The sequence below is a fragment of the Erythrobacter crassostreae genome, from assembly GCF_019204045.1.
Lineage (GTDB): Bacteria > Pseudomonadota > Alphaproteobacteria > Sphingomonadales > Sphingomonadaceae > Erythrobacter > Erythrobacter crassostreae.
Map to the genome: position 1 here is coordinate 57672 of NZ_JAGSPC010000003.1, position 56834 is coordinate 114505.

The 56834-nt window shown below is 54.7% G+C and carries 54 protein-coding genes and 1 tRNA gene (2 of these 55 cut by a window edge); 25 read left to right on the forward strand and 30 right to left on the reverse strand.

Features of this window, described 5'->3' with window-relative positions; all coding sequences use genetic code 11:
- On the forward strand, positions 1-996 hold the 3' portion of the coding sequence (locus KCG46_RS11660) for a ribonuclease J (RefSeq protein ID WP_218405608.1). Its footprint begins 672 nt before the window's first position; only the last 996 of its 1668 coding nucleotides appear in the window; the start codon falls outside the window, past its left edge; the stop codon is at positions 994-996.
- Positions 996-1286 carry a DUF1467 family protein gene (locus KCG46_RS11665; RefSeq protein WP_218405609.1) on the forward strand — a complete coding sequence of 97 codons (291 nt, stop codon included), beginning with the start codon at positions 996-998 and terminating at the stop codon, positions 1284-1286. The genes KCG46_RS11660 and KCG46_RS11665 overlap by 1 nt, the downstream gene beginning before the upstream one ends.
- Here the strand turns inward: KCG46_RS11665 and KCG46_RS11670 are convergent.
- Complete coding sequence (locus tag KCG46_RS11670) at positions 1283-3841, reverse strand: coiled-coil domain-containing protein (protein ID WP_255551984.1); 2559 nt, start codon at positions 3839-3841, stop codon at positions 1283-1285. The two genes, KCG46_RS11665 and KCG46_RS11670, sit on opposite strands and share 4 nt — an antisense overlap.
- Before the next feature lie 69 nt (positions 3842-3910).
- Between KCG46_RS11670 and KCG46_RS11675 the strand changes: the two genes are divergently transcribed.
- The 4 genes from KCG46_RS11675 to KCG46_RS11690 all read left to right on the forward strand — a co-directional run bounded on the left by KCG46_RS11675 (position 3911) and on the right by KCG46_RS11690 (position 7952).
- Entirely contained in the window at positions 3911-4204 is a 294-nt protein-coding gene (locus KCG46_RS11675) for an Hpt domain-containing protein (protein WP_218405610.1), read from the forward strand.
- 129 nt (positions 4205-4333) lie between these two features.
- Positions 4334-5542, forward strand: coding sequence for a hypothetical protein (locus tag KCG46_RS11680; protein WP_218405611.1), 1209 nt, complete (start codon positions 4334-4336; stop codon positions 5540-5542).
- A gap of 31 nt (positions 5543-5573) precedes the next feature.
- Complete coding sequence (locus KCG46_RS11685) at positions 5574-6542, forward strand: hypothetical protein (RefSeq protein WP_218405612.1); 969 nt, start codon at positions 5574-5576, stop codon at positions 6540-6542.
- Between the two features lie 9 nt (positions 6543-6551).
- Entirely contained in the window at positions 6552-7952 is a 1401-nt protein-coding gene (locus KCG46_RS11690; RefSeq protein WP_218405613.1) for a sensor histidine kinase, read from the forward strand.
- A 112-nt stretch (positions 7953-8064) separates the two neighbouring features.
- Here KCG46_RS11690 and KCG46_RS11695 read toward each other — a convergent pair whose 3' ends face one another.
- Both KCG46_RS11695 and gltX read right to left on the reverse strand, forming a co-directional pair.
- Positions 8065-9351 (reverse strand): citrate synthase, encoded by a 1287-nt coding sequence (locus tag KCG46_RS11695; protein WP_218405614.1) that lies wholly within the window; start codon positions 9349-9351, stop codon positions 8065-8067.
- Between the two features lie 41 nt (positions 9352-9392).
- Complete coding sequence (gltX, locus tag KCG46_RS11700; RefSeq protein ID WP_218405615.1) at positions 9393-10817, reverse strand: glutamate--tRNA ligase; 1425 nt, start codon at positions 10815-10817, stop codon at positions 9393-9395.
- Positions 10818-10964: 147 nt separating this feature from the next.
- Here gltX and KCG46_RS11705 point away from each other — a divergent pair, with 147 nt between their 5' ends.
- Positions 10965-13094 carry a ComEC/Rec2 family competence protein gene (locus KCG46_RS11705; protein WP_255551985.1) on the forward strand — a complete coding sequence of 710 codons (2130 nt, stop codon included), beginning with the start codon at positions 10965-10967 and terminating at the stop codon, positions 13092-13094.
- Between the two features lie 22 nt (positions 13095-13116).
- Here the strand turns inward: KCG46_RS11705 and lexA are convergent, their stop codons facing one another.
- The 10 genes from lexA to KCG46_RS11755 form a co-directional block, all read right to left on the reverse strand.
- Positions 13117-13806 carry a transcriptional repressor LexA gene (lexA, locus tag KCG46_RS11710; protein ID WP_218405617.1) on the reverse strand — a complete coding sequence of 230 codons (690 nt, stop codon included), beginning with the start codon at positions 13804-13806 and terminating at the stop codon, positions 13117-13119.
- A gap of 164 nt (positions 13807-13970) precedes the next feature.
- Positions 13971-15194 (reverse strand): molybdopterin molybdotransferase MoeA, encoded by a 1224-nt coding sequence (locus tag KCG46_RS11715; protein WP_218405618.1) that lies wholly within the window; start codon positions 15192-15194, stop codon positions 13971-13973.
- Positions 15195-15202: 8 nt separating this feature from the next.
- A complete protein-coding gene (moaC, locus tag KCG46_RS11720; RefSeq protein ID WP_218405619.1) occupies positions 15203-15676 on the reverse strand; it encodes a cyclic pyranopterin monophosphate synthase MoaC in 474 nt (157 codons plus the stop codon).
- Between the two features lie 54 nt (positions 15677-15730).
- The gene (gene trpC, locus KCG46_RS11725) at positions 15731-16519 is read right to left on the reverse strand and encodes an indole-3-glycerol phosphate synthase TrpC (protein WP_218405620.1); all 789 of its coding nucleotides are present in this window, start codon (positions 16517-16519) and stop codon (positions 15731-15733) included.
- Between the two features lies 1 nt (position 16520).
- Positions 16521-17513: an anthranilate phosphoribosyltransferase gene (gene trpD / locus KCG46_RS11730; RefSeq protein ID WP_218405621.1), complete on the reverse strand. Its 993-nt coding sequence runs from the start codon at positions 17511-17513 to the stop codon at positions 16521-16523.
- Complete coding sequence (locus KCG46_RS11735) at positions 17510-18121, reverse strand: anthranilate synthase component II (protein WP_218405622.1); 612 nt, start codon at positions 18119-18121, stop codon at positions 17510-17512. The genes trpD and KCG46_RS11735 overlap by 4 nt, the downstream gene beginning before the upstream one ends.
- Positions 18118-19095 carry a prolyl aminopeptidase gene (pip, locus tag KCG46_RS11740; protein WP_218405623.1) on the reverse strand — a complete coding sequence of 326 codons (978 nt, stop codon included), beginning with the start codon at positions 19093-19095 and terminating at the stop codon, positions 18118-18120. Before pip ends, KCG46_RS11735 begins: the two co-directional genes overlap by 4 nt.
- Positions 19095-19922, reverse strand: coding sequence for a phosphodiester glycosidase family protein (locus KCG46_RS11745; protein WP_218405624.1), 828 nt, complete (start codon positions 19920-19922; stop codon positions 19095-19097). The genes pip and KCG46_RS11745 overlap by 1 nt, the downstream gene beginning before the upstream one ends.
- Positions 19919-21448: an anthranilate synthase component I gene (trpE, locus tag KCG46_RS11750; RefSeq protein ID WP_218405625.1), complete on the reverse strand. Its 1530-nt coding sequence runs from the start codon at positions 21446-21448 to the stop codon at positions 19919-19921. Before trpE ends, KCG46_RS11745 begins: the two co-directional genes overlap by 4 nt.
- Positions 21449-21469: 21 nt before the next feature.
- Positions 21470-23404, reverse strand: coding sequence for a SurA N-terminal domain-containing protein (locus tag KCG46_RS11755; RefSeq protein WP_218405626.1), 1935 nt, complete (start codon positions 23402-23404; stop codon positions 21470-21472).
- 234 nt (positions 23405-23638) lie between these two features.
- On the opposite strand from KCG46_RS11755, the gene tpiA reads away from it, so the two are divergent.
- The 3 genes from tpiA (at position 23639) to pyrG (ending at position 26637) form a co-directional block, all read left to right on the forward strand.
- Entirely contained in the window at positions 23639-24412 is a 774-nt protein-coding gene (tpiA, locus tag KCG46_RS11760; protein ID WP_218405627.1) for a triose-phosphate isomerase, read from the forward strand.
- 77 nt (positions 24413-24489) lie between these two features.
- Complete coding sequence (secG, locus tag KCG46_RS11765; protein ID WP_218405628.1) at positions 24490-24861, forward strand: preprotein translocase subunit SecG; 372 nt, start codon at positions 24490-24492, stop codon at positions 24859-24861.
- 138 nt (positions 24862-24999) lie between these two features.
- A complete protein-coding gene (gene pyrG / locus KCG46_RS11770; RefSeq protein WP_218405629.1) occupies positions 25000-26637 on the forward strand; it encodes a CTP synthase in 1638 nt (545 codons plus the stop codon).
- A 425-nt stretch (positions 26638-27062) separates the two neighbouring features.
- On the opposite strand, the gene KCG46_RS11775 is transcribed toward pyrG, so the two are convergent.
- Positions 27063-27542: an Hsp20 family protein gene (locus tag KCG46_RS11775; protein WP_218405630.1), complete on the reverse strand. Its 480-nt coding sequence runs from the start codon at positions 27540-27542 to the stop codon at positions 27063-27065.
- 163 nt (positions 27543-27705) lie between these two features.
- On the opposite strand from KCG46_RS11775, the gene grxC reads away from it, so the two are divergent.
- From grxC to KCG46_RS11795, 4 genes are all read left to right on the forward strand, one after another.
- On the forward strand, positions 27706-27969 hold the full coding sequence (gene grxC / locus KCG46_RS11780) for a glutaredoxin 3 (RefSeq protein WP_218405631.1): 264 nt from the start codon (positions 27706-27708) through the stop codon (positions 27967-27969).
- A gap of 24 nt (positions 27970-27993) precedes the next feature.
- Positions 27994-28827 (forward strand): carbon-nitrogen hydrolase family protein, encoded by an 834-nt coding sequence (locus KCG46_RS11785; protein ID WP_439648838.1) that lies wholly within the window; start codon positions 27994-27996, stop codon positions 28825-28827.
- On the forward strand, positions 28824-29300 hold the full coding sequence (locus tag KCG46_RS11790) for a DUF1178 family protein (RefSeq protein ID WP_218405633.1): 477 nt from the start codon (positions 28824-28826) through the stop codon (positions 29298-29300). Before KCG46_RS11785 ends, KCG46_RS11790 begins: the two co-directional genes overlap by 4 nt.
- A gap of 32 nt (positions 29301-29332) precedes the next feature.
- Positions 29333-29409 (forward strand) — tRNA-Arg (locus KCG46_RS11795).
- 7 nt (positions 29410-29416) lie between these two features.
- Here KCG46_RS11795 and KCG46_RS11800 read toward each other — a convergent pair.
- From KCG46_RS11800 to KCG46_RS11810, 3 genes are read right to left on the reverse strand one after another with little or no spacing between them, the layout of a single operon-like run.
- Complete coding sequence (locus tag KCG46_RS11800; protein ID WP_255551986.1) at positions 29417-30643, reverse strand: MFS transporter; 1227 nt, start codon at positions 30641-30643, stop codon at positions 29417-29419.
- The gene (locus tag KCG46_RS11805) at positions 30640-31554 is read right to left on the reverse strand and encodes a haloalkane dehalogenase (protein ID WP_218405634.1); all 915 of its coding nucleotides are present in this window, start codon (positions 31552-31554) and stop codon (positions 30640-30642) included. The genes KCG46_RS11800 and KCG46_RS11805 overlap by 4 nt, the downstream gene beginning before the upstream one ends.
- A gap of 58 nt (positions 31555-31612) precedes the next feature.
- Entirely contained in the window at positions 31613-32476 is an 864-nt protein-coding gene (locus KCG46_RS11810; RefSeq protein WP_255551987.1) for a mechanosensitive ion channel family protein, read from the reverse strand.
- Between the two features lie 153 nt (positions 32477-32629).
- On the opposite strand from KCG46_RS11810, the gene KCG46_RS11815 reads away from it, so the two are divergent.
- From KCG46_RS11815 to KCG46_RS11830, 4 genes are all read left to right on the forward strand, one after another.
- Positions 32630-33790 carry an acyl-CoA dehydrogenase family protein gene (locus KCG46_RS11815; protein WP_255551988.1) on the forward strand — a complete coding sequence of 387 codons (1161 nt, stop codon included), beginning with the start codon at positions 32630-32632 and terminating at the stop codon, positions 33788-33790.
- Between the two features lie 115 nt (positions 33791-33905).
- Positions 33906-34205 (forward strand): FtsB family cell division protein, encoded by a 300-nt coding sequence (locus KCG46_RS11820; protein ID WP_218405635.1) that lies wholly within the window; start codon positions 33906-33908, stop codon positions 34203-34205.
- 178 nt (positions 34206-34383) lie between these two features.
- On the forward strand, positions 34384-35478 hold the full coding sequence (gene pdhA / locus KCG46_RS11825) for a pyruvate dehydrogenase (acetyl-transferring) E1 component subunit alpha (protein ID WP_218405636.1): 1095 nt from the start codon (positions 34384-34386) through the stop codon (positions 35476-35478).
- A gap of 3 nt (positions 35479-35481) precedes the next feature.
- Complete coding sequence (locus tag KCG46_RS11830) at positions 35482-36843, forward strand: pyruvate dehydrogenase complex E1 component subunit beta (RefSeq protein ID WP_218405637.1); 1362 nt, start codon at positions 35482-35484, stop codon at positions 36841-36843.
- Between the two features lie 78 nt (positions 36844-36921).
- Here KCG46_RS11830 and KCG46_RS11835 read toward each other — a convergent pair whose 3' ends face one another.
- Genes KCG46_RS11835 through KCG46_RS11845 form a run of 3 tightly spaced genes read right to left on the reverse strand, consistent with a single transcriptional unit; the run spans position 36922 to position 40204 of the window.
- Positions 36922-37584: a TadE/TadG family type IV pilus assembly protein gene (locus tag KCG46_RS11835; RefSeq protein ID WP_218405638.1), complete on the reverse strand. Its 663-nt coding sequence runs from the start codon at positions 37582-37584 to the stop codon at positions 36922-36924.
- A 41-nt stretch (positions 37585-37625) separates the two neighbouring features.
- A complete protein-coding gene (locus tag KCG46_RS11840; protein ID WP_218405639.1) occupies positions 37626-38225 on the reverse strand; it encodes a TadE/TadG family type IV pilus assembly protein in 600 nt (199 codons plus the stop codon).
- The gene (locus KCG46_RS11845) at positions 38222-40204 is read right to left on the reverse strand and encodes a Tad domain-containing protein (RefSeq protein ID WP_218405640.1); all 1983 of its coding nucleotides are present in this window, start codon (positions 40202-40204) and stop codon (positions 38222-38224) included. The genes KCG46_RS11840 and KCG46_RS11845 overlap by 4 nt, the downstream gene beginning before the upstream one ends.
- 181 nt (positions 40205-40385) lie before the next feature.
- On the opposite strand from KCG46_RS11845, the gene KCG46_RS11850 reads away from it, so the two are divergent.
- Positions 40386-41057 carry a hypothetical protein gene (locus tag KCG46_RS11850; protein WP_218405641.1) on the forward strand — a complete coding sequence of 224 codons (672 nt, stop codon included), beginning with the start codon at positions 40386-40388 and terminating at the stop codon, positions 41055-41057.
- A 40-nt stretch (positions 41058-41097) separates the two neighbouring features.
- A complete protein-coding gene (locus KCG46_RS11855; protein ID WP_218405642.1) occupies positions 41098-41562 on the forward strand; it encodes an EF-hand domain-containing protein in 465 nt (154 codons plus the stop codon).
- Here the strand turns inward: KCG46_RS11855 and trmFO are convergent, their stop codons facing one another.
- Entirely contained in the window at positions 41563-42933 is a 1371-nt protein-coding gene (gene trmFO, locus KCG46_RS11860) for a methylenetetrahydrofolate--tRNA-(uracil(54)-C(5))-methyltransferase (FADH(2)-oxidizing) TrmFO (protein WP_218405643.1), read from the reverse strand.
- Between the two features lie 43 nt (positions 42934-42976).
- The gene (locus KCG46_RS11865; protein ID WP_369410217.1) at positions 42977-43807 is read right to left on the reverse strand and encodes a fatty acid desaturase family protein; all 831 of its coding nucleotides are present in this window, start codon (positions 43805-43807) and stop codon (positions 42977-42979) included.
- Positions 43808-43923: 116 nt separating this feature from the next.
- Between KCG46_RS11865 and KCG46_RS11870 the strand changes: the two genes are divergently transcribed.
- Complete coding sequence (locus KCG46_RS11870) at positions 43924-44574, forward strand: lysoplasmalogenase family protein (protein ID WP_218405645.1); 651 nt, start codon at positions 43924-43926, stop codon at positions 44572-44574.
- Here the strand turns inward: KCG46_RS11870 and KCG46_RS11875 are convergent.
- Positions 44571-45416, reverse strand: coding sequence for a TauD/TfdA dioxygenase family protein (locus KCG46_RS11875; protein ID WP_255551996.1), 846 nt, complete (start codon positions 45414-45416; stop codon positions 44571-44573). The two genes, KCG46_RS11870 and KCG46_RS11875, sit on opposite strands and share 4 nt — an antisense overlap.
- Positions 45416-48259 carry a DNA gyrase subunit A gene (gene gyrA / locus KCG46_RS11880; protein ID WP_218405647.1) on the reverse strand — a complete coding sequence of 948 codons (2844 nt, stop codon included), beginning with the start codon at positions 48257-48259 and terminating at the stop codon, positions 45416-45418. Before gyrA ends, KCG46_RS11875 begins: the two co-directional genes overlap by 1 nt.
- 325 nt (positions 48260-48584) lie before the next feature.
- Between gyrA and KCG46_RS11885 the strand changes: the two genes are divergently transcribed.
- Complete coding sequence (locus KCG46_RS11885; RefSeq protein WP_218405648.1) at positions 48585-49940, forward strand: tol-pal system YbgF family protein; 1356 nt, start codon at positions 48585-48587, stop codon at positions 49938-49940.
- An 82-nt stretch (positions 49941-50022) separates the two neighbouring features.
- On the opposite strand, the gene KCG46_RS11890 is transcribed toward KCG46_RS11885, so the two are convergent.
- The 4 genes from KCG46_RS11890 to KCG46_RS11905 are packed head-to-tail and all read right to left on the reverse strand — an operon-like array spanning position 50023 to position 52751.
- Positions 50023-50742, reverse strand: coding sequence for an NYN domain-containing protein (locus tag KCG46_RS11890; RefSeq protein WP_218405649.1), 720 nt, complete (start codon positions 50740-50742; stop codon positions 50023-50025).
- A 39-nt stretch (positions 50743-50781) separates the two neighbouring features.
- A complete protein-coding gene (locus KCG46_RS11895; protein ID WP_218405650.1) occupies positions 50782-51423 on the reverse strand; it encodes a carbonic anhydrase in 642 nt (213 codons plus the stop codon).
- Between the two features lie 33 nt (positions 51424-51456).
- On the reverse strand, positions 51457-51765 hold the full coding sequence (locus KCG46_RS11900; protein WP_218405651.1) for a P-II family nitrogen regulator: 309 nt from the start codon (positions 51763-51765) through the stop codon (positions 51457-51459).
- Entirely contained in the window at positions 51762-52751 is a 990-nt protein-coding gene (locus tag KCG46_RS11905; RefSeq protein ID WP_218405652.1) for a sodium-dependent bicarbonate transport family permease, read from the reverse strand. Before KCG46_RS11905 ends, KCG46_RS11900 begins: the two co-directional genes overlap by 4 nt.
- 129 nt (positions 52752-52880) lie before the next feature.
- Between KCG46_RS11905 and lipA the strand changes: the two genes are divergently transcribed.
- Together lipA and KCG46_RS11915 are read left to right on the forward strand one after the other, a co-directional pair.
- A complete protein-coding gene (gene lipA / locus KCG46_RS11910; protein WP_218405653.1) occupies positions 52881-53849 on the forward strand; it encodes a lipoyl synthase in 969 nt (322 codons plus the stop codon).
- Entirely contained in the window at positions 53849-54310 is a 462-nt protein-coding gene (locus KCG46_RS11915) for a type II toxin-antitoxin system RatA family toxin (RefSeq protein ID WP_218405654.1), read from the forward strand. The genes lipA and KCG46_RS11915 overlap by 1 nt, the downstream gene beginning before the upstream one ends.
- Here KCG46_RS11915 and KCG46_RS11920 read toward each other — a convergent pair.
- The gene (locus KCG46_RS11920) at positions 54271-54783 is read right to left on the reverse strand and encodes a CinA family protein (RefSeq protein WP_218405655.1); all 513 of its coding nucleotides are present in this window, start codon (positions 54781-54783) and stop codon (positions 54271-54273) included. The two genes, KCG46_RS11915 and KCG46_RS11920, sit on opposite strands and share 40 nt — an antisense overlap.
- Positions 54784-54793: 10 nt before the next feature.
- Positions 54794-55957: a bifunctional 2-C-methyl-D-erythritol 4-phosphate cytidylyltransferase/2-C-methyl-D-erythritol 2,4-cyclodiphosphate synthase gene (locus tag KCG46_RS11925; protein ID WP_218405656.1), complete on the reverse strand. Its 1164-nt coding sequence runs from the start codon at positions 55955-55957 to the stop codon at positions 54794-54796.
- A 77-nt stretch (positions 55958-56034) separates the two neighbouring features.
- Here KCG46_RS11925 and dusB point away from each other — a divergent pair, with 77 nt between their 5' ends.
- Positions 56035-56834 carry the 5' portion of a tRNA dihydrouridine synthase DusB gene (gene dusB, locus KCG46_RS11930; RefSeq protein WP_218405657.1) on the forward strand. Its footprint extends 217 nt past the window's final position, so 800 of the gene's 1017 nt are visible here — the first part of the coding sequence; it begins with the start codon at positions 56035-56037; its stop codon lies off the right edge, out of view.

Below are 56834 nucleotides of genomic sequence, written 5' to 3' on the forward strand. Positions count from 1 at the left end.
AAACACGCGGGTAAGCGCGTGCTTGTGACAACCTTTGCGAGCAACGTTGCGCGTCTCCAGACCCTTGGCGAAGTTGCCCGCGAGAACGGGCGCCAGCTTTGCGTTGCAGGGCGATCACTCGACCGGATTATCGAGGTTGCTCAAGACAACGGCTACCTAGAGAATTTCCCGCAAACGGTGGACTTCAATACCGCGATGAACTTGCCGCGCGGTGAGGTGATGATCCTCGCTACTGGCGGGCAGGGAGAGCCCCGCGCGGCTCTTTCAAGGATCGCTGATGATAATCACCGCTTGTCGCTTAGTAGTGGCGACGTGGTGCTGTTTTCGTCGCGCCAGATCCCCGGTAACGAGATTTCGATTGGCAAGATCCAGAACATGCTTGCGGCAAAAGGTGTGACGATGGTCACTGACCGGCAGAGCATGATTCATGTTTCTGGCCATCCCGGTCGCCCTGAGCTTGAGGCTCTCTATGAGTGGCTGCGACCAGAGGTTCTGGTGCCGGTACATGGTGAAATCCGTCACATGCGTGAGCAAGCCAAGGTCGGTAAAGAGGCTGGTATCCCGCACAATGTCGTACAATCAAACGGTGACATCGTCCGGTTGGCTCCTGGTGACCCCGGACGTCTGGCTCAAGTCCGCAATGGCCGCCTAGTCCTTGATGGAGACATCATTGCTCCGGCAGATGGGGAGGCCATCACAATGCGGCGTCGGATTTCGGGCGAGGGCGTTATGGTCGTTGTCCTGCTAAGGGGAGAGAAGCCGGCAATTGAGGCGGTGGGTCTACCTTTAGACGAAGACCTTCCAGAGTTTATCGAAGAAACTCAGGAAGACATTCTGAAAGCCATCGGTAAGCTTAAGGGCAGGGATGCGCAGGACCCGGCTGCGGTGCACGAAGCAGCGCGTCTAGCAGCGCGCCGCGCCGCGCGGCGGTGGGCTGGTAAGAGCCCGCAAGTGCGGGTTATAATGCCGGGCTTGGTTCGTGAAGGATCGCGGTGATGGAGTGGACGTCGATCCTAGCGATCTATTTTCTGATCTGGGTGATGACAGCTTTCATCATGCTGCCGTTTGGTGTTCGTACAGCTGAAGAGGTTGGCGAGGCGGTCATTCCGGGTCAGGCAGAGAGCGCGCCAGTTAACTTCCGACCACGCAAACTGCTTATCCGCGCGACGATAATCGCCATCATTTTGACGACGTTGTTTGTGCTCAATTTCGAATATGGTTGGATCGGTGTCGAAGTGCTCGACATCTTTCCGAAGCCACCAAGTGCAACTGGCGAAGCGGCCTAATTCCGGAAACGCTCAATCGATTGCGCCAGCACAACGTAAAGCTTGCCCATATCGGATCCCAAGACTGTGACGCCTAGGGCATTGCCATCGCGTGTGGAAAGCATCGAACGCAGCATCTTTTCAAAGTCATGGATAAAGCGGCTGACATTCCCTTTAAACGCGTCATCACGTTGGTAGAGATCCGCAATTTCGCGTGCCTCATTGCTATCAATTAGTCGAACTGCCCGCCGTGTGAAGATGCCACGATCGCCCTTTAAATAGGCATCCCAAGCGGTGTCTGAAACTTCTTCAGACAGAGCAGAAGCGATATCTATCGCGTTCGAATTGAGGCTGTCCGTGATAAGCGACATCCTGCGCGCAAAATCGTTGTTGATTTGCTCCTCGGCCTGCTCGCGAGCATCGGCAATTCTCTGTTCAAGGTTACCGGTGAGTTCGTTCACTTTAACCAGTTGATCGCGCAATTGAACGGTCGCTTCCCTACCGACACCGGAAGCATGTGCCGCCGCTTGTTCAAGCTTCCCGATTGTCTCGGCGCTTGATGTGCGCAGCGATCTCTCTAGGGCTTCGACCGCATCTTTTCCGATGCCATCAGCCAGCGCAATCACCTTGCTACGAGCGCCTTCGTCCAAGGCAGCGAATGCGGCATTCGTTGCCGTTTCGAGTTTCTCCAATGCTTCTCGCAGTGCATCCTGTGTCTCGCCAGCCATCGATTGGCTCTCATCTGAGAGCAATGCAAAGCCTGACCTCAACCCCTGTAGCTTAGCCAGTGTTTCCTCGGCCTGCTCACCCAACTTGGTCTGTAGCGTTTCAATTGAACTCTCGGTTTCGCTGACAGTTTCGCGTGTCGTCACAAGGTATTCGCTTAGCTCACTGCCGTGCTGGCTCGCCTGAAGCATGAGACCGCTTAACTCGGTTGCGCGGGCTTCTACGGCACCCAGTTCATCAGACGCGCCCTTAATCGCTGCTGGAAGGTCTTCGCGGCTGTGTTTCGCGCCTGATTGAATGATCTCCAGCAAGCGAATTCCTGATTCCGTTAGCCCGTCAAGCTGTGCTTCGGTCTCCGCCAAAGCAGCCCGCTTGGCTTCAATCTGCGCGTCCAGATCTTCGAGACCAGAAGTGAGATTTGTACGGGTCGATTCGCCGTGCTCAGATACTTTTCCGATCAACTCGCCGAGTTGATCCAACTGCTGGGTCATCTCTACCGTGTGCGCGACCAGCTTTTCAGTCTCCGCCGTTTGGACTTCACGTCGTTCGGCAATGGCTTCATCCAGATCAGAAAGTCGCTGTGCAAGCACTTCTGTCGCCTGAGCTTCGCGGGTATCAAACCCGGCCTGCTTGCGCTCCATTTCTTCTACGAAGCGCGCATCGCGTTTTGTCAGTGCTTCTTCAAAACGGTCGGCATCCGCTTGCATCTCGGAAAGGCGTTGCTGAGCAGCAGCAATTGCTTTTTGATCCAAACGGTCGAGTGAATCGACCATCGTCGTGACTTCGTCGCCAATCCGCGACTTTGCAGCTCTCAGTTGTTCTAGCGCCCCAACTTCGGCTTGCCGCAAGGTGGCAGAAACGGCTTTCGCCTCGCTTTGCAGTACGATAATTCGTTTGTTCATCGCAGAAAGGGCATGTTCTTCGGCTTCGCCAATTTCGTCTCGATAGGCGCCTGCCTCGGTCTGCAACGCAGCAAAACGATTGGAAACCAGGCTGTCAATCTGAGCTAGCTGCCCTTCAAAACCGCTCAGCGTCTGACCGACTTTCTCGCCTAACGCTGTTACCTGATTTTCGCTAGCGCTGCCGAATTGGTTCAAGCGTTCGAACCCCGTCACCAACTTTTCCAGCTGCTCTTGGGCGGTTCGCCCCGCATTGCCGACTTGGTTTGAGACATCGCGAGCAGAGTTCGCGACAACAGGCAAATCATCACGCAGCTTTGTCATATTGTCCAAGGCGGTCTCGCTGGCGCTGCCAATCCGGTCCACCTGTTTACCGTTGTTTTTGATCAAATCTTGGAGCTCGGACGCATGCGTAGTAAGCTTCTCGCTCGCAATGCGGCCTAAAGATTCCAGTTCGCGTGATTGTGCGCCAAGAAATTCGCGAGCTAGACTCAATTCGCGATTCACGACATTGAGACGGCCTTCGAGACGTGTACTTTCCTCACTGAGAGCAGAAGCCGTGTTCGCAAACCGTTTGGCTTCGGCGCGCGAATTTCGCATCGCGATGAGCCATGTCACCGCAACCAGCAAAACAGGAACAGACCAGTCAATGATCCAGCGCGTCCATTGCGCCGGGGCCGCACTCGCCGCAGCCGCAAGTTCCGCGCGCATTGCCCAACCGTAAAGGGCTGTCCAACCGGCCACTACAAGAATGGCAAATGCAGGCGCTACCCAGGTAAGTCTACCGGATCCATTCTCAAAATCGTCCTCGTACAGATCGTATTCTTCAACGTCGTCCGATGCCGCCTCAAATTCGTTCGAGATAGCTTCGTCGCCTCTCGCCACGCCTTCGGCAGCTGTGTCTTCGGAATTCAAGCCAATGGCCCGGACGATCTGGTTCTTCTTGGTCATGCACCCCAGATACCACAGAAGGGCTGTGGATAAACCCCGCTTTAACTATCTAGGGTCTATGAGTGCGAAATGGCTTATGAAAGCGGAGCACTTGATGCCACTTTGGCGGCGGCGGCGGGCAATGACCCGGCGTTGATGCGCGAGCTTCGCGCTGCTTTTATCGAAAGTGCACAAAAGCAGCTGGATTTGCTGAAAAGATCGCGGTGCGACGGCAACTGGAATGTCGCAGCGATGCGGCTAAAGGGCCTTGCCGCGAGTTTTCACAGCGAGGAACTTCTCGATGCAGCTGAGAAAGCTCTTATTTCTGCGCCCGGTGAACCGGCAGCCATACGCGACATCGAAACAGTTCTGGATCGCTTTTAGGCACTGTTTCGGCGCGAATTGCGCGCTGCTTCCCTCAAATTTTACCGGTATCCACAAGACGTCGCTTGAAGCGGACGCTCTAACACGCCTAGCACTGCGGGGCGCCTTGTTGTGGCGCTTTGTTGAGAGATGGCTTCTTTGAACACCGCATTACTGTCGGCGCGAAAACGTACTGCAACTGGTGATCTGCGAGCGTTGATACCGCTTGTTGGTGAGCCAGTGATTGCGTGGCAAATTTCTCTTGCGATGCAGCTGGGATGCACTCGAATTGTCGTTCTTTGTGACGCACCATCGCCAGAAATTCTGGAATTGCAGCATACAGTCGAAGACAAAGGAGGCGAATTCCATGCCATCCGTACATCATTGCAGCTGCTTACACTGCTGAAGCCCGATGAGGTTTTGCTGATGCTACTCGACGGATTGGTGGTGGATCCGCAGTTGGCTGAAATCGCTGTGAAAGATGGCGAAACGCTTCGCAGTTCGGTTTTTACTCTGGAAGCAGGATCGGCGCTGACCGAGCGATACCCGGCAGAATTTGAACGGATTGATGCGACGCGCTGTTGGGCAGGGCTTACAACAATGCGAGCGTCCCACGCTCAGAAGCTGGCAGACCTGCCTCCTGATGGGGACACCATATCATTGCTTTTGCGGATTGCGCTGCAGTCTCGCACAGAAACCAACCCGATCCTGTTGGACGAACACGAGCCAATCCAATGGCTTCTCGCGGCAGATACAGAGGCAGTTGTAGAGCGCCAAGAAACTATCCTAGACTTAGCTGTGCCAAAGTCCGAGTGGAGCGGTCCAACCCTCGCGATTGCGTCAAAACTTGTCAGGCTAAGCGCGGGAACAGGCATTGCTAATGGTCCCGCCATTTGCGTTATCACAGCGGTGATTTTGGCTATCTTGTCGGTCGGTTTGGTTTCCTATGGCAATGCATCGATCGGGCTTGGTGTTGCCGCTCTTGGGGCGGCAGTCGGCTCATTTGGTGAGATTTCTCGGGACACGAAAGTCACGCTCTTTGGTGCCGCCGATCACCTCAATATATTTGGGTATTTCAATGCTGTGCGAGACGTTTTTGCTATCGCATCACTCGCTTTTGCGCTCACTGTACAGCCGGTGGTGCTGGCGGCACTTCCGATATTTGTAGTCGGCTTACTGTGGTTGGCAGCGGGCAATTCTACGCTTCGTGTCGCCCCATTTTGGAACGACCGCGCGTTGCACCTTGCGGCGCTTGCAATTTGTACCGTCTATGATGTGCTCAGCGAAGGTCTGGTCTTGCTGGGCTTGTTGGCGCTTGCCCAGTCTACTTGGCGACATTTCTTCGCTATCGATGAGTGAGCAATTTTGAGCCTTTGAATGGCGATTAAAGATGGGCGTAACGGTGAAAAAAGGCGTAGAGCCCCGATCCGAAAACCCCGAAAGGGAAACCGGTGTCGAGTTGATCCTGACGGATGAACTTGCCCGTGCAGATCGCGCCCTCAGTTCGGTTCCGCCGGTACTGACGCACATGCTAGCAAGTTCAGGCCAAACTCTGGTGAGCGATGCGATAGTTGCTAGACTCCGCGGTATGCTTTCATCAATGGCATCGCAGCTGCTCTCAGCCAGAAATGAGACAGCAAGACCATTGGAAGACAGCCGCACGGTGGATCAATTGTCTGACCGGCTTGCGGGGGACAATGTCGTCCTCAGTTATTGTTACGCATTGGCAATGGAAGGCATCTTGACCGAGCGCCTTGCGCATCGCGCTTCGATTGATCCTATCCTTAGCCCGCTGCTTCAGGAATTGATCGCCTCGGATCGGCCCGCTGTCGCCGAAATGGCAATGAATGCGTTGGCGGCCCAATCGCGTTTCATCCAAAGCCAGAGGCGGATGGAGTTGCCTCTTTCTGAGCTTCCGGCTGAACTACTGGATACGGTTCTTAAGCGGTGGATGAAACATGACAAAACTGATCCAACTGCTGCGGAAGCAGTCAAGCGGATCAAGGCGAGTTATGATGAAGGCGCCGGCCGGATTGGTCTGTTCGCACGGCTTGTTGCCTCTATGAAATCTGGTGTCGTCGCGGCGTTGGAGCTTGAGCACGCAGGGCTTGCCCTATTCGCCAGTGCGCTTTCGAAAATCACTCATGAATCCCGCGAGCTCACAGTCCTAGGCTGCCACGAGCAACAAGCTGCACGGCTTGCGCTCAGCTTGCGAGCAGGCGGGCTTTCACCTGCCTCTATCGAGCGCCAGTTCATGCTGTTGGAGCCCGTTGATCGTCTGCCAAGCGATATTGCTTCCATTGACCCTGCTCGCGCCGCTCTCGTGCTGAAACAAGCACGTTCGAAAAGGGCGTTCTAGGCCTGTATAATGAAGAGATCTGACAACCTGCTGGTCGCGCGAGGCCTTACGGACTTTGAAGACCGTTTGATCACAGCCGACGATTTGCTGTCGGAGCTGCAAGAAAATTGTGGCGGGTGTCTGCCTGGTGTTGTGGCAGTTCCGGAACTCCTTGAGCTGGTCAGGCAAGGCCGTGAACTGGGTCTTCGAATTGCCCGTGAGTTCCATGCATATGACGGAGCGGATGAGGTCAGCGGGTTTGTTAGGATTCATCCGTTGAGTGATGAGATTGGGGGATGTGAGCTTTTCGTCGAGAACTGGCAGCGAACACCGCCCAAAGCTGGCTCAACGCGAGAGATGGCGGACCGGTTGGACACAATCGACCGTGCAGCAGCGGAAATCACCATTCGCCTTGATCAGGCGCAAAGAGTGCAACTGCTCGACAGTTCAGCAACGGACACGACTGCGTTTGAAGATCAAGTCACGGATAACCCAGGCAAAGTCTGGACGCATTATGTGGATTTGCAAGGGATTGCCCATCAGCAACCGCTCCATTGGCGCCTGTTGGATGGCGTTGAGTGCAGGTTAGCCGGCTCGGAGCGACCGTGGCGGGTCAGGCTGCTGCCCATTGGTGCCGCGAACGGTGCTCCTCGCGGGTTTGAGCTCCTGCTTGTTGCAGACAGGCCGATCTATGAAGAATCCCAGCTTGATGACTCAGAATACAGCCCGCAAACCCGTTTTATCGGGAGCGCGCTCACACCAGTCCTTCGGCAGCCCATCGCTCGGATCATCGCTAACGCGGAAACAATCAGAGCGAAATTGGCTGGCCCTCTCAAAAGCGAATACAGCGAATATGCAGGCAATATAGCCTCGGCGGGACAGCATCTTTCAGGGATGCTGGACGATCTCACCGATCTTGAAGTGGTAGAAGCTCCTAGTTTTTCGACGATTAGCGAGAAGGTAGATTTGGGAGACGCGGCCAAACGCGCCGCGGGGATATTGGGTGTCCGCGCGCAAAATCGCGCAATCAAACTAGAAATCGTCAACGAATCCGAGAAGGTGATCGCCCAAGCTGAATTCCGCCGGGTGCTGCAGATCCTGATCAATCTCATCGGAAACGCGATCGCATACTCCCCCGAAGGGAGCACGGTTACTATGGCGACTGCCGGAAATTATGCGGGAGTGGTATCGGTCTCAGTCGCAGATGAGGGCGCGGGCATTCGCGGTGACCAAGCCGAGAAGATTTTCAACAAGTTCGAGCGATTGGGGCGTGATAGCAGCGGAGGTCCAAGTGCTGGCTCCGGCCTTGGCCTCTACATCTCCCGCAAACTGGCTCTCGCGATGGATGGCGATCTAAGTCTCGCCCCAATATCAGGCGATGAAACGGCATCTGGCGCGGAATTTACGCTAAGCTTGCCCGCAGCCAGCTAACCTCTGGGCGGCACGCTGCCGTTATCCAATACGATACAGATAGAATTTGGGCGGCGCCGGTGGACTTGCAACGCAAGCCAGCCAGTGCCGCCCATAGTATTCTGCCCGGGACTTAACGGTCGCTAAGCGGCACGTAGTCGCGCTGTGTCGGACCGGTATAAAGCTGACGCGGGCGACCGATAACCTGTGCTGGATCGGAAATCATTTCGTTCCACTGCGCAACCCAACCCACAGTACGGGCGAGGGCAAAAAGTGCGGTGAACATCGTAGTCGGGAAACCAATCGCAGACAGGATGACACCCGAATAGAAATCAACATTCGGGAACAGCTTTTTCTCTTGGAAATACGGATCGTTAAGAGCCATTTCTTCCAGAGCGAGTGCAGTTTCGAAAACAGGGTCTTTCACGTTCAGTGCGTCGAACACTTCGCGGACTGTTTTTTGCATAACAGTCGCACGCGGATCGTAGTTCTTATAAACTCGGTGTCCAAAGCCCATCAGGCGGAATGGATCATTCTTGTCTTTGGCACGCTCGATGTAATGCGGGATGCGGTCCGGCGTACCAATTTCGCGGAGCATATTGAGCGCCGCTTCGTTGGCGCCGCCGTGCGCTGGACCCCACAGACACGCAATACCGGCCGAAATACAAGCAAACGGGTTCGCGCCAGATGAACCGGCAAGACGAACGGTCGATGTCGAAGCGTTCTGTTCATGATCAGCGTGAAGGATGAAAATCCGGTCCATCGCTTTTTCAACTGCCGGGATAACTTCGTATTCCTCAGCCGGAACACCGAAAGTCATACGCAGGAAATTGCCTGTGTAGCTTAGTGAATTATCAGGCTGCATCATTGGCTGACCGATGGAGTACTTATATGCGCTCGCCGCGATCGTCGGCATTTTCGCAATCAAGCGGTGCGAGCTGATCTTGCGGTGCTCCGGGTCAGAAATGTCGGTGCTGTCATGATAAAACGCAGAGAGCGCACCCACGACGCCGCACATGATCGCCATCGGATGCGCATCACGGCGGAAACCCTGATAAAACTGGCGCATCTGATCGTGCAGCATAGTGTGCCGCGTGATCGTGTAAGTGAAATCGTCGAGCTCTTCACTGCTTGGCAATTCGCCATTGAGCAACAGGTAAGACGTTTCCATAAAGCTGGATTGTTCGGCCAACTGCCCAATCGGGTAACCGCGGTGCAGCAGGATGCCTTCCTGACCGTCAATATAGGTCAGCGCGCTCTCGCAGCTGGCGGTTGATTTATAGCCAGGGTCGAATGTGAACTTGCCAGTCTGACCATAAAGCCTGCGGATATCGACCACATCCGGGCCGGTGCTTCCCTGCAGAACGGGGAATTCGTAGGTATCGCCGCCTACTTCGAGTTTGGCGTTATTATCTGCCAAGATGTGTCTCCTGCTAAAATCTCAGTTGCCTTGCCCTGAGCTCACGCAGCCTGTGCGTCGAGCCGAGCGAGGGCTTCTTCCCGTCCCAAAAGGACCAGAACATCGAAAATTCCGGGCGAGGTTGTCGTTCCGGTGAGGGCAGCTCGCATTGGCTGCGCCAACTTGCCGAACCCCAATTCGAGTTGCTCTGCAAGTGATTTTGTAGTGGCTTCGAGAGCCTCGATTGTCCAGTCATTTTCGCTCTTCAAAGCGTCCGAAACCGATGACAGGCGCGCTCGCCCCTCATCATCGAGCAATTTTGCCGCCTTTTCGGTCATATCGAGTGGGCGCTTTGCAAACAAAAAGCCTGCACCATCAGCAACTTCATGGATGCTCTTTGCGCGGGTTTTGAGGACAGGCATTGCCGTTGTCAGCAATTCAATATCAACTTCGCCATCGATATGTTTTGCAGCCATGTTAGCTAGCATCGTATCGTCAGCTTCGCGGATATAGTGACCGTTAAGGTTTTCCAGCTTCTTTGTGTCAAAGCGTGATGGGCTTTTTCCGACACCCGATAATTCAAACAGGTCAATCGCTTCTGCTCGGGTGATCTCTTCGCGGTCTCCGTGACCCCATCCAAGGCGCAGGAGATAATTGAAGAGGGCATCGGGCAGAACGCCCATCTCATCGCGATATGCTTCTACACCTAAAGCGCCGTGGCGTTTAGATAGTTTTGCCCCGTCCGATCCATGAATCAGAGGAATATGCGCGTAAACCGGGTCAGGCCAACCGCCCTCAATCGTATCCATAGCCCGGTAAATCGGCAATTGGCGGAAAGCGTTGTTAAGGTGATCATCCCCGCGAATTACGTGGGTGACGCCCATATCATGGTCGTCGACAACCACGGCCAGCATGTATGTCGGTGAACCGTCTGCGCGTAGAATAATGTAGTCATCCAGTTCGTCATCCTTAACCGTAACAGAGCCTTGGACTTCGTCTTGAATTGTGGTTTCACCGCCTTGCGGGGTCTTTAGACGGACGGCAAATGGCGCACCCTCTTGTGCTTCGGAAGGATCACGATCACGCCACCGACCATCATAGCGCATCGGCTGTTTATTGGCGCGCTGTTCGGTCCGCATCTGCTCAAGCTCTTCGGGCGTAGCATAACACTTATACGCGTGACCCGCTGCGAGTAACTTCTTCGCTACGTCGGCATGACGGTCCGCTTGTGCTGATTGGAACGTTGGTGCCTCGTCATAATCTAGGCCGAGCCAATCAAGACCATCAAGAATTGCATCAATAGCCTCTTGAGTTGAGCGCTTCTTGTCGGTGTCTTCGACCCGAAGAAGCGCCTTTCCGCCGTGATGGCGAGCATAAAGCCAATTGAATAAGGCAGTGCGAGCGCCGCCAATATGAAGAAAACCAGTGGGTGAGGGTGCAAACCGCGTGACAATTGTGCCCTCGCTATTGCCTCTTTCACTTGCCATATTCTTCAAATTCCTTTTCTATTCGCACTTGCGTTTAAGGGGAGTACCGTGCGCGAGCCGCCATTAGTACCCTTGGGCGAAGAAGTATCCAGACCTGCCGCCGCAATTGGTGTTGCAGTGCAGCGCCCTTGGCAAAGGGGCGCAGGCTTGTCCAGCATCGTGCGAAGGATCGGCGACAGCGTCGAACACTTCCTGAGCAGTTCTGGTTTTGACCGTGCGCCATGGTTGGCGGTGGTATTCGGTGCAGGAATTCTTGCTTGGTTCGCGCTCAACTCTCCCTGGCAATGGGCAGCGGTGATTGGCCTAAGCCTCTTGATCGCGTTGGCAGGGAGTGCTGTTTGGCGCGGGGACGAGGAGCGCGGGCATATTCGGGCCGCAACGATTGCGTGCGGGTTGGTGTTTGCTGCGGGCGTCGCCATCATCTGGCTAAGATCGGAACTGATCGGGGCCGAAGCGATCGAACGGCCAGTCGTCGAGCGTGTGCAGGGCTATGTGCTGGACCGAGAGGATCAACCTGCTCAGGAACGCACGAGACTTACCCTAGCGATTAGAGATGCTGAGGCCGGCGTCGCACGCAAGATTCGGATCAATGTGCCGCTTGAAAAAATGGAGGAGGCACAAATTGCGGGGCCGCTGCTTGTTGAAGGCGCCGTGATAAAGGCACGGGTAAGGTTGATGCCGCCCGCGAGCCCGATGTTACCCGGCTCGTATGATTTTGCGCGGGCTGCATGGTTCAAAGGTCTGGCTGCTACGGGAAGTGTGATCGGGCCCATTGAGATTGTCGAACCCGCTCCGCAATCGAGCGGGCTTCCAGCAGTCCAGCGGGTCTTGTCCTCACATGTGCGGGAACGCGTGGACGGCTCAGCAGGGACCATTGCCGCGGCGTTCGCAAGCGGAGATCGAGGAGCGATTGCGGAGGCCGATGAAGAGGCTATGCGCGATGCCGGTTTGACGCATCTGCTCTCTATTAGCGGGCTTCACGTTAGCGCCGTTATTGCCGCAGCATACTTCCTCGCGATCAAGCTGCTCGCTTTATTCCCACCTATAGCATTGAGAGTCAGGTTGCCGGTCATCGCTGCAGGCGTGGGCGCATTGTCCGGCGTTGGCTATACGCTCTTAACGGGGGCCGAAGTTCCAACCGTCAGAAGCTGCGCTGCCGCAATGCTTGTCCTAATCGCGCTCGCCATGGGCCGTGATGCGCTTTCACTTAGAATGGTCGCGGCCGCCGCAGTGTTTGTCATGCTGCTTTGGCCAGAAAGCATCGTCGGCCCGAGCTTTCAGATGAGCTTCTCCGCGGTAGTTGCAATCGTCGCACTGCATTCGTCTGGAGCTGCGAGAACCTTTCTCGCGCCCAGAGAAGAGCCGTGGTGGCGCCGCAGCGGCCGTCAAATCACCATGTTGTTCATCACAGGCATGATCATCGAAATTGCTCTGATGCCGATTGTCCTGTTCCATTTTCACAGGTCCGGAGTTTACGGAGCGTTTGCCAATGTGATTGCAATCCCGATGGTAACCTTCATCTCCATGCCGCTGATCGCATTCGGGCTATTTCTCGACCTACTTGGCTTGGGCCAACCTGTGTGGTGGCTTGTTCAGCAGTCGCTTGATGCCTTGTTGGCAATTGCACATTTCACTTCATCGCGACCGGGCGCTGTGAAACTGATGCCGCAAATGGGGTATGGCACGATTGCGCTGTTTGTGTGCGGGGCGCTTTGGCTCGCGCTCTGGAATGGCAGGGCTCGTCTAATCGGTTTTGTGCCTGCTACCGTCGCGACTGCAATGCTTGTGCTGACACCTATCCCGGATGTCTTGATTGGACGGGAAGGGCGGCACGTCGGGATCACCGTACCCAATCAGGATGGTGGTCGGCAGCTCCTGTCTTTGCGAGATAGCCGGTCATCCTATTCGCGAGACAATCTTCTTGAACTCGCGAGCGTGACGGGAGATCCTGTGCCTATTGCGCAATGGTCTGGCGCCCAATGTTCGACCGAGTTTTGTATTCTGGAAATTGAACGAGGCGGCCGCACATGGGTGATCATGATGGCGCGCAATCGAGATCTTGTAGAGGAGCGCGCATTGGCCGCTGCCTGTGAACGGTCTGATATCGTCGTCGCTGATCGTTTCTTGCCGAGATCATGCTCGCCGCGCTGGCTCAAGGCAGATCGCGGCATGCTCGAACGCACTGGAGGGCTCTCACTCGATCTTACGAACCAGAAGGTTAAGAGTGTCGCATCAGTTCAAGGTCAGCATGGTTGGTGGCGCGGGGAGAGCGAATGAAGCCGTCCCCGCGCTCAAAATATCAGTGATAGCGGCGCAATAAGCCAGCTAATTTACCCTGCACCTGCACCTCGCTTGAGCCGTAAACTTGAGGGTCATAGGCCGCATTAGCGGGGTCCAAACGAACACTGCCGCCATCTTTATGGAGATACTTGAGTGTAGCCTCTTCACCGCGCACAAGAGCGACAACAATCTCGCCATCGCGCGCGCTGTCGGTTCTTCGCACCAGTGCAAAGTCGCCGTCGAAAATACCGGCTTCGATCATAGAATCGCCGGACACTTCCAGAGCATAGTGCTCACCAGGGCCAAGCAAGGCAGCCGGAACCGGTAAGGAGGTTTGGCCTTCAAGTGCTTCAATTGGGGCACCAGCCGCAATCCGTCCATGGAGCGGGATTTCGATGACATCATTGGCAGGCTCAGGCGCCGATTTCAAAACAGCAGAGCCAGATACAACCGTGTCATTTGCCGCCAAGGTTGGGCGCGGTGTCGGCGTCGCATCCTCTGGCATTTTGATAACTTCCAGCGCGCGAGCGCGGTTTGGGAGCCGGCGGATAAAGCCCCGTTCTTCGAGAGCCGAAATCAAGCGGTGGACGCCTGATTTGCTCTTGAGATCGAGCGCTTCTTTCATCTCTTCGAAACTGGGCGAGATCCCGGATTCATCGAGACGTTGCTGGATAAACCGGATTAATTCGTGCTGCTTTGCCGTCAGCATGGAGTCCACTCCTTAATACGCACTATCGGTGAAGACGCACACGCGTCCCACAGTGCCACAATTGCACCCTCCAAGAGGCACCAGAACTAGGTGCTTTACCAAGGCTAACCGTCCGCCAATAAGGTGAACGAATGTGGAACGAATAGGCAACCTGCGTCTGTGTGTCAAGCGGAGTGAGGAACCAAATTCCCCCGTTTACCGCCATTTTCGAGCCAATATCCCTGCACGGTCTCACCAGAAGCCGCTCTTGGACATCCCGCGGGCCTGAAGATGAGGCAATTTGAGATGGCCAATGATCGAAGCGCGCTTGAGTCTTGGGGCCCTACCAGCGCGACTGTCTTGCCATCCGATACCGCTCTGAGAAACTCATCTCGAGCCCCTCCGGCAGGCAGAACATGAGCCGATACCATAGTTTCGGAGATTGGGAGCGGAGTACTGTCCCCCATCATTGATCTGATCACTGGCAACGCAAATAGATAGCAAGTGACGAAGCTTGAAACGGGGTTTCCGGGTAGACCCAATATCACCTGCACACGCCCGCCAGTTTCCCGCGTCGCGACCATCAACGGCTTACCCGGTTTGATCGCAACTTTCCAGAAATCGATCTCCGCCCCCCAATCGCGGAGCGCCTGTTGGATCAGGTCATGATCGCCAACCGATGCTCCACCCGACGTGATTACAATATCGCAATCATCGGCCTGTTTGAGCGCAATCGCCAAGGCATCCAGATCATCGGGTACAGGGCCAAGCAATTTCGCCTGTCCAGCTGTGGGAGCAAGCATTGCTCTTAGCATTGGTCCATTGCTTGCCGGGATTTGATGATCAGCAATTTCTCCGGGCAAACGCACCAGCTCGTCTCCGCTGTCCAAAACAGCAATCGTCGGAGCCGCGTAAACGGGTAACGTTCCAAGACCTCCAGAAATGGCAAGGGCGATCTGCGGAGGCCCAATCATGGTTCCGCCTTTGAGAAGGATATCACCTGCACTAAAGTCGAAGCCCGCCTTGCGGACATGCTGGCCAGGTTCGGGCGCTTTCTGGTCTTCGAGGAGACGGACCCTATTATCGGCGACTGATGCATTTTCCTGGATCAAGACTCGATCCGAGCCAGCCGGAAGATGCGCACCCGTAGAAATTCTGGTGCACTCACTATTGGACAGCGTGCCTTCAAATGGAGCACCGGCGCGGCTCTCGCCAGTTTGCAACCAAGGACCATCACCGCAAATTGCATATCCATCCATGGCAGAGAGATCGGACGCAGGCTGTGTTCGCACCGCAGGAACATCACGCGCAAGCCTGTGACCCAATGCCTGATCTGTTGGGACTTCTTCGACTGAGCATTTTGTTGCCAGCCCAATTAGTCGCGTCTGCGCCTCTTCAAGGGTCAGCATCGTGGTCACTAGGTATTGGCTTTCCAAACGCCGGATTTGCCGCCGCGCTTCTCGATCAGGCGCACTTCATTGATGATCATGCCCTTATCGATCGCTTTCGCCATATCGTAGATCGTCAATAAGGCTGTCGACACCGCAACCAATGCCTCCATTTCGACGCCGGTTTTACCTATCAAAGCGGCGCTGGCAGTTACCCGGATTACGTTGTCTTCATATGCAAATTCGATATTAACGGACTCTAGCCCAAGCGGATGACATAATGGGATCAATTCGCCTGTGCGTTTTGCAGCCATAATGCCGGCAATCCGAGCGGTCCCCAATACATCACCTTTTGGAGCGTCGCCGTTCTGAATGGCGCACAATGCCTTAGCGGACATTGTGATTGTTCCGCTGGCAATTGCCAAACGCCTGGTTGAAGGCTTGCTGCTGACGTCAACCATATGCGCCGCGCCGCTTTCATCGATATGAGTAAGATCGCTCACGATGGCTCCTTGTGACCCGCATTTGATGCCAGCTTTGAACTTGGGATACTAGCCTCAACCCTGCAGGAGCGTTCTGGTCGCCTTCGCTACATCTTCCGCTCGCATCAGGCTTTCGCCGACCAGAAACGTTCGAACGCCTGCTGCGGCAAGACGGTTGCAATCTGCATGGGTGGCGATGCCACTTTCTCCAACGATCAACGCGCCTTCGGGGGCCAATGGCGTGAGGCGCTCGGTCGTTTCGAGCGAGGTCGTGAATGTCTTCAAATCGCGGTTGTTCACCCCGATCAAGCGGGAATTCAATACCTTAGCTGCACGCTCTAATTCAGCCTCGTCATGAACCTCAACAAGGACATCCATAGCATGTTCGCTGGCCGCTGCTTCGATCTCCGCCATCTGGCCATCGTCTAACGCCGCAACAATAATCAGTATTGCATCTGACCCGATCGCGCGCGCTTCGATGCACTGCCAGGGATCGATCATGAAGTCCTTGCGAAGAACTGGTATCGAACAAGCTGACCGCGCTTCGATCAGATAGTCTTCATGGCCTTGGAAGTATGGAGCGTCAGTCAGGACAGACAAACAAGCCGCGCCGCCCTCTTCGTAGGCTTTTGCATGCTCTGCAGGTCGAAAATCCTCGCGGATCAGCCCTTTTGAAGGGCTGGCGCGCTTGATTTCTGCAATCAATCCGTATCCGCTTACCGAAGCATTTCGCAGCGCGGCCTCGAACCCACGGGGGGCTGTTTGGGTGCGGACCGCCTGCTCAAGATGCGAGGGTGCGATTGCCAACTTACGCGCGTTGACAATCTCGCGCTTTGCCGCGCAAATTTCTTCCAGTTTGTTCATTCTATTTGGCCAGTTCGATCCAGCGTTCCAGCAATTGCAAGGCTTTCCCGCTATCCAATGCTTCTGCAGCGATTGAAACGCGCTCTGGCCATTCTGAGCCCCTTTGGGCCACAGCTAAAGCGCCTGCAGCATTAAAGAGCACCGCGTCGCGATAGGGGCCTGGCGCGCCTGTAAGCAACGCCTTTAGGGCCGCAGCATTATGGGTAGCATCATCGCCGCGAATGGCTTCGATAGGCGCCCTAGAGAGCCTTGCATCATCTGGATGCAAGCGACTCATTTCAAATGCATTTCCAGAGACGACCGCTACTTCATTGCCGCCTGCAAGGCTGAGTTCGTCCAGACCTTCATCACCGGAGACTATGAGCGACCGTCCCGTCCCCAGTTTTGCCATCGCTCCGGCATAGATTGGAACATAGGCAGGCCGCGCAATTCCGATCAATTGGCTCTTCACGCCTGCAGGATTTGAAAGGGGACCCATCAAATTGAAGATCGTTCGTTTGCCGATTTTCTTACGGATTGGTTGAATTCGTCCCATCGCCGGATGGTGGTTCTTTGCAAATAGAAAACAGATCCCAATCTCGGCGAGGGTCTTTTCCGCTGTGCGTCCCGCCGCATCCATATCGAGCCCCAGAGACTCCAACGTGTCTGCTGCGCCTGCTTTTGAGGATGCTGCGCGGTTGCCATGTTTGGCGACCGGGATGCCGCACGCAGCGACGACTAGGCTCACCGCGGTCGAAACATTGAGCGTATGATGGCCATCTCCTCCAGTGCCGCAAACGTCGATCGATCCATCGGGAGCAGCAACCGGAATAAGGCGCGCACGCAATGCACGCGCCGCTCCAGCTATCTCGTTCGACGTTTCGCCGCGTTCGGACAGGTCAATGAGGAACTGCTCAATTTCGTTCTCGGATGGTACGCCATCGAGCAGTGTCCCGAATGCATCTTCAGCTTGAGTTTCGGTCAACGGTGTAGAGACGTCTGGCAGGGTGCTCATGCTGAGATCCTCTCAGGCTTTTTGTGATCAATGCCGCAAATCTCCAAAAAGTTGGCCAGGAGTGCGTGGCCATGCTCGGTAGCGATACTTTCTGGGTGAAACTGGACACCGTGAATTGGTAGTTCAGAGTGGCGAAACCCCATCACGCTCCTGCTTTCATGCCCCGGCGTCTCGGCAAAAGCATTCGGAACGAGAACATCAGGCAAATCAATCACTTCCAAACTGTGATAACGCGTCGCAGTGTACGGGGAGGGCAGGCTCTTGAAAACACCAGTTCCATCATGCGTTACCGGTGAAGTCTTTCCATGCATCAATCCGCCACGCACAACTTTCCCGCCAAAATGTTGTCCGATTGATTGATGGCCCAAACACACGCCCAGCAAGGGTTTGCCAGAATCTGCACAGGCCGAGACTAGATCGAGACTGATGCCCGCTTCATTGGGGGTGCATGGTCCAGGTGAGATCAAATAGCCATCCGCGCCCGTTGCCAGAACTTGCGCAGCTGTCATCACGTCATTGCGCTCGACACGCACTTCGGCGCCCAACTCCATCAAATAGTGCACCAGATTGAACGTAAAACTATCATAATTGTCGATGACAAGGATCATGACAATTTACCCGCCAGCTTGTCTGTCGCTCGAACCAGCCCATCGATAATGCCGGGTTCGCTCGCGCTATGGCCTGCGTCATCCACGATCCAAAGGTCAGATTCCGGCCATGCTTTTTTCAGCGACCAAGCCGCCGATGGCGGCGTGCATATGTCGTGGCGCCCCTGAACGATGATCCCGGGGATATGTTTGATCTTTTCGACATCTCGCAGCAGCTGCCCCTCTTCGAGGAAGAAATCCTCAAGAAAAAACCTGGCGCAAATACGGGCAAAAGGAACCGCTTTTGAAGGGTCGGCGAATTCTTCAAGCAACCCTTCGTTCGGGAGCAAGGTCGCAACGGTTCCTTCCCACAATGACCACTCTTTTGCGGCCGCAAGGCGCGTAGGCTCATCCTCGCTGGTAAGCCGGGCGTAATATGCCTTCACAAGGTCATCGCGCTCATCCTCAGGAATGAGAGCCGTGAAACTGTCCCATTGCTCTGCCATGATCTGGCTCGCGCCAAAGCGATAGAGCCAGCCCTTTTCCTGCTGCCGTGCCAAGAACACGCCGCGCAATACAATTTCAGTCGTTCGTTCCGGATGCGTTTGGGCGTAGGCGAGGGCTAGGGTCGCTCCCCAACTGCCTCCGAATACCTGCCACGCTTCGTGTCCGCACATTTCGCGCAGACGCTCGATATCAGATACAATTCGCCACGTGTCGTTGTGCTGAATCTCTGCAAAGGGAAGGGATTGGCCGCAGCCGCGCTGATCAAACAAAAGCACGTCGTAGAGCGCAGGGTCCCATTGACGCCGATGCGAAGGTGCCATCCCGCCTCCCGGCCCGCCATGCAGGAAAACCGCTGGCTTAGCGCCGGGAGTGCCTACACGCTCATAGTAGAGCGAATGACCTTCGCCGACATCGAGCATGCCCGTCTCGTATGGCTCAATCTCTGGGTAGAGCGTCCGTTCGTAGGTTAGCGTGTTACCGTGAGGCATTATTTGTCCTTCACAACCAAAAGCGGCCCGACGCGGCGGCTATCCATCCGCCCCGTGGCCGGATCCCAAAGCGATGAAACATTTCCATCCAGGAAAACAGCGTTGGGTGTCTTGAGTTCATCGCGGAAAAATCGGCCAAAACGGCCGAAGCTGATCGGGGCATCTGAAATCACAAAATGAGCCTTGCCATCAGACGTAACACCTACGCCGTTACGGATTGCCCGTGATGGACCATCGTCCTGAAATTCAGGATGCAGTTTTCCTCTAACCACCAGCATTGGGCCAGATTGCGTGCCGAATTGAGGGCGGTCGCCAATCGTGCGGTAGAATGTTTCAGTATCAAGCACCTGCCATTTGCCATTGCTGCCGAAAAATACGCCGTTCGGCTTCAGATGGAAATTTCCCGGGCCGTCTTCGCGATTGAGTTCTTTCAAACGATCGGAATTGCGTACGAAATATCCAATCGCCCGCAGATTATCACCGTACATTCCGCCGTTGGTTACGAAGGCAATTTCGCCTTCATTTTTGCCAGCGGCCCATGCCTTGATAGTGCCAAACCCATCCCCGCTGGCGGGCGCTAGCGCTGTTTCAATACTATGCTTTGAAGGATCCGCTACACAGTGAGTTAGTGCCACACCTTCGAAAGTAACTGCCGAGCAAACCGAGTTTTCAGAGGTTTGCGTAGGCGTGGGCTCTGGCTGCGGTGTTTCTACGATCTCAACCGGCGCAGAACCATCAAGTTGGGTCCGGACGACCGGCTCACCTTCGGGTTGCTGCTCACAAGAAACAAGCGCAGTCAAAACTGTGATCAAAAATATGCGTTTCATTGCCCGAACCCCGGTTCGCTGGCGACGCGAACAGCTTCACGCGCTGCGGCAATCAATGCGCCTGCTTTTGCGCGACATTCAGCAAGTTCATAGTCAGGATTGCTATCTGCCACAATTCCGGCACCTGCCTGCACATTCATTACACCGGCTTTGACCACTGCAGTGCGCAAGACAATGCAGCTGTCAACAGAACCGTCAGGCGCGAAATATCCGACGCCGCCTGCATAGGCGCCGCGTGTTTCCGGCTCAAGTTCTGCTATAATTTCACACGCCCGGATTTTGGGTGCGCCTGAAACAGTGCCGGCCGGGAATCCTGCGAAAAGGGCATCGAGAGCGTCGCTTCCGTCTGCCAAAGCACCAACAACGTTGCTCACAATATGCATCACATGGCTGTACCGTTCGATCGTAAAACTGTCGGTTACCTCGACGCTGTTTGCGGAGGCGACGCGTCCTACGTCATTCCGGCCCAGGTCAAGCAGCATCAGGTGCTCCGCCAACTCTTTTGGATCTGCCATCAGGCTGATCTCATTGTCGCGATCTTCCGAAGGTGTTGCACCTCTGGGGCGAGTGCCAGCGATCGGACGAATGGTAACCTCGCCTTTGCGGACTCGAACCAAAATCTCCGGACTTGAACCGACGATTGCAAAGCCCGGTAGATCAAGGAAATACAGAAATGGTGATGGATTCACGCGCCTCAAAGCACGGTAGAGCTCAAACGGGGGCAGCTCGAACGGGCATGTGAAACGCTGCGCCAAGACCACCTGAAAAATATCGCCTGCAACGATGTAGTCTTTAGCCTTAGCTACCATCGTCTTGTAGTCGTCTTCGGCCATGACTGCGGTGAGCGAAGGCTCGTCCGTGCCGCCAGACAGACGCGGCTCCGGCGGGCGAGGACGCATTAAGCCGCGCAATGTCTCATCGATACGATCTGAGGCTTGCTCAATGGCATCTGCCGGATCAACCGCATTCCAAATCGGGGCGACGCAGTAAAGCGCATCTGTCAAACTATCGAAGACCAGAATGATCGTCGGGCGCACAAACAGCATGTCAGGCAGAGCCAATTCGCTCGCTTCTGCTCGGGGAAGCTTCTCAACCAGACCGACCGTCTCATAGCCGAAATAACCTACAAGGCAGGCCAGCGCAGGAGGAAGTTCTTCTGGCACATCAATGCGGCATGCATTCGCGAGAGCGCGAAGTTCGCTCATCGCGTCTCCATCGCAAGGCTCAAACGCATTCTTATCGGTCTTCCAGTTCTGGTTGATCGACGCGGATGTTTGACTTGCGCGAAACACCAGATCGGGGTCCAAACCAAGCAGACTGTATCGCCCGCGCACTTCACCGCCCTCGACAGATTCGAGCAGGAAATCACCGCGGCCAGGCTCTATTAAACGCCTTGCTGCGCCAACAGGTGTATCGCTGTCAGCAACAACCCGCCTCCATACCAAGGCTGGTCGGCCATCATTCAAAGCGGCGGCAGCGTTTGACGCGTTTTCGGGCGACGCAGAGGCGTATTTTTCAGAGTTCACGTGTAACTTCGGCTTCCGCGATCAATTGGTTTCGCCAACCAACTGACGCCGAACAGCGTCGATAGCTGCCTCGTTCTGTTCCACACCCAGTTCCGCAAGAATAGCGCGGGTCAATTGCTCGGTGTATTCTTGCGTAAGAGCCGGAGCCAATTGCTGCTGCGTTTGCGCCAGAATCGGGCTGCCTTCTGGAATATCATCGGTCACAATCTCACGCAGATCGACAACATACCAACCGATATTATTCGGCGCTTCATAAAGCTTGGAAGAACCCGCAGCCATTGAGAACATAAGGACCAGTGGTGGTGGAGGATTCCGGTCTTGCTGGGCAAACAATTGGCGACGCTCCAAATCAATCTTCTCTACCGGTGGAAGCTGTACTTCTTCGCCAGACAACGCTGCGGTCACATCGCTGTCACCGCGTACCTTTTCAAGAACGCGGTCAGCCACTTTACGGGCTTCTTTGTTTCCTTCGGCTAGACGCCATGCGTTTGTGACTTGATCGCGGATATCATCGATTGCGGGCGCCGCCGAAAGCGCGATTTCAGATACGTCGAACACTACGAATTGTTGGCCCGGAATAATCTCGGCAAGCTGTGGTTCGCTTTCCTCCATTTGGAACGCGGTTTCTACTGTGCTGCGCAACGCTGGATTAAGCGACTCGCCGCTCCCGAACACTCGACCATCGGCAAGTATCGGCGGCGTCGCGTTGATTTCCAGACCGTAAGTTTCTGCAACTTCGATCAGTGATGTTCCATCGGCCACTTCGTCTTCGACCCGCGCGCTCAAATCACCAAGCGCAGCAGCGCGTTTTTGAAGCCGAAGTTGCTCTGTAATTTCCGGTGTTGCCTGAGCCAAAGAGCGGGCAGGGGTCCCATCAATGCCATCAACACGAGCGACATACCAACCGAGGCTGCTCTGTGCAGGGTCAGCAATTTCACCTCGCGATGCGGCAAACACATTATCTGCGGCTGCGGGGCTCAAAGTCGCGGATACTTGCTCCTTCGTTTGGCCCTGGCTGCTCGATACGCTGAAGCCCGCTTTGGTTGCGGCAGCCTCTAACGAGACACCGCCGCGTACGCGGCTTACCAGTGCATTCGCAGCGTCTTCGGTCGGGACAAGGAAAGACGAGATATCGCGCGCTTCACTGGCAGCAAACGCTTCTGCATTGCTGTCATAAAAAGCCTTAATTTCGGCAGGTGTCGGCGTCACATCAACATCAAGGGTTTCGGCACCGAACAGAGCATACCGAATTGTTCGTCGTTCGGGGCGAACAAAACGCGAGTTTTCCGCACTGTAGAATGCAGCGAGCTGTTCGTCCGTAGGGTCACCTTCTGGCGCAAAAGCGAAACTCGGTATGAAAGCAATATCGCCTTGGCGGCGTTCAAGCAGCAAAGCTGCATATTGCTTGGCAGCCTTTTCAGGCATTTGCGGTGATCCCAGCGCAGGGATCAGCAATTGCTGCGCGAGCAGACCGTCGGCAAGATCACGTCGTAGGATCTCGTCGTTCAGCCCCTGCGAACGCAACGCGGCTTCGTATACATTTTGATCGAATTCGCCGGTTGGACCTCGAAACGCGCCGATATTCAGAATTTCGCTGTTTACCAGATTTTCGCCGGCACGAAGTCCGTATTTCTCCGCGTAACCGCCGATTCCGTATCGATCGATCAACTGGCTGATGACCTCATCCAATCCGCCTTCTTCAACAAATTGCTGCATGCCAATCGTCGGATTTTCCTGCTGCACAGTGCGCAGTGCAGATTCGGCGGTGCTCACCAGCTCAGAGCTGTTGATCCGGTCATCACCGACAACCGCCACGCGGTCACCGCCAGACACTCCGCCAAATGTAGTCCCAGTGATATCAGCCGCAGCAAACGCAAGTGCGACGAGGACCAGAAAGCCGATGAAAATCGGTAGACCGATCTTCGATTGGAAAAAGTTGCGAAAAAAGGAAATCATAGTTTGGGTCTATTCCGGCAATTTTACGAGCGTTGAAGCGGCGGTATTCCGCAGTGCCCTAGAGTATGCGCCCGTAAGGGCTGGTTTATATGCGCTTTATCCGCCCTGCGACCTCGCGGCAACAGGTCTCGCAGTCTTTTGACTGTATCTCTTTACTCCGCTAGCGGACGCGGCCCCTTGACCCTACATCGGGCCACAGATTCGTCCGTGCCACGGACCTTGCAGGAAATTCAAATGCCCAAGCGGCCTTACATCGTTGGTAACTGGAAAATGCACGGCACCCGCGCCATGCTATCCGAAGCGCGCACGATCGACCGTGCAGCCCAGCGGCATATGAAGGTGGAGGTAGCAATTGCACCGCCTTACACCTTGATCCACCCTGTTCACCGCGAGGCGGAGCAAATTGCAGTTGGTGCGCAGGATTGCCATCACGAAGAGAGCGGAGCGCATACTGGCGATATTTCAGCTGCAATGGTAGCCGATGCTGGTGGCAAATTTGTGATTCTCGGTCACAGTGAGCGGCGCCAGAACCACAGCGAAACCGACGCGCAAATCAAATTAAAGGCTGAGGCCGCCCTTAATGCTGGGCTGCGGATCATCCTTTGCTGCGGCGAAAGCGATAGCACTCGCGAAGCAGGTCGCGCGGTCTCGCATGTTAAGAAGCAATTGAAAGCTTCATTGCCCGATTTTGCCGATACAGCTGAAGAAATCAGCGAAAAGCTGACGGTTGCCTATGAGCCTATCTGGGCAATCGGCACAGGCAAAACGGCAACTCTTGAAGACATCGCCGAGATGCACGCAGAAATCCGTGCACTGCTCGTTTCGCTATATGGAGAAGAACAGGGCGCAGAGGTGCGAATTCTGTATGGCGGCTCGGTGAAGCCTGAAAACGCTTCCGAAATTCTGGCCACTGCTGAAGTTGGCGGCGCGCTGGTTGGCGGGGCTAGCCTGACGGCAGACAGCTTTATGGGTATTGCTCTTGCCGCTGGAGAGACTGAGGAAAGCTAAGCCTCACCTCCAGCACTTGCCGCAGAGATAAGTGCGCCCTAAATAGCGCTCACAAATTTTATCGAGATCGTATTGTCATGTTTCTTTTTCTCACTGTTCTGCAAGCTATCGTAGCCGCCGGTTTGGTGGCCGTAGTCCTTATGCAACGTTCCGAAGGGGGCGGGCTTGGCATCGGTGGCAATCCGAACGGAGCATTGGGTGCGCGCGGTGCGGCAGATTTTCTGACCCGTGCGACTAAATGGCTTGCCGTTGCATTTGTCGCGTTGTCGATTGCTCTAGCGGCAGTTGCTGTGAACGAGACATCCAGCGGCTCAATCTCGACCACGCTTGATCGCGACGTTTCGGCTCCGACGACAGACGATTTGCTTGGTGGTCCAGCCGGCGGCGAAGCTGCGGATCAGGTAGATGGTCAGGCGGATGGTCAGAGTGACGACCCTGCGACCGATTAAGCAGCTGCGAGGTGCGGCGTTCGATGGCTTTCAAAACTCGTTTGAGCGCTTTTTAATAAAGTGACTGTGGATGGCAGCACGTTTTGCTGCGCAATTTGCTTGCCACGAATCCACAACGACCCTTAAGGCTCGGCACCCATGGCGCGGTACATATTTATAACCGGCGGCGTGGTCTCCTCGCTCGGCAAAGGTCTCATGGCGGCAAGTCTTGCTGCCCTCCTTCAGGCGCGTGGGTACAAGGTCCGCATTCGGAAATTCGACCCTTATCTCAATGTCGACCCGGGCACGATGAGCCCGTATCAGCATGGCGAAGTTTATGTGACCGACGACGGGGCTGAGACTGACCTCGATCTTGGGCACTATGAACGCTTCACCGGCGTCTCAGCACGTCAGAGCGACAACATAACCTCGGGCCGTGTCTATCGCGATATCATCGCGAAGGAGCGGCGAGGGGACTATCTCGGCGCGACCGTACAGGTGATCCCGCATGTGACCGATGCGATCAAGCAATTCGCGCTTGATGATCAGGATGATCATGATTTTATCCTGTGTGAAATAGGCGGAACCGTGGGGGACATCGAATCGCTCCCATTTATGGAGGCGATCCGTCAGCTGCGGAATGATCTTGAGCCGATGCAAACGCTAAGCGTTCATGTGACGCTGGTCCCCTACATCGCGGCCGCAGGTGAATTGAAGACAAAGCCAACGCAGCATTCTGTGCGCGAACTCGCAAGCCTTGGCATAAAGCCAGATGTCTTGCTGTGCCGTGCTGAACACCCAATTCCGGATGGCGAACGGCAAAAGATCGCCAATTTCTGCAACGTTCGCAAAGAGGCTGTTATTCCAGCGCTTGATGCACCTTCGATTTACTCGGTGCCATTGCAATATCACGAAGCGGGCCTCGATGCCGAGGTATTGCGAGGCTTTGGTATCACGGACGCCAAAGACCCTGACCTCTCTTCTTGGGATGATGTGACAGACCGGTTCTTCAACCCAGAGGGCGAAGTTACGATCGGCGTTGTTGGCAAATATGTTGGCCTACCAGATGCCTATAAGAGCCTGAATGAAGCGCTCGTTCATGGCGGCCTCGCCAACCGGGTGAAGGTCAATATCAAATGGATCGATGCGGAAGTCTTCGAAGGTGAAGACGAAAGCGCGCTTGTTGCCGCACTTGAACCGATGCACGGCATCTTGGTGCCCGGTGGCTTTGGCGAGCGCGGGAGCGAGGGAAAGATATCAAGCGTCAAATTCGCCCGCACCCGCAAGGTCCCGTTCTTTGGGATCTGCCTAGGAATGCAGATGGCGTGTATCGAAGGCGCACGTGAAGCCGGATTTGACGCTGCCTCATCATCGGAATTTGGCGAGACTGAGGAACCGGTCGTTGGAATTATAACCGAGTGGATGAGCGAAGAGGGCATTCAGGAACGCGAAGAAGGCGGCGATCTGGGCGGAACGATGCGCTTAGGCGCGTATGGTGCGAAGCTCAGCGCCAATAGCCATGTTTCGCGCATTTATGGTGGATCAGAAACGATTTCTGAGCGCCACCGGCACCGTTACGAGGTGAATGCACGCTATATCGATCCCCTTGAACGGCAAGGCCTCGTTTTTTCCGGATTGTCGCCCGATGGCTTGTTGCCGGAAATCGTCGAACGCCCTGATCATCCATGGTTTGTCGGCGTTCAATTCCATCCAGAATTGAAATCTCGACCGTTCGATCCGCACCCACTGTTTGCAGGTTTTGTTGCTGCGGCGCTTGAGCAATCTCGCTTAGTCTGAGACATGCACGCCCTCAAGCTATTGAATTGGTGGAGCAATCACAGGCGATGGCCGATGCATGCGAAATTCTACGTACAGCAAACTTATGTCGCGTTTTTACAATTAGATGAAATTAATCTTGCGCGATAATGCACTGGCAGCTTACGGGCTTGCGCACTGTAGTTTTTCGTAAGGGTGGATACCCCCTAAGCACGAACGAAGAATTGTTGGTGTTTGGACGATATTCGAATGCGTTGATGGACCTCTGCTTTAAAGCGGGAATTTCTGGACGCATTTTACAAAGCTCGAAACGGTGTTGACCGTCTTCTGCGACCCGGACGGTGAGCATCGAAACGAGGCGGCTTAGGTCGCAGGGGCGGATCTCAACGATCCGCCCCTAACTTTTTCAAACCAATTTTTGTCGATTTATGCGCCTAAACGAGCGCTCAGGCCACGTCTGCGGATTTGTCTTCGGATCCATCTGGAACGGCAGTCAGTGTCGGGGTGCCGTTCACGGAAATTTTCTTAGGCTTCATCGCCTCGGGCACTTCACGAACCAAATCGATAATCAGAAGCCCGTCAGCCATATCTGCCTGCTCAACACGGACATGGTCGGCGAGCTCAAACCGGCGCTCAAAGCCACGGTTCGCAATGCCGACATGGAGCATTTCGGCCCCGCCATCGACATCGTCACGCTTTTTGCCTTGAACAGTCAACAAGTTTTGCTGCGCAGTGATATCGATATCCTGCGGACGGAAACCCGCGACAGCTAATGTTATACGATAATTGTCTTCGCCGCTTCGCGCGATGTTAAAGGGCGGATAGTTGTCACCCGAAGTGTTGCGCGCCTGGCTTTCCAGAAGGTCGAACAGGTGATCAAAACCAACGGTGCTGCGGCGGTAAGGGGTGAAATCTAGACGTGACATAATTCACAAATCCTCTTGTTTGAGCAATTTGAACATAAATGCAGACCTGCGCCATGCAGCGCCTGCGGTTTAGTCGCATATCGCGTTTCCCAAGACTGGCGAAACGCTGCAACACGCACTATTTGGGTTTGAGTAAACACGTTTCAAGAGGTCCGTCACTCCGATGAGCAAACCGAAAATCGACATCTATACCAAATTCACTTGCCCGTTTTGCGTGCGCGCGAAACGTTTGCTCAGTTCGAAGGGCGTAGAGTTCAACGAATTCGATATCTCGATGGGCGGTCCGAAGCGAGATGAAATGACAGAGCGAGCGCCAGATGCTCGCACTGTGCCGCAGATTTTTATTGGTGATACGCATGTTGGCGGATCCGATGAACTTGCAGCTCTCGAACGCGCTGGTGAGCTCGACGCGCTTTTGGCGGGTTGAATGGCGCGCATCGCCGTCCTTCAAATGACATCAGGGATTGATCCCGAGGCGAATTTCACGGTTGTCGAGGAGGCGGCGACTCGTGCGGCGGGCGAGGGCGCAGTAGTTCTTTTTACGCCAGAGATGTCGCTTTTGCTCGACAAGGATCGCGAGCGCGCGCGGCAGACCATGGCGCAGCCGGGTTATGGAGTTGCGGAAACGGAACAGTTCGGCTCGTTCGAAGAACGCCTTTTGTTGTTGGCTGAAAAGGTGCAGATCGACATCGCTCTTGGCTCCATGCCAGTGCCAAAAGAAAATGGCAGATTGGCCAATCGCTCGCTTTATTGCCGTGCGGATGGAACCAATGCGGGGCTGTACGACAAGATGCACATGTTCGATGTGCGATTGTCGACTGGCGAGACTTGGCGTGAAAGTTCGGCCTACGAACCAGGCGAAGGTCCTGTCAGCGTTTATGACACACCGCTCGGCGAACTTGGCCTGACAATCTGTTACGACCTCCGTTTCCCCGCTCTTTTCGATTGGCTGGGACGGGTGCCATGCGATGCTATCGCCGTGCCAGCCGCATTTACAAAGCCCACGGGTGCGGCGCACTGGCACGTATTGCTGCGGGCCCGCGCAATTGAGGCGTCGGCTTTCGTGATCGCTGCGGCTCAAGTTGGCAAGCATGAGGATGGACGCGAGACCTACGGTCACAGCCTTGTTGTGGATCCATGGGGCGAGGTCTTGCTCGATATGGGCGGCACGGAGCCAGCACTTGAATTTTGCGATATCAATCTGAACCGGATTGCCGAAGTGAGAGAGCAAGTGCCAAGCCTTGCCAACAAACGCGAAATCCCCAATTATAGACGCGCATCATGATCGTTTATGACCTCCACTGTGAGCACGGCCATCGTTTTGAAGGCTGGTTCGGCTCTTCCACTGACTTCGAAGACCAGCAATCTGGGGGTCTTATCTCTTGCCCCGAGTGCGGATCCGAACAGATCGGAAAGGCCCTCATGGCCCCGGCAGTGCCGGTAAAAACCAATACAAAGAACGACGTGCCCGTTCCATCTGTACCAGCGTCGGCAAAACCGGTTAGCAATCAACCAATCCCTGCGGAGGTGGAAAAGGCCATGCAGGCATTGGCGAGGGCGCAGGAAAAAGCGCTTCAAAAGAGCACTTGGGTCGGAGAGAAGTTCGTCGAGCAATCGCGCGAAATGCACTACGGCGAACGTGATGAGGCGCCGATCCACGGGCAAGCGACGCTGGAAGAAGCCAAATCTCTTGTCGACGAAGGCGTACAGGTCGCCCCGCTTCCGTTTCCTGTGGCACCGCCTGACAAACTCAATTGATTAGAGTTTTCTCAATGCTAAAGCGGCGTTGGGGCCCCGTAGCTCAGCCGGATAGAGCACCAGATTCCTAATCTGGGGGCCGCGTGTTCGAATCACGCCGGGGTCACCATCAATCGTTAAGCCGTTTTGGGCTGTGCTGGACCGCTACCGTAAAGCTTGAGCGCCAATCCACATAACATCGTAAGCAAAGCACACGATGCGAGCACCGCTATCGCTGTTCCTTGCCATGCGAACGCATCGAACACCGCAGTTCCAAGAATCGAACCAGCTCCTCCACCGATAAACATAATAACAACGTAGATCGTGGTCAGACGCGTGCGCAATGCAGGTTCTTGCGATAGGAATGTCATTCGGCTTCCAACGTCAATTGCCGGACCAACAGTTGATGTGATCAGTATCGGAATAATCAACAGCCAGATGTTGCCACCAAATGGAAGCAGCAGCGCTGTGCCGGCTGTTTGAATGAGCGCGAGGTAAAGCCTTGCTCGGCGTGGGCCGACACGGTCTGACCATTGCCCCAACTTTGGTGTGGTCAACACACTGAGCGCGGCAAAGCCTGCAAGGTATCCGACGGCGTCTGTACCGTATCCCATCTCAGGAGAGGTAAGGTGCAGGGCGAGCGCCAGCCAGAGCGCAATGAATTGGCCAAAGCCAATTGCCTGAATGGCGCCAGAAATCATGATTTCTGGGTGCGAACGCAGCAGCGGGAAGACGGACATCACCAATTGAACGTAAGGCTGACGCACCACTTTGGGCGCTGCTGCTTCCGCTTTTGGCATGATCCGCGGCAGAGCGATGGCGATGGCCAGCATCGATAGTGTCGCCGCCCAATATACTGTCCGCCAGCCGAAGTGTTCGGCAATCACGCCTGCTCCGACACGCGCGACAAGAATGCCGAATATGATCCCAGCGGTCAGTGTTGCTGTGACATGCCCGAGGCGCTCGGGCGCCACTCTTTTGGATGCATATGCTGGCAGCAAATAGGGTGCGATCGTGAAGAACCCGAGGACGGTCGATCCCACAGTGAATAACGCGAAGCCGGGGGCCAACGTCATGACAATCAAGCCAAGGCATTGCCCGGCAGTAAAGACGATTGTCAGATTGCGATTTGAATAACGATCGCCAAGCGGCAATAGCAGGAGTATGCCGATAGCAAGAGCCAATTGGTTCAATGCAGGCACGATCCCAATTTTCGCATCGCTAACGCCAAATCCTTCAGCGACGTCACCGATGATCGGGTGGATATAGTATGCGTTAGCGGTGACCACGGCAACGGCCAGCGCCAAGAGCAGTTCTTGACGCCGGGTCAGTCGCTCCGGTGCGGAAACCGACTGCTCGCTCAACCCAGAGAACCCGCCTTTTGCGCAGTCGCGATCACGCCCTGGGCAAGTTCAACAGGGCGGTCTTCCTGACAAAAGTGACCACAAGTCGACAGCATACCGTGAGCCATGCCTTCAGCTCCTTTTATACGTTCGATCAGAGGCTCGGCGAGCCCACCTGTCACTGGGTCATCCTCCCCAAACAGGGTGAGGAATGGCTTGTCGTAATTGGACAGACCTTTCCACGCTTCGATATTCTGCTGGATGCCATCCATCCCGTCTTCGACCGGAACCAATTGCGGAAAGGCGCGCGCACCGGCTTTGCTCGGCTCATCAGGGAAGGGCGCGTCATATGCTGCCACTTCCTCGGCCGTGCGCTCCGTCGCCGTTGCTCGTTGCAGCAGCTCTCCAATCATGAAATCAGGGGAAGCCTTCGCAAATTCACGCCATGCATGGAAAGCGGGAGAAGGAGTTCCGCCGGTTGGAAGGAAGGTGTTGCTTGCCACAACGCAGGCAAACCTTTCCGGACTTTCTCCGACCATACGCAGTCCAAGCAGTCCGCCCCAATCCTGACAAAACAGGGCTGCAGTTTCAGGCACAACAGCATCCCGCCATTGTTCAAGCCAGCTCACGTGCCGGTCATAGGTGTAGAAACCAATGTCATCGGGCTTATCACTTTTACCGAAGCCAATAAGGTCCGGTGCAAGACAGCGAAAGCCCGCATCAAGCAGAACCGGAATCATCTTTCGATAAAGAAAGCTCCAGCTGGGTTCACCGTGGAACAGCAAAACAGGCGGTGCGTCTTTCGGCCCCTCGTCAACATAGTGCATCCGGCCCGAGAAGCCCTCTCCAAGGTCAATTTCGCACCAATTCTCAGCGAATGGGTAGTCTCGGATCGCCTTAAAGCGTGTGAGGTCGGTTTTGAGGACTTGCATAAGGGTCGGCTCCTTCGTTCACGAGATCGGCAGCACGAAAAGACTTATTCCGAAGCCGTTATGCATTTTCTCCGGTCTCAGTGCCAAGCGGAACGCGCTCTTTGAATGTGTGCGTGATATATGGGAATGGAATTTCAATACCAGCATTGTCGAGGCTACGCTTGATAGCTCGTACAACTTTGTCTTTCGATTCCCACCCAGAGCGCGGGGTCGATCCTGACCACCAGCGGACCAAAAAGTCGACTGATGATGAATTGAATTCTTGCGCGAAAACATCAATACCTTTGTCGGTGTCGATCTCGTCGATCTCGACCACTGCCTTGCGGATGACTTCTGCTGCTTCATCCAAATCCGTATCGTAGGAAACACCGATCACTACGTCATGACGACGCAGTTCCTTATCCGTCAGAATCTCTACCGGGTTTTTGAACAGGATTGAATTCGGCACGACAGTCACTTCGCCAGATAGCTTGCGAATGTGCGTTTCGCGCAAGGTAATATGCTCAACCTTGCCAACGATCCCCTCGCATTCGATGACATCACCAATCCGCATTTTCTCTCGCACCATAATCAAAACGCCGGCGAGGAAATTTTCGAAAATATCCTGAAATGCGAAGCCGATTGCGACCGCGCCGATACCGAGACCAGCAATCAGACTCGACGGAGTAAGATCAGGGAAGAGAACAATCGCTGCAATCATCAGACCGAGGATCCACGTCCCCAGCTTGACGAGAGTTTCGATCAGGTTGCGCAAGCTGGGGCGCAGGTCCGTCTTGCCGATCAAACCATCTGCGATTTTGACTGTGAATTTTGCAGCAATCGCAGTGATCACAATGATGACGAGCGCAATGGCTAGGTAGGGCAGAGCAACTACGAAATCGTTGCCCATGGATTGAATTTGGTCGACTAATGTATTCAGCATGATGACTTTTTGTATTCCCCTGTTTTCCATCCAACGGGTAATTCGGGAATATCGTTCCAAGACAATCTGAAAGATTGCAAGCTGACGAGCCTGTGGACTCATTCAAGCGAGCGCGGCAAGGGATTGCCAGGGTCGATTTTGGGGATTTACGTAATGCCTACTGAAAGTGATGAACTTGCCGAAATCCGCCGCGCGGTGCGCTCGCTTTGCGATGACTTTCCTGGAGAATACTGGAGGGCCAAAGACGCTGCTCGTGAATACCCCGGCGAATTCGTAGATGCCCTTACCAAAGCAGGATTCCTCGCCGCGCTGATCCCGACGGAATTTGGCGGCAGCGGGTTAAGTCTGGATGAAGCTGCGGTAATCATGGAAGAGATTCAGGCATCTGGCTGCAATGGTGGTGCTGCCCATGCGCAAATGTACATAATGAACACATTGCTGCGTTACGGTTCAGAAGTCCAAAAGAACGAATACCTCCCCAGAATTGCAAGCGGTGATTTGCGCCTTCAGGCCTTTGGGGTGTCAGAGCCGACCAGCGGGACCGACACGCTCAGCCTTAAGACACGCGCAGTTCGTGACGGTGATGAATATGTGATCAATGGTCAAAAGATATGGACAAGCCGCGCGGAGCATAGCGATCTGATGTTGCTGCTCGCTCGCACCACACCGCGAGACCAGATTGAGAAGAAGACAGAAGGGCTTTCCATGTTCCTCGTCGACATGCAGCAAGCGATCGGAAACGGCATGGAAATCAAGCCGATCCGAACCATGATGAACCACTCATCGTGCGAGGTTTTCTTCGATGATTTACGCATTCCAGACAGCGCTCTGGTTGGTGAGCAAGGGAAGGGATTTCGCTACATCCTTTCCGGCATGAATGCAGAACGAATCCTAATCGCGGCCGAGTGTATCGGGGATGCCAAATGGTTCATCGATCAGGCAAAAACCTATGCCAGTGACCGAAGCGTTTTTTCGCGGCCCATCGGTCAAAATCAGGGCATCCAGTTTCCGATTGCTCGCTGCTATTCGCAAATGAGGGCTGCCGAATTGATGGTTCACCATGCGGCGAACGTTTACGATGAAGGCGGCAATCCAGGTGAAGAGGCCAACATGGCGAAACTCCTCGCTTCCGAAGCGAGCTGGGCGGCGGCCGATATGTGTGTGCAAACGTTCGGTGGTTTCGGGTTTGCTGAGGAATATGATGTCGAGCGGAAATTCCGCGAAGCGCGGCTTTACACCGTAGCGCCAATCTCAACCAATCTGATCCTATCATATCTTGCCGAGCACGTTTTGGGCCTGCCACGCTCATACTGAACGTTTGCAGCAACATTTCGCCCCATCGCACCCTAAAAATCGGCGCGATCAGCACTTTCGACTTGATGCGGCGGGTTAACTATGATTCTGTGGAAATCGATCAAGGGGTAATCCAATGCGCAAGCCAGCAAGAGAACAGATGCGACAGGGTATGGCCCTTGTTGTGCTGCTTTGCTTGACCGGTTTGGCGATTGCTGGCCCAACTGGATTACTCGCGTGGAGCGAAAATGCACAGGCGCTTGAACAGCGTCACGCCCAGATCGCGATGCTAACCGATAAACGTGATGCGCTGAAGAACCGTGTCCAGCTCCTCGATCCCAACTCGGCTGACCCTGACCTTGCGAGCGAGTTGGTTCGGCGCAATTTGGGCGTCCTGCACGCCGATGAAGTCGTAATCTCAATCGAAGACGAATAATGCGCGCATACGAATTCTCCGCGTCACCTTTTTCATAACCAGAGAAATCAGCGATTTTTTGTCGCTCAGCAGGGCTTGCTTTACGTTGCGTCTTGCATGGCTTCCTGACTATAGGAGCAACGCGATTAGGCGTTCTCCTCCTTAGGACCTGCGCCTGTAACAATAAGGATAGATAACCTTGGCCAAGAAGCCCGCTGCCAAAAAGGCGCCAGCAAAGAATGCCGCACCAGCGGCGGCACCTCACGACGATCCGGATTTCGTGCTGCATTCACTTCAAGCCGATTTTGAAGCGGCAAAGCGTTTCAACGCTAACGAAGACCAGATGATGGAATTCTATCGTCAAATGCTACTTATCCGGCGCTTTGAAGAGAAAGCAGGTCAGCTTTACGGTCTCGGCCTTATCGGGGGATTCTGCCATCTTTACATAGGTCAGGAAGCGGTTGCGATTGGCCTTCAGAGCGCGCTGGATGGTGATAAGGATAGCGTAATCACCGGTTACCGCGATCATGGTCACATGCTTGCATACGGCATTGATCCCAAAGTGATCATGGCTGAACTTACAGGCAGAGAAGCGGGCATTTCCAAGGGGAAGGGCGGCTCGATGCACATGTTCAGCACCGAGCATAAATTCTATGGCGGCCACGGTATCGTCGGTGCTCAGGTTGCTCTTGGCGGCGGTCTTGCCCTCGCTCATCAATACAATGATGACGGCGGACTTTGCCTTGCCTATTTCGGCGACGGCGCGGCCAACCAAGGTCAGGTGTACGAGACGTTCAATATGGCGGCGCTCTGGAACCTGCCAATCGTGTTTGTCGTCGAAGACAACCAATATGCGATGGGAACTGCATCTAACCGGTCATCTGCCGAAACTCGTTTCCACCGCCGCGGTACAGCATTCCGCATTCCGGGCATGGACGTGAACGGCATGGACGTGCTCGAGGTTCGTGCAGCAGCTGAGGTTGCTTTCAAGCACGTTAGGGATGGCAAAGGTCCGGTTTTGATGGAACTCAATACATACCGTTATCGTGGCCACTCTATGTCGGACCCGGCAAAGTACCGGACCCGTGATGAAGTTCAGGATCAGCGCGACAATCACGATCCGATCGAACGGATGAAAAAGCTTCTACTCGAAGCGGGCAAGACCGAAGAAGAGTTGAAAGCGATCGATAAAGGCATTCGCAAGATCGTCGCAGAATCGGCTGATTTTGCAGAGAATTCACCGGAGCCAGCGCCTGGCGAACTCTACACCGATGTTCTGGTGGAGGAGTATTGATCCATGGCTATTGAACTGAAGATGCCAGCGCTTTCGCCAACCATGGAGCAGGGGACCCTTGCAAAGTGGCTTAAGCAAGAAGGTGATACGATCGAACCGGGCGATATCATCGCAGAGATCGAGACCGACAAAGCGACTATGGAATTCGAAGCAATCGACGAAGGTGTCTTGACCAAGATCATGATTGCGGAAGGCACCGAAGATGTGGCTGTTGGAACTGTGATTGCTCAACTGGAAGGAGAGGGTGAAGACAGCGCTCCTGCTGCTTCAACGCCGGAACCCGCTGCTGCGCCAGCTCCCGCTCCGGCGGCAGAACCAGCGTCGGATGATAAGCCAATCTCCCAGCCCAAAGCGGATCGCGGGGTGCCAGAAGGCACCACGTTCACCAGCACGCCGGTGCGTGAGGCATTGCGGGACGCTATGGCTGAGGAAATGCGGAGCGACCCGCGTGTGTTCGTCATGGGTGAGGAAGTCGCCGAATATCAAGGCGCCTACAAAGTCACTCAGGGCCTGCTTGCTGAATTCGGACCGAAACGCGTGATCGATACGCCGATCACCGAGTACGGCTTTGCCGGTGTTGGCACAGGCGCTGCGATGGGCGGACTGCGCCCCATCGTTGAATTTATGACATTCAACTTCGCCATGCAGGCCATCGACCACATCATCAACTCGGCTGCCAAGACAAACTATATGTCCGGCGGCCAGATGCGGTGTCCGATTGTGTTTCGCGGTCCAAACGGCGCAGCAAGCCGCGTTGGCGCGCAGCACAGTCAAAATTACGGCCCTTGGTATGCAAGTGTACCGGGTCTGATCGTGATCGCACCCTATGACAGCGCAGATGCTAAAGGCCTGATGAAGGCAGCCATTCGTTCGGAGGATCCTGTTGTTTTCCTCGAGAACGAACTGGTTTACGGCAAAAGCTTCGATGTTCCCGACCTTGATGATCACGTTCTGCCGATTGGCAAGGCGCGTATCATGCGCGAAGGTTCGGACGTAACGATTGTTTCTTACTCGATTGGCGTTGGTTTCGCTCTCGAAGCCGCAGAAACTCTTGCGGGTGAGGGCATTGATGCCGAAGTGATCGACCTGCGTACGCTGCGCCCTCTCGACAAAGAAGCCGTCCTGACCAGCCTCGCGAAGACCAACCGCTTGGTCATTGCTGAGGAAGGTTGGCCGACTTGCTCGATCTCAAGCGAGATCATCTCGCTGTGCATGGAAGAAGGCTTTGACGACCTAGATGCGCCTGTGCTGCGTGTTTGCAATGAAGACGTGCCGTTGCCGTATGCGGACAATCTCGAGAAGCTCGCTCTGATCGATCCCCCTCGGATTGTCGAAGCAGTCAAGAAAGTTTGCTACGTCGCCTGACTTCATCATACCCATAAATAGAAAAGGGCCGCTCCAGCAATCGCTAGAGCGGCCCTTTTTGTTTCTGCGCGGTCTCGCTTAAGCGGGACGGTCAGCCGAGTATGTATCGCAATCCGCAACTGGTGAGACAGGGTTGGTCTGATAAAGCTGCGTCAGGTCGCGTTGATCGCGCACGTTGAACGCCGCAGTGTATTGAATTTCCGTGTCACCGTAGAATTCGAACGGGGTTACTGGCGTATAGGTATATGAGACTTCGACAAACATGACGGCAGTGCCGCTGCTTGCCGTTATCTCTTTGCCGGTTTCGCCCATGCCATCAAAATCGGTGCCAGTTTCGCCGTCGCCTTCGACGCCGAAACTTGAATCATGAACTTTAGCACCGCGACACCGCTGCCAGTGGATCCACTGTCCGCCATCCGCGTTCACTTCAAGGCTGGAGAGAATGATCCGTCCATTGGTGAAGATCTCGTTTTGCTCACCAAGCTTTTCAGCGCCAATAAACGCCTGATTGATATCATCCTCAAAAACCTGGCGATTGACGAGAACATCAGCTTCACCGACGCGCGAAGCGTTATCTGCGACCTGCATCGCAATTTGGCTAATTTGCATATGCGTAATCGTGAAATATGCGGTCTCGGTTCCCAGCATTCCCAGGCCGAGGAAAATTGGCGCTGTGAAGGCGAACTCGACCATGGCAACGCCGGAGGTGTGCTCTTTCAGGTCGCGTAGCTTGCGGCGCATGCGAACTGTCGCACTGCGCGTCTTTTGTTGAACCTTGGCAATCATGTGCAGTTTCCAGTGGCTTGCGTGGTATCTTGCTGGTCGAAGGGCTGGTTCCGAAGAACAGTCGAAGCACGAAGCTCAACGTCTTGTGGCAGCCCAGCCAAACCGTACATCGGGAAAAGGCGCGGGTACGTCACGACCGCGGTGTAAAGAACAGCGTCACGGGCACCGCCGATACCGGATTCACCACGGTTGGCATCCCATTGACCGTTCCCGTTTGCATCAACAAACGGTTCGTTGTCATTGCAAACGCCATCGCTGTTGCCGTCGGTATACTCTTCTTCTTCGCCGATATCTTCGAAATCGAAGTGAGAAAGTTTCTCTAGCGTGACAGTAGCGTTGCCAGGAACGACGTTCGCAACTTGGCCGATAACAGCAGCATCAATAGTAGATTCCCGGCTGCCCGCGTTTTCCAGTGTTAGGTCGCGACCCGCTTTCTGCATCGCGCCATTCATCAGAGCCGATGTGTATTGCGAATGCGCCATGTCGAAAACGCCCATGATCATCAGGATGAGGACGGGAGCCACCAGACCGAATTCGGTCAAGGTGGCCCCATTCTCGTTTTTCCCGAGACGGCTTCGTTTGAAGAAGCCGATCATGCTGTCAGCCTCAGAGCGGCAATCTTCTCGGCAATCTCTTTAAACGCAGCGTCCAGTGTGTCAGCGTCGTTTGCCGAGTAGGCGCGGCCTGGCGTCGCACAGTCGATGAGATTGTCCGTCAAGGTCGTGCCGAACGCCACAACCCAAACAGAGATGTTCTTGTCTCGGGCTGCCTTACAAGCCGCTTGGAAGCGAGCTTCATGGCGTGTGTTACCGGTTGCTGATTGGCCATCGTCCGTAACCCGGCGATCCCACCATTCAATTCCGTATGGGGTGTAGACCGTGTTGCTGGTCGACAGGATGCCATCCGTCATAAAGATGATGTGACGAGTGATAGCGTCGCCATTCGGAGCCGTAGCATTCTCTGACGAGAAGATTCCGTCCGGAGAGATAAAGCGACCGCCCCAGATCATGCCAATGTCATGATACGTAGAGCCACGTCCAACGAAGCCATTCGAAGCGGACAACCAGCTTTCAAGCTCGCTGCGATCGCTGAATTCCGCGAGTTTTCGAGCTGCTTTCGGGCAGCTCGCTGACGGATTCTGATTCCAGTCGCTTGTCGTAACTTCCTCGTCGCGGCTCCAATTGCCTGTTTCGGAATCAAAACGATAGAAGACCAACGAAGGCAGAACTGGCTTCCAGTACTCATCCGATGAGTTCGGAACCAGATCAATGTCGAGATCGTTGGCGGAGGCCGGAAGCGGGCTGAAAGTGCCTGTGTTCGACGTGTCAGCCTCTTCGATACAACCACCCCAAGTATGGGTCTCGTTTGCACCGTTCGTACCAGTCGGAGCGATCAGCGAACCTGTGCTGTAAAGCGAAGCGAGGTCATACTCGATCTCATCAAAGCGATAGGCGAAGGTTTCTGTCGTCTCTTCATTCTCAGTGACCGTCGCTTCGCCAGCGGCTGTGTAAGAATATTCCTTGAAAGTAATATTACAGCTTCCGCCAGTGTAGTTGCCACTCACGAACTCATAGAGAACCTTCCAAGTAAGATTGCCTTGGTAGGTAGCTTGTCGGGTATCACCGGAACCGCTGACATTGATGTTCGTCGCGGTGGCGTTGTTCGGATCATAAAAAATATCCCAGTGTGGGCCTCCAAATGCGAAGTCGACACATTGATCGTAAGTCAGTCCCGGTACCCGTGTCTCATTATTGCCAAGAAACGGATAACCATTATTGGTTCCGGTTTTGTTTGAACTAAGCGCGCCGTTTCCGTCATAAACCCAATCGGTTTCTATGATCGTGGTCGGCTCACGCGATTGATAGCCGTGACTATCCGCGAGCCAAGCCGAATTCAAAGATGCGCCGACATTGATTGAACTTGAATAAGGCAAGATCCCGTAACGAACCTGCGCAGCCGAAGAAGTTGCTGCTTCAACCGTGTCATAGAATGTTAGCGCTGATGACCGGAGGCTTTTGATCTTGGCATTTGAGGCTTCGACATTGTTGCAAGAGCCGCCATTAGGATTGTCGGGCGCACAGTTCATTGAACCGGTCACGTCCAAAACAAACATGATATCTGTGTTCGAGATGTTGATGTCTGCTTCGCAATCCACCGCGAGATCAAACTCATCGTAACCGAATGCACCCATAATGCTGGTCGGCAGGGTGCCAGAGGCTGTGCCCTGAACCTTGCCGTCATCGGTAGCCGAGTAAATGCGTGAGCGCTCTTCCATACCAAACAAACCGTCTTCGAAGTTCTGATCAAAGAAGTTTTCAGCAATCTGCTTGTGAGAGCTGTCAAAATCATCGTCGTCCATTGCGCGACGAGCGGCGAGGGCGCCCGCATCGCAGGCAGCCTGCAAGCGAGTGTCAGCCATGTAATAACGGCTCGCATCGACGCCGCCGCCAACCATTGCCATCAATGGGACGAGAGACGCGGCCACGATAACAATCGTGTTCGCGGTCGGGTCTTTCGCAAGCGAACGCCAAAATTTCTTTGGCGCTGCGGTTTCTTGCTCGTTTTTCATAGCCATAAGGCGATTATCCTCGTGCGTGTCCCGGAACGAAATAGCTCGGAAAAGCAATTGCATTGGCTAGACTTAGCGCAGCGAGGTAAGCGAATTTCCAAACTTTGTGGTTAACGAGAACATAATTTGAGTTCCGCACAACTTGTTACGATTGTGAACGGATGATCCCTCGTCCAATCTTGACAGAATGGCTCAATCAGCGGCTACGAGCGATGCTGTGGATGACACCTCGCCTCTTGAACTGCCCGCAGAGCTTGCAATCGCCATCGCGCACACCCCGCAAAAGGTTCGCGGCCGGTTAACTACGTGTTTCGCTCTCGATCAGCGGCTGGCGCGAATCGTGGCAGGCACAACCGAGCCAATATTGGGGCAAATGCGTCTCGCGTGGTGGCGCGATGTTCTCAGTCAGCCGGCCGAAGAACGGCCAGTTGGGGATGCTGTACTAGATGCCGTTGGTGCGGAATGCAGTGGGCATGAAGCTGCGCTGATCCAAATGGTCGATGCATGGGAAGTCTTCGTTGTCGCTGAAAAGCTCGATCAGAATGTGGCAACCCAGTTTGCTAAAAATCGAAGCGCCCCGTTGTCTGCACTCATTGGCAAGGATCATCCCAACGGCGGAGGAACCATTTGGGCGATTGCCGATGCGGCCTCACGCGTATCAGACGGTGAAGAACAAGGCCTGCTGATTGATGCTGGACTAGGTTTGGCCGGTAAGAACGTGGCGCGCTCAAAAGAGCTTCGCGGGATCGCAGTGCTGGATGCCTTGGCCTTGCGCGCGCTAAAACGTGGCGGACGACCGCTAATGGAGGGGCGCGGTGCGTCTATAACAGCAGTGCGAGCGGCTTTATTCGGCAGTTAAACACGTGTAATCAGACAGTATTGAATTTGGGGAGGCCAGAGTGCGCCAAACAATACTTGGAGTTTTTGTCGGATTGTTCCTTGCCGGAGTGGGTGTTTTTTGGTGGCAAGCGCGCGCGCAGGTGGAGAACAATGCTCCGCCGCCGCCAGAAATTGAGGAAATAGCACCTGCCCCTGAAGAGCTCCCGCAAACCGATCCTGGAGATATGGAGGGGCCCGCGCCGCCAACCGCAAGTGAGCTAACGCGGGAGGAAAAACGTTTCTTTCGCTATGATCGAAATCGTGACCGGCGGATCACCCGGAATGAAATGCTATCATCGCGTTCTGATGGATTCCGTAAACTTGATGTCGATGGAAACAATCTTCTCACATTCGAAGAATGGGCGGTCACAACTGCGCAGCGGTTTGACGGCATGGACGCCGATGGAAACGCGGAATTGTCGCAGGTGGAGTTTGCAACAAGCAAGCCCAAGACCCGGCCGAAACGACCGCGTTGCCGGTGCTAATCAGGCGGGAACAGCTTCGGAATTGGCGTTGATCCACGTGCCCAGGTCGTTCTTCGCGCGCGAGGTATATGCCTCTTTACGCTGCTTCTTTTTCACCTCGTGAAGGGGCGGAAACAACCCGAAGTTCACGTTCATAGGCTGGAATGTGGCCGCATCTGCATCGCCGGTAATATGACTGAGCAGAGCACCAAGAGCGGTTGACGGGGGCAGGGGATGCCAATCGCGACCGCCCAATTCAGCTGCTGCCATCATGCCCGCGACCAATCCAATCGCCGAGCTCTCAACATACCCTTCGCACCCGGTTACCTGACCAGCGAACCGGATATGCGGTGCCGCTTTCAGTCGAAGCTGGCGATCAAGCACCTGAGGCGAATTCAGGAATGTGTTGCGGTGCAAACCGCCAAGCCTCGCAAATTCGGCATTCTCAAGTCCGGGGATCGTGCGGAATAGTCCCACTTGGCCAGCGTATTTCAGTTTGGTTTGAAATCCGACCATATTCCATAGGGTGCCAAGCTTGTTATCCTGACGCAACTGCACCACCGCATAGGGCCAGCGACCCTGAGGAAACTCTTCATTCGTGTCGAATGGATTGTCGAGCCCGACACCTTTCATCGGACCGTATCTTAGCGTTTCAACACCGCGCGACGCCATCACTTCGATAGGCATGCATCCATCAAAGTATGGGGTGTCTTTTTCCCACTCCTTGAATTCGGTCTTCTCGCCTTCGATCAGTCCTTGATGAAAGGCGAGATATTGTTCTTTCGTCATCGGGCAGTTGATATAGTCGCCATCTTCATTCGAAGCTTCGGTCCGTTTGTTCCAACGCGATTGAATCCAGCATTTAGACATATCGATGCTGTCACGATGGATAATCGGAGCGATCGCATCAAAGAAGGCGAGGCGTTCTTCACCCGTAGCTCCAACAATGCTCTGCGCGAGGGATTGCGCAGTGAGCGGTCCGGTTGCGACAATAGTGAGGCCGCTGTCAGGGAGGGCATCGACCCGTTCCCGCGCGACTGTGACATTCGGATGCTCGGACAGGGCTCGCTCAACTTCGGCGCTGAACACGTCCCGGTCTACCGCCATGGCGCTTCCAGCAGGAACTCGCGCAACTTCGCCAGCGCGCATGACAATAGAGTCCAGCTCGCGCATCTCGTGGTGCAACAACCCGACGGCATTCTTTGTATCATCATCGGATCGAAAGCTGTTTGAACATACGAGTTCTGCAAGCCCATCCGTCTGATGGGCCGGCGTCATCTCGCCTGAGCCGCGCATTTCCGACAGCCGAACTTTGATACCGCGCTTCGCAAGCTGCCAAGCGGCTTCTGATCCGGCGAGGCCGCCGCCGATAATGTGAACATCATGTGTCATAGGGTGCAGCACTTAGGCGCTGCACCCACTCGCATCAATATGGCTATCGACCAAGAACGGGCCGAATGGCCTTGGCAAAGGCCGGTTCCACGGCTTCGAGCCGATCCGCCAGCTCTGGCAAACGCTTGACCGGAACTCCCGGAAACAGGTGATGCTCAAGGTGAAAGAACATGTTGTAGCTAACCGCATTCACCATCCGGCCACGCTGAGTGCGGGCGACCAGTGCGCTTTCATCGCAGCCTCTATGGGTAATCCACACGGCGAACAATGCAGTGAAGCACTGCGCAAGAAGCATGGCTGAGAAATGCCAGGCAACAAAGGCCAAACCAAATCCAATTGCCGCAGCAGGAAGCACCAAATTGAGAGCGAGATCGATCAAGACCTTTTTCCGCCAAACTGGTCCGCCTTCTTTGAGAGCAACTATATGGCATTCAAGCGGGAAAAATGGACCGTATACGATCACCTGCCGCAGGCTCATCCTGCCGGCTTTGCCCTCCAGATCCTGCTCTGTGTTAATGTGCTGGTGATGCCGCAGGTGATTGAAGGCAACCGAGTGATTGCTGCCGAGCATCACAAGGCTCAATCCATGCAAGACAGCCCGATGCCCAGCGCTGCCAAATCCGAGGTTGTGATGGATCGCTTCATGATTGAGCCTCAGGGCAGTGAGGAAAAACATGAACTCTGCCAGAAAGGCCAGTGGCCAATATCCGTGGTGGAACAACACCATGCCAGCGAAGAGCCAGGGTAGGGGATGCAAGCATTCCCGGAGCCCATCTCCTGTTCTCATTTTGGCAAGGTCGCGCCATTCCACGCGGCGAACTGCCTGTTTGAGTATGATTGGGTCAAGCTTGCGTGCGCTATCGAATTTGGGCATTTTGCGCTCCCGTGTGGTCTTGTTAAAGACTTATCAGAACGCTCTGTTTAGTGTCGTGATTAGCGTGGCTCACATATTGCAATTCATGAAACTAAATCGGACAGAAACGGATTGAAATGGCAAAAAATGCACTGATAGAGCACCGGCCATGGCTCTTGGCGAGCGTCGTTGCGGCATGTGCGTATTACTTCCTGTGGAACAATCCAATCGGCGAGCTCTATCTCATCATATTGAAGGGTTCAGCTGTCGGCCTACTCGCCTTGTATGCTTGGCGGCGGACGCATGGCGGGGATGGCCTTATCCTTGTCGCCGTTCTGGCGCTCTCTGCTGCAGCAGACATGGCGCTAGTTCTGGACATAACCATCGGGGGAGCCCTGTTTGCGCTGTCCCATGTAGCCGCTATCGCGCTTTACCTGCGAAATCGCCGCAACCGCACGACTTCAAGTCAAAAACTCTTGGCTGCGGCGCTATTTATTGGCGCGCCCGTGATCTCATACCTGCTAAGTCAGGACATTCTGATCGCAGTTTATGCAGTCAGCCTTGGTGGGATGGCGGCAGCTGCATGGCTCAGCCGCTTCCCCCGCTACCGCGTCGGGGTTGGTGCTGTACTGTTTGTAATCAGCGATTGGCTGATTTTCAGTCAGACTGGTCCCTTCGATTTAAGTCCGGTTCCTAACATGCTAATTTGGCCGCTGTACTATTCCGGTCAGCTAATGATCGCGACGGGCGTTGTGCAAACGTTGCGCGGGGAAAAACCCGCCTACTAGGTTGCGTGCGCGGCAATTGTTGTCCGGTGTAATTCGCGGCGGTATCCTTCGTATCCACCGGTCGCTTTGTGTAGCACGCTGCGGTTGTCCCATATCACCAGCATATTCGGCTCCCAACGATGGCGATATACAAACTCATCGCGCGATTGCCACGCGGCTACCTCCATGAGGAACGGCAAGGCTTCGCTCTCCGCCATGCCTTCGATCCCGATAATATATCCCAGCGTCGAATAGATCGCCTCTTCGCCTGTTTCGGGATGGACCTGAATCAGCGGATGAGAGCAACATTCATTTGCGCTTTCATCCGGACGGATTGCCATGGACCGGTCAGCTTCCCGCTCGTTTTCGCCGTAAGTACCGTCAGGAGCATAGGCGAGTTTAGCGGAATGGATCGCAGTCAGTGAGCGCAAGTGATCCTGCCGCTCTGCGGGAAGGGCTGCAAAAGCTGCGATCTGATCGGCGAACAAAGTGTCACCGCCATGAGGTGGGATGTCGATTGATAAAAGACACGTGCCTGCAGGCGGTGCATCAAGAAAACTCCAATCGCTGTGCCAGTTTTCGGCAAACAGAGGCGCTTGCTCGTCAGCTTCCCGAAGAATAGCAGCGATGTTCTTGCGTCCTTCAATCGGATCGAAGAACGGGTCTTCGCCAAATCCGCCCATCGCGATGGTGAACCGCTCGAGTGCGTCATCGTCCATGCTCTGGCCCGGAAAGGCCAAAACCCGGTGTTTCAGCCAGACTGCGCGAATTTCCGCGACAAGATCAGCGCCAAGCTCACCCGAAAGGTCGCAGCCGGTTACCCGAGCGCCGCAGACCTGACTGGATGGCTCGACTTTAATCATCAATCGGTCGGTTCACCCTCCGTGCCTGTGTCCGATAGCGGGGCCGGATCGGTGGCAGCTTCGCCAGCGTCGCCGTCGTTCTGCGCCATTTCCTCGGCCACCGCTCCTTCCGCCTCGTCTTCCGGTTCCTCGGTCTCGTCAATCAATGCCGCGCCGACGATCTGCTCGCCTTTGGAGACATTGAAAATTCGCACACCCGAGGAGCTCCGTCCCGACACGGAATAGCCGGTGTGGTTTTCAAAGCCGTCTTCAACCATGTGGCGGAATTCAACCGGTAAGCGGATCAGTTTTGCCTGATCCGTAACAAGCATCAGTTGCGAGCCATGCTTAACAGGGAAACTTGCTACCACTGGCCCGTTTCGGTCCTTGTCCGCAGGCTCACCGATATTGGTAAGCCCCTGACCACCGCGGCCAGTCGTGCGGTATTCATAGGCAGAAGAAATCTTGCCATATCCGCGAGAGGTGAGGGTGAGGATAAACTCCTCTTCCTCTGACATTTCTGCCATCTTCTCGGCCTCGAGGGTCGGCTCTGCATCGTTGTTCTTCCACGATGCTGCACGCAGGTAAGCGTCGCGGATTTCTGTGTCCCGCTCACCAGGATCGAGAACCGCCATCGAGACGACCTTTTGCCCCTCTTTCAGCTTCATCCCGCGCACACCTATACCCGTTCGGCTCTTGGTTTCTCGCGCATCAGTGGCCGAGAAGCGGATCGACTTACCCGAATTCGACGCAAGGAAAATTTCCTGATCTTCGGTCAGCAGCTCAACGCCGATTAAACGGTCTCCGCTGTCCTCGACAAAGCCCATCGCATATTTGCCCGCAGTCGGCACATTGGTGAATGCGTCCATGGAATTGCGGCGCACCATGCCTTGCTCTGTCCCGAATACGATATTGAGTGCGCCCCATTCCGCTTCATCTTCTGGCAGAGCAAGAACATTGGTAACGCGCTCATCATTACCCAGCGGCAGCAGATTCACCATCGGGCGGCCCTTCGTCTGCGGCCCGCCTTCAGGCAGCTTCCATACTTTGTGCCGATAAACGCGTCCCGTATTGGTGAAGAACAAGACCGGATTGTGTGTCGAGGTGACAAACATTTCGACCACGGCATCTTCATCCTTGGTCGCCATGCCGCTGCGACCTTTGCCGCCGCGAGCCTGCGCCCGGAACGTGTCGAGCGGGGTACGTTTGATGTAGCCGCCATGGGTGACGGTAACGACCATATCATCACGCTCGATCAAATCTTCATCGTCAAGACCATCCCAAGCCGGGGCAATTTCTGAGACGCGCGGCGTTGCGTAAGTGGCTTTGATCTCTTCCAGCTCTTCACGCATCATGCCGTAAAGCTTCACGCGGTCGGAAAGAATCGACAGCAGCTCTTCGATTTGGATCGAAAGCTCCTTGAGCTCATCGCCGATCTCATCCCGGCCAAGCGCGGTAAGACGGTGGAGACGCAATTCCAGGATAGCTTTGACCTGTCGCTCGGACAGTTTGTACGTTCCATCGCTCTCTTCAGCATTCGGCTCGATGGCTTCGACTAGCCGGATGTACTGCGCAATATCGCCAATCGGCCATTCTTTTGTGAGCAACTTCCCGCGCGCTTCGGCAGGATTAGAAGCGCCGCGGATCATCGCGACAACCTCATCAAGGTTTGAAACCGCAACAACAAGGCCAAGCAAAAGGTGCGCCCGTTCACGCGCCTTGTTCAATTCAAACTTGGTCCGGCGGGTAATGACTTCTTCGCGGAACGAGATGAAGCTTTGAATAATGTCGCGCAGCATGAGCGTTTCAGGACGCCCATTGCGGATCGCAAGCATGTTTGCCGGGAAGCTCGACTGCGCAGGGGTGTAGCGCCACATCTGGTTGAGGACGACCTCAGGCGAGGCGTCTCGTTTCAGATCGACTACAACACGCACGCCTTCGCGGGAGCTTTCATCCCGAATGTCGGAAATGCCCTCGATCCGCTTTTCCTTAGCTGCGTCAGCGATTTTCTCGACCAAGCCCGACTTGCCAACCTGATACGGAATCGAGGTTAGGACGATAGACTGGCGATCTCCACGCTTTGTCTCAACTTCGTGGCGGCACCGCATAAGGATGGAGCCGCGACCGGTCGTATATGCCGCCTTAGCACCACTGGAACCCAAGATTAGTGGTGCCGTAGGAAAATCAGGCCCCGGGATGATTTCGATCAATTGCTCAGTCGTGATCGTAGGATTTTCGATAAAGGCGAGACAGCCGTCGATAACTTCACCAAGGTTATGCGGTGGAACGTTTGTCGCCATGCCAACTGCAATGCCGCCTGCTCCATTGACCAGCAGGTTAGGGAAGCGGGCGGGCAGAACTGTCGGCTCTTGAGTGCTACCGTCATAGTTATCAGCAAAATTGACCGTGTCTTTGTCGAGATCGTCAAGCAAAGTGTTCGCGACACGGGCAAGGCGCGCTTCGGTATAGCGCATGGATGCAGGCGGATCGGGATCCATCGAGCCAAAGTTACCCTGGCCATCGATCAGAGGTACCCGCATCGACCAATCTTGCGTCATCCGGGCCAAGGCATCGTAAATCGCGGAATCGCCGTGAGGGTGATAGTTTCCCATCACGTCACCAACGATTTTAGCGCTCTTACGATATGGACGTCCGGCTACGAATCCGCCTTCTTGGCTGGCGTACAGAATCCGGCGGTGAACCGGCTTCAGACCGTCACGAACATCTGGGAGGGCGCGCGACACGATCACGCTCATCGCGTAATCGAGATAGCTCGTCTTCATCTCATCGACAATGTCGATGCGTTCGTAGTCACCCATTGGTGAAGGGGCTGGGGATTCGAGAGTTTCGTTGTCGTCGCTCAAGGTGCGGGCCGTTTCTGGTTATTTTTGTTGTCAGCAGTAATGTAGGGTTTGCGGCGACAAACCACCATGGATGGTGCGGAACATAAGTGGATCAAACACGGCTTTTTCCACACTTCCAGTCGAATTCGTAAAATGTTCTACAACGGGCCGAATTTTTCGTTTCGAATTGCCCATTTCAATTCCATTCAAAGGCCATTCAGGCCGTTTCGGCTACACAGAATTGCAAATCTGACAGCATGCGTCCAAATGCAGCATCAGAGATTAAATCCGGCCGCGCTCCCTCGAACTGAAGACGCGGCACTAAACACCCCAGGAGGTATTCCGAATGCAGCTTTTTAACATGCGTAAACGCACGTCCGGCCTCGCGCTTGCCGTTGCTCTTGCGACAGGCTCAGCCGTCGTTGCGACTGCCGTTTATCCAGCAGAGGCGCACGCACAGCGCAAGAAGAAGAAAGACAAAGAAAGTGACGGCGGTGGCTATTCGAAAGAATTTGTGGCTGTCTATCAACCACTTAACGATGCTCTCAATGCTGAAGGCGCAGACGTAGCCGCGTACAAGCCACAAATTCAGCAATTGCTTCCGCTTGCAACAACGCAAGATGAAAAGATTGCAGCGGGCGGTTTGGTTTTCAATTCAGGTATCAAGCTGAAGGATCAGACACTGCAGCTCAGCGGCATGGAAACGATGCTTGCCAGCGGGAAAGTACCTGTCGATCAGATCGCTCGTTACAACTTCATCGCTTATCAGCTCTCGAATGCTGCCAGCGATTTTCCTAAAGCGCGAAACTATCTGCAGCAGGCTATCAACTACAACTTCACAACCACGAGTATCACGGCCTCTGATTTGCAGATTGCGATGGCGGAGAGCTATTTCTCCGGGAATGAACTCCGAGAAGGTCTGTCATTCCTTAAAAAGGCGATCAGCGCGCGCAAATCACAGGGTCAAGCTATTGAAGAGCAGTGGTACCGCCGTGGTTTGACCGTTGCCTATAACAATCAGGTTGTTCCTGAAGTCTATGATTTCACAGCAATGTGGATTGAGGCATTTCCATCGTCGACCAATTGGCGCGATGCAGTGAACCTGACGCGCAATTTGAATGAGTACGAGCCGCAATTGCTGCTCGATCTGCTGCGTCTCTCGAAAGAAGCAGGCGCGCTTCAGGAAAAGAACGACTATGTTCTTTATGTCGAGGCTGCAGATGCTCGCCGCCTACCAATGGAAGTCAAAGATATTATCGAGCAGGCCTATGCAACCGATGCGGTGAGCCGCGATGACATCTACGTTGCAGACGCGCTAACTACAGCAAATGGACGTATTGCCAGCGACCGTGCGGACCTCCCTGCATTGGAACGTGATGCAGCAGCTGGAAATGCAGGTTTGCGTACAGTCGTTGCCGCAGCCAGCGCATTTTACAGCTATGGTCAGTACGACAAGGCCGCGACCTTCTATCAAAAGGCACTAGGAATGCCGGGTGTGGATACTGGCGAAGCCCTGACACGTCTGGGAATGTCTCAAGTTGGTCTTGGTGATTTTGCTGGCGCACAGGAAACATTGGCGCGGGTCGAGGGCAAACGCGCTCCTATCGCGATGCTTTGGAGCGCCTTTGCAGCTGAAAAAGCCGGTCCGGCCCAATCGGACGGGCCAAGCCTTGGGGAATTGATGGGCGCAAGCACGCAATAATCCGCGACCAACAACACGATGCAAAAGGGCGCCCAGCTATCTTCAGGGCGCCCTTTTTTGTCGGTCATCGTATTGTCTCGGATCAGTGCAATCGTTTTACGTAAACCTGATTGCCATCACGGCGTTCGAGTTTGAAGTTGTCGATTGAGGCGAAGAGGTCTGAGAGGCTCTTGAAACCATAATTCCGGACATCAAAGCTCGACCGATTGCCGGCAATCTGGCCGAGTTGTTGCAGTTTGGCCCAACCTTCGTCATCGCGTTTCGCTTCACGATAGGCCGCGAGGATAAGTTCATCCAGATCACCGACATCGGACTTTGATTTGCGCGCAGCCTTAGTCTTCCCGTTGTCATCCGAGGTACTTGCGATCAATTCATCAATGTAGAGGAAGCGAGTGCATACTGCCTGAAATGCCGCTGGCGTCTTCTTTTCACCGAAACCGTAAACCAAAATACCGTCCTGCCGCAGACGTGTGACGAGCGGGGTGAAATCGCTATCCGAGGTCATGATGCCAAATCCATCAACCTTGCCCTGATAGAGCAGGTCAATCGCGTCGATTGTCATCGCCATATCGGTGGCGTTCTTACCTTTTGACACGTCGAATTGCTGCTGCGGACGGATACCGTAGGTGTTTGTAATTTTGTCCCACCGCGACAAATTATCTTTGGCGAAGTTCCCGTATGCCCGGCGAATATTCACCTGACCAAGTTCGGCCATCACTGTTAGAACGGGATCAATCCCTTGTGGGGTGGTGTTGTCTGCATCGATAAGCAGCGCGATGTTCTTGAGTTCTGTATTGGACATGGATGCTAAGATGGTAGCCGCAATCGAAGGGGGCAAGGGCTAGTCTTCCGGAAGAAACTCGCCGGTGTCTTCATCGAGCGAGTAGAGCACGCCTTCTTTGATCGAGAAATGCGCTCCGCGAAGTTTTAGATCGCCCTGATCCTCCTTGTCGGCAACCCAAGGGAAACTACGCAGATTGGTCAGGCTCTGGCGGATCGCAGCGAACTCCATCGCAAGCTCGGCCTTACGCCCCTCGACACCGTGCTTTCGTGCGACAGGCTCGCGGGCCTCATCTAGCAGGGTGATCCATTCTGCGAGGAAACCGCCATGGCCGGGATCAGTGCCCACGAAATCTTGTCTGAGCGCGGCTTTGCAGCCGCCGCATCTGCCATGACCCATAACAAGAATTTGCTTCACTTCGAGCATCTGCACAGCGAACTCTACGGCGGCTGACACCCCATGCTGCCCCGGCGAGATCTCAAAAGGAGGAACCAAAGCGGCGACATTGCGGACCACAAAAATTTCACCGGGATCAACGTCGAAGATCTGTGCCGGATCAACGCGGCTGTCCGAACAACCAATGATCATCAATTTGGGGTGCTGGCCCAATGCGATTGTTTCTTCAAACCGGTCACGTTGACGCGGATAGGTGTCTTCGCGAAAGCGGCGATAGCCTTTCAGAAGCTCGGCAAATTCCGGCAATTCTCTACTCCTCAGTGTGGGAGCGCGCGACGCTTAAAAGCGCTCTCCCCTGATCACCTGCACATCCCACATGCTCAAGATGAATCCATATCGCGTAAGCATGGGGGCAAGTGTTTCGGCAAGGGCTGATGCCTTATCTTCCGCAGCTATCGTGAGGACAAAAACCTTGTCCGTACCCATCACACGCTCCTCGCGCCATGCGCCGTCGCGCCCTTTGCCGCTAGTGACCGGCACAATCGTCCATCCAGTAATCCCCACGCTGTCAATCGCATCGGTCACACGTTTTTGCAGCTGTGTGTCGGCAAGGATTTCAATTCTCTTGCGGGTTACGGTTTCAATCATGGTGAGATACCTCCGCTTCCGGCCAAGAATGCCGCGAATGCGCTGATGATGCCAATATTGATAAGGACGTTAAACGGGAAAGTGATGCTGAGTGACATGGTCAGGTATATTCCCGGATCTGCTTCAGGAAGAGCCAGTCGCATTGCAGCTGGCACCGCGATATAGCTTGCACTTGCGCAAAGAACGCCGAGCGCTGCGGCAGATCCCGTATCCAATCCGATACCGATACCCAATGCCGTTCCAACTGCTCCGTTAACGAGCGGTATGAAGATAGCAATCGCGGCAAGCCGCCATGTGATTGCACGCGAATCCATCATACGCCGCGCAGCGATCAAGCCCATATCCAAAAGGAAAATGCAAAGAACGCCCTTGAACCCAGTTTCGAAAAACGGACTGACGGGTTCAAACCCTTCTGGACCGCCAATCATTCCAATCGCAAAAGCACCGAGCAACAGGACAATCGAAGAATTGGTGAATACCTCGTGGAACATCTCACCTGTGCTCTGTCCGCCTTCCGAAGAACTGCCAAAGCCCCTTGCGAGCATCAATCCTGTCAGGATTGCAGGCGCTTCCATTGCAGCCATTACCGCGACCATATAGCCGCCCGGTTCGCGGGCTTGACCAGTCAGAATTTCGATTGCGGTTACAAATGTCACGACACTGATCGAACCATAATGCGCAGCGACAGCACCGGAGTTGATCCGATCAAGCTTTCCAAACGTTTTTAGAACGAAATAAGCGAAGAACGGGAGCAAAAAGCCTGCCACGACGCCCGCGCCAAGAGCTGATAGGACCGTCGCATCAATCCCAGACTTCGCAACAGCAACACCGCCTTTGATGCCAATGGCTGCCATCAAATAGAGCGACATCGCCTTTGCGATTGCCTCTGGGATGGCAAGATCAGACTTCGCGAAGGCCGCAAGCAGACCCAACACGAAGAATAGAACGACCGGTGAAGTGAAGGTCTGTATTGCCGTTTCAAACATGATGGCCTCGCTACACGCCTCTTTGTTGCATGAAAAGCAAAAGAGCTTGCGACCTTTTTGTTCGTCAACAGACGTATTCAGCAAGGTCATTGGCTTGCGGCAGACGCAGTGGCAGCCTAAATGGCCCATATGAACGATCTCGCAAACTCGCCAAAGCCCCAGCAGGGCAGCAAATCAAGTGAAGCTCGCCCAGAGCGTCAGCGGAAACCAGACTGGATTCGCGTAAAAGCGCCGGTTAGCAAAGGATATCATGAGACGCGCAAATTGATGCGCGACCTGAACCTCAACACCGTTTGCGAAGAGGCTGCGTGTCCAAATATCGGTGAATGCTGGACACAGAAACACGCGACAGTGATGATCCTTGGTGATGTCTGCACCCGTGCTTGTGCGTTTTGTAACGTTAAGACTGGGATGCCGCGCGCTGTTGATCCGATGGAGCCAGAAAACACCGCAATCGCTGCTGCTAAAATGGGCCTGAAGCACATCGTAATCACGAGCGTTGATCGCGATGACTTGCCAGATGGCGGGGCAGGGCAGTTTGTCAAAGTGATTGAAGCACTTCGCCGCAATACGCCAGAGACCACTATCGAAATTCTCACTCCCGATTTCCGAGGCAAAATGCGGCCTGCCGTCGAAGCAATCTGCGAGGCGGGCCCTGATGTGTACAACCACAATCTTGAAACAGTTCCGCGGCTCTATCCGACTATCCGGCCAGGAGCGCGCTATTACGCATCGCTAAGGCTTCTCGAAGAAGTGAAGGCGCATAACCCGCTGATCTTCACGAAGTCCGGCATTATGCTCGGCCTAGGTGAACAGCGCCTCGAAGTTCATCAGGTCATGGATGACATGCGGAGCGCCGAAGTCGATTTCATCACAATGGGGCAATACCTCCAGCCAACGCCCAAACACGCCGCTGTCGAAGAATTCGTCACGCCGAAAGCGTTTAACGCTTATGGTTCGATTGCACGGGCCAAAGGCTTTCTTCAGGTCGCCTCAAGCCCGCTGACACGCTCAAGCTATCATGCAGGCGATGACTTCGCGGTCATGAAGAAGGCACGCGAAGAAAAACTTCGCAAGCGAGACAAGCTGAGCATCTAATGCCGGGGATTCGCGAGACACGCCGGCTTCCATACAGCGCTGAGCAGATGTTTGATCTGGTCGCGGACGTTGCGCGTTACCGCGAATTTCTACCTTGGGTTATCGCCACGCGCGTGCGGTCTGATACTGAAACCGAGATGGTTGCCGATATGGTCGTTGGCTTTAAAAGCCTACGGGAGAGCTTCACGTCGCGGGTCTCAAAGGATCGGCCTCGCGAAATTGCAGTTCACTACGTCGATGGACCGCTGTCAGATCTCGACAATGTCTGGACGTTTCATTCGACGGGTGAGGGCACTTGCGAAATCGACTTCTTGGTCGAGTTCAAATTCAAGAACCGGATGTTTGAAAAGATCGCGGGGCAGTATTTCGACCGCGCATTCCGCAAAATGGTAGAAGCGTTCGAGACCCGAGCCGCTGAGCTTTATGGAAGCAACAGCTCAAGCGCGCAAATAGTGGCCTGACGCCTTATCGAAGCGCGGCCGCCTTCCTCATCTCCGCCTTCGAAGTGTTTGAGCTCACCCTCGGGCTCACCATCTTGATTCCGATATGCCCGGGCAAACACTACGGTGCCGACCGGTTTGAGTTGTGTACCACCTCCAGGACCTGCGACCCCGCTAATTGCCACAGCAACATCGGCGTTTGAGTTCTTTAATGCTCCGGCAGCCATCGCCCAGACACAGGCGATCGATACCGCCCCGAATGTCTCGATAATATCCTGCGATACACCAAGCGCCTCCATCTTCGACGCGTTTGAGTATGTAACGAACCCGCGATCGAGGACGGCTGAAGACCCTGCGATTTCAGTGATTGCTGCTGCGACCAAGCCGCCCGTGCAACTCTCCGCCAATGCGACCGTTCGCCCATACTCCTTGTTTTCTGCGACGACACGCGCCGCAAGATTTTCAATATCTGCCGGGAGAAGTGCGTTTGTCATCTGAGTTCCTTCAAGCGCTCTTCACAAGGCCGACAATAGCCTGTGCTGCAATGCCCTCTTCCCGGCCAGTGAAACCAAGCCTCTCGGTTGTCGTCGCCTTGATGCTCACGGCGTCTTCTTCCAATCCAGTTATTTCCGCGACCCTAGCTCGCATCGCCGGGCGATGGGGCCCAATCTTCGGGGCTTCACAAATGATAGTAAGATCAATGTTACCAAGCGAATAACCGGCATTACTGGCAAGCTTCACCGCGTGTTCCAGAAACTGCGCTGACCGCGCGCCTGACCATTGCGGATCGCTAGGAGGGAAATGCGTGCCAATATCTCCCTCACCCACGGCACCGAAAACTGCATCGGTAATAGCATGCAATGCGACATCCGCATCAGAATGCCCAGCCAGACCTTTTTTGTGTTCGAGCTTAACCCCGCATAGCCAAAGCTCTTCACCTGCTTGAAAACGGTGCACGTCATAGCCTTGACCGACACGGAATTGAGGCAACGTCATTGGTTCTCCAAAATCCTCTGCAAAGGTGATCTTCTTTAGGCGCTCATCACCTTCAACGAAAACAACTGAACCGCCGCTGGCCGAAAGCACTTGAGCATCATCACCCGCATCTGGATTGCCCTTCCACGAGCGGTGAGCACGCAGGATATCAGCAAATCGAAATGCCTGAGGTGTTTGAACCCGCTTTAAAGACTCGCGATCCGCTTTCCCGGTCATCACGTTGTCTTCGCTGCAGACCGCTAAACTATCGACGACGGGCAATACAGGTATAGCGCCAATATGCGTTTCAAGCGCCGCAAGAAGTCTTGTAATTACAGCGTCAGGAATATCTGGCCGAGCTGCATCATGGATCAGAACATAATCGGAGCTGTTTGCCGTTAAAGCTTCGAGACCGGCAGCGACTGATTGTTGCCGGGTCGCCCCGCCATCTACGGCTGTGATCCGAGAATTTTTTCCAGCAGCAAGCAATGCCTCTTCATGCATCCCGGCTGGTGCGACGAGGACGATGCGGCTGCAGCCGGCATCGATGAGCGCATCAATGGAATGCTGGAGGACTAGCTTCCCCCTCCATTGACGAAACTGTTTCGGAGTATCGCCGCCTACACGCAGCCCTTTGCCTGCTGCTACAATAATGGCTTTGAAGACATTGGATGGGGGAGACGGATCACTCATGGTCAAGTCGCGCTTAGGGTCTGGACGGATTTTGCGCAATGCACTATGCGCTGCACAAATTTTAGGCATTCCCCGACATGACAACTATCCCGAACCCTCCTCCGATTAAACCGATCCAGATTGGCCCAGTTGAGATCGCGCAGCCTGTATTGCTTGCTCCGATGACCGGTGTGACAGACATGCCATTCCGCACGCTTGTCCGTCGGTATGGATCCGGCTTAAATGTAACGGAGATGGTAGCTAGCGAAGCCGCGATCAGGGAAACCCGTCAATCTCTCCAGAAAACAGCCTGGGACCAGATTGAAGAACCCGTTTCAATGCAATTGGTCGGTTGCGACCCTGCTAGCATGGCTGAAGCAGCAAAATTGCAAGAGGGCCACGGCGCTGCGATAATTGACATCAATTTCGGTTGTCCTGTTCGCAAAGTCGTCGGACAGCTCGCCGGAAGCGCTCTGATGCGCGAACTCCCATTGGCGACCAAACTGATGGAAGCGACTGTAAATGCAGTTGATGTCCCCGTTACAGTGAAGATGAGGATGGGCTGGGACCATGCAAGCCTGAACGCCCCGGAGATGGCGCGGATCGCGGAAGACCTTGGTGTCAAGATGATCACCGTTCACGGCAGGACTCGCAATCAGATGTACAAAGGCAGCGCTGACTGGTCGTTTATCCAGAAAGTCAAAGAGGCTGTCTCAATTCCTGTGATCGTGAACGGGGATATCTGCACAATCGAAGATGCTTCTAAAGCCTTGGAACAGTCTGGAGCGGACGGACTGATGATCGGCCGCGGTGCTTACGGAAAGCCGTGGCTGCTGGGTCAGGTCATGCATTGGTGGCGCACTGGGGAGCGTATCAGCACGCCTGACTTTGATGAGCA

Bases quoted from the DNA above. Each gene is read 5' to 3' on its own strand.
- KCG46_RS11665 (WP_218405609.1), top strand. From the start codon at position 996: ATGGAGTGGACGTCGATCCTAGCGATCTATTTTCTGATCTGGGTGATG.
- KCG46_RS11670 (WP_255551984.1), bottom strand. From the start codon at position 3,841: ATGACCAAGAAGAACCAGATCGTCCGGGCCATTGGCTTGAATTCCGAA.
- KCG46_RS11675 (WP_218405610.1), top strand. From the start codon at position 3,911: ATGGCTTATGAAAGCGGAGCACTTGATGCCACTTTGGCGGCGGCGGCG.
- KCG46_RS11680 (WP_218405611.1), top strand. From the start codon at position 4,334: ATGGCTTCTTTGAACACCGCATTACTGTCGGCGCGAAAACGTACTGCA.
- KCG46_RS11685 (WP_218405612.1), top strand. From the start codon at position 5,574: ATGGGCGTAACGGTGAAAAAAGGCGTAGAGCCCCGATCCGAAAACCCC.
- KCG46_RS11690 (WP_218405613.1), top strand. From the start codon at position 6,552: ATGAAGAGATCTGACAACCTGCTGGTCGCGCGAGGCCTTACGGACTTT.
- gltX (WP_218405615.1), bottom strand. From the start codon at position 10,817: ATGGCAAGTGAAAGAGGCAATAGCGAGGGCACAATTGTCACGCGGTTT.
- lexA (WP_218405617.1), bottom strand. From the start codon at position 13,806: ATGCTGACGGCAAAGCAGCACGAATTAATCCGGTTTATCCAGCAACGT.
- KCG46_RS11715 (WP_218405618.1), bottom strand. From the start codon at position 15,194: ATGCTGACCCTTGAAGAGGCGCAGACGCGACTAATTGGGCTGGCAACA.
- trpC (WP_218405620.1), bottom strand. From the start codon at position 16,519: ATGAACAAACTGGAAGAAATTTGCGCGGCAAAGCGCGAGATTGTCAAC.
- trpD (WP_218405621.1), bottom strand. From the start codon at position 17,513: ATGAGCACCCTGCCAGACGTCTCTACACCGTTGACCGAAACTCAAGCT.
- KCG46_RS11735 (WP_218405622.1), bottom strand. From the start codon at position 18,121: ATGATCCTTGTCATCGACAATTATGATAGTTTTACGTTCAATCTGGTG.
- pip (WP_218405623.1), bottom strand. From the start codon at position 19,095: ATGCCTCACGGTAACACGCTAACCTACGAACGGACGCTCTACCCAGAG.
- KCG46_RS11745 (WP_218405624.1), bottom strand. From the start codon at position 19,922: ATGAAACGCATATTTTTGATCACAGTTTTGACTGCGCTTGTTTCTTGT.
- KCG46_RS11755 (WP_218405626.1), bottom strand. From the start codon at position 23,404: ATGATTTCCTTTTTTCGCAACTTTTTCCAATCGAAGATCGGTCTACCG.
- tpiA (WP_218405627.1), top strand. From the start codon at position 23,639: ATGCCCAAGCGGCCTTACATCGTTGGTAACTGGAAAATGCACGGCACC.
- secG (WP_218405628.1), top strand. From the start codon at position 24,490: ATGTTTCTTTTTCTCACTGTTCTGCAAGCTATCGTAGCCGCCGGTTTG.
- pyrG (WP_218405629.1), top strand. From the start codon at position 25,000: ATGGCGCGGTACATATTTATAACCGGCGGCGTGGTCTCCTCGCTCGGC.
- KCG46_RS11775 (WP_218405630.1), bottom strand. From the start codon at position 27,542: ATGTCACGTCTAGATTTCACCCCTTACCGCCGCAGCACCGTTGGTTTT.
- grxC (WP_218405631.1), top strand. From the start codon at position 27,706: ATGAGCAAACCGAAAATCGACATCTATACCAAATTCACTTGCCCGTTT.
- KCG46_RS11785 (WP_439648838.1), top strand. From the start codon at position 27,994: ATGACATCAGGGATTGATCCCGAGGCGAATTTCACGGTTGTCGAGGAG.
- KCG46_RS11790 (WP_218405633.1), top strand. From the start codon at position 28,824: ATGATCGTTTATGACCTCCACTGTGAGCACGGCCATCGTTTTGAAGGC.
- KCG46_RS11805 (WP_218405634.1), bottom strand. From the start codon at position 31,554: ATGCAAGTCCTCAAAACCGACCTCACACGCTTTAAGGCGATCCGAGAC.
- KCG46_RS11810 (WP_255551987.1), bottom strand. From the start codon at position 32,476: ATGCTGAATACATTAGTCGACCAAATTCAATCCATGGGCAACGATTTC.
- KCG46_RS11815 (WP_255551988.1), top strand. From the start codon at position 32,630: ATGCCTACTGAAAGTGATGAACTTGCCGAAATCCGCCGCGCGGTGCGC.
- KCG46_RS11820 (WP_218405635.1), top strand. From the start codon at position 33,906: ATGCGCAAGCCAGCAAGAGAACAGATGCGACAGGGTATGGCCCTTGTT.
- KCG46_RS11830 (WP_218405637.1), top strand. From the start codon at position 35,482: ATGGCTATTGAACTGAAGATGCCAGCGCTTTCGCCAACCATGGAGCAG.
- KCG46_RS11835 (WP_218405638.1), bottom strand. From the start codon at position 37,584: ATGCGCCGCAAGCTACGCGACCTGAAAGAGCACACCTCCGGCGTTGCC.
- KCG46_RS11840 (WP_218405639.1), bottom strand. From the start codon at position 38,225: ATGATCGGCTTCTTCAAACGAAGCCGTCTCGGGAAAAACGAGAATGGG.
- KCG46_RS11845 (WP_218405640.1), bottom strand. From the start codon at position 40,204: ATGGCTATGAAAAACGAGCAAGAAACCGCAGCGCCAAAGAAATTTTGG.
- KCG46_RS11850 (WP_218405641.1), top strand. From the start codon at position 40,386: ATGGCTCAATCAGCGGCTACGAGCGATGCTGTGGATGACACCTCGCCT.
- trmFO (WP_218405643.1), bottom strand. From the start codon at position 42,933: ATGACACATGATGTTCACATTATCGGCGGCGGCCTCGCCGGATCAGAA.
- KCG46_RS11865 (WP_369410217.1), bottom strand. From the start codon at position 43,807: ATGCCCAAATTCGATAGCGCACGCAAGCTTGACCCAATCATACTCAAA.
- KCG46_RS11870 (WP_218405645.1), top strand. From the start codon at position 43,924: ATGGCAAAAAATGCACTGATAGAGCACCGGCCATGGCTCTTGGCGAGC.
- KCG46_RS11875 (WP_255551996.1), bottom strand. From the start codon at position 45,416: ATGATTAAAGTCGAGCCATCCAGTCAGGTCTGCGGCGCTCGGGTAACC.
- KCG46_RS11885 (WP_218405648.1), top strand. From the start codon at position 48,585: ATGCAGCTTTTTAACATGCGTAAACGCACGTCCGGCCTCGCGCTTGCC.
- KCG46_RS11890 (WP_218405649.1), bottom strand. From the start codon at position 50,742: ATGTCCAATACAGAACTCAAGAACATCGCGCTGCTTATCGATGCAGAC.
- KCG46_RS11900 (WP_218405651.1), bottom strand. From the start codon at position 51,765: ATGATTGAAACCGTAACCCGCAAGAGAATTGAAATCCTTGCCGACACA.
- KCG46_RS11905 (WP_218405652.1), bottom strand. From the start codon at position 52,751: ATGTTTGAAACGGCAATACAGACCTTCACTTCACCGGTCGTTCTATTC.
- lipA (WP_218405653.1), top strand. From the start codon at position 52,881: ATGAACGATCTCGCAAACTCGCCAAAGCCCCAGCAGGGCAGCAAATCA.
- KCG46_RS11915 (WP_218405654.1), top strand. From the start codon at position 53,849: ATGCCGGGGATTCGCGAGACACGCCGGCTTCCATACAGCGCTGAGCAG.
- KCG46_RS11920 (WP_218405655.1), bottom strand. From the start codon at position 54,783: ATGACAAACGCACTTCTCCCGGCAGATATTGAAAATCTTGCGGCGCGT.
- KCG46_RS11925 (WP_218405656.1), bottom strand. From the start codon at position 55,957: ATGAGTGATCCGTCTCCCCCATCCAATGTCTTCAAAGCCATTATTGTA.